Genomic DNA, 53183 nt, shown 5'->3' on the forward strand with positions numbered 1-53183 from the left:
CCAGCGAGGTGAGCAGCCGGGCCGGACCGCCCTCGTCGCGGCGCAGCGTGCCGATCACGGCCGGGTCGGGCAGGCCGGGGGTGTTCACGGCCGGGTCCGTGAGGACGTCCTCTACGGTGTCGGTGATGGCGCCGGTCAGCACGGGGTGCGGCGAGACCTCGACGAACGTGCGGTTGCCGGCGCGGACCAGGGCGCGGACCGCGCCGTCGAACTCCACCGGGGCGCGCAGGCTGGCGAACCAGTAGCCGGGGTCGAGTTCGGGGCCGGCGATCATGGCGCCGCTCATCGCGGAAATCATGGGGATGCTGGCGGGGCCGGGGGTGATGCCGTCGAGGATTGCGAGGATCTCCTCGTGCAGGGCGTCGACCTGGGCGGAGTGCGAGGCGTAGTCGACGGAGACCATGCGGGCCCTGACACCGCCGGCCTCGCACGCGGCCTGGATCTCCTGCAGCGCCTCGGGTTCTCCGGAGACGACGGTGGCGGCCGGGCCGTTGACCGCGGCGACCGAGGCGCGCGCGCCCCAGGGCGCGATCCGGGCGCGGACCGCTGGGGCGGGCTCGGCGACGGACAGCATGCCGCCCTTGCCGGCCAGGATCTTCAGCGACTTCGAGCGCAGCGCCACCACCCGGGCGCCGTCGCGCAGCGACAGGATCCCGGCGACGGTGGCGGCGGCGATCTCGCCCTGGGAGTGGCCGACGACCACGTCCGGGACGACGCCAGCGGCCTGCCAGACGGCGGCCAGCGACACCATCATCGCCCACAGCACCGGCTGGACCTGGTCGGCGGTCTCCAGGGGCTGGTCGAGGAGGTCTTCCAGCGACCAGTCGACGAACGGAGCGAGCGCCTCGGCGCACTCGGCGAACCGGGCGGCGAACACCGGCGAGGTCGCGAGCAGCTCACGTCCCATGCCGGCCCACTGACTCCCCTGGCCGGGGAAGACGAAGGCGATCCGGCCGCCGCGCGTCGCGCCGACCGGCAGCGCGCCGGTGACGACGCCGGCGGCCGAGTTCCCGGTCGCGACGGCGGCGAGGCCGTCGAGCAGCGTCAGCCGGTCGGTGCCGAGGACCACGCCGCGGTGGGAGAAGGCGGACCGGGTGGTGGCCAGGGACCAGGCGATCTCGGCGCTGGTCGCGTCCGGGCCGGCGAGCGCGAACTCGCGCAGGCGCCCGGCCTGGGCGGCCAGCCCCTCGGTCCCGCGTCCGCAGACGGGCCAGGCGGTGATGTCAGAGGTCGACAACACGCGCGGTGCGGCCGGGGTGCCGTCCTCGTCCGGAGCCTCGGTGTCCGGGCTTTCCGGCGCCTCCTCCAGGATGATGTGCGCGTTGGTGCCGCTGAGTCCGAACGCTGACACACCGGCGCGCCGAGGCACCTCGCCGCGGCGCCATTCCAGGTTCTCCTGGAGGATCCGGACCTCGCCCTCGCTCCACTCGATGTGCCGGGACGGCACGGCGGCGTGCAGGCTGGCGGGCAGCAGCCCGTGCTGGAGCGCCAGCACCATCTTCATCACGCCGGCGATGCCCGCGGCCTGCTGCGCGTGGCCGATGTTCGACTTGATCGAGCCCAGCCACAGCGGCTTGCCCTCGGGGCGCTCCCGGCCGTAGGTGGCCAGCAGCGCGCCGGCCTCGATCGGGTCGCCGAGGGTGGTGCCGGTGCCGTGCGCCTCGACGGCGTCGACGTCGGCCGCCGACAGCCGGGCGTTGGCCAGGGCGGCGCGGATGACGCGCTGCTGGGAGGGTCCGTTCGGCGCGGTGAGGCCGTTGCTCGCGCCGTCCTGGTTGGTGGCGCTGCCCCGGACGACCGCGAGGACGGTGTGGCCGTTGCGCTGCGCGTCGGAGAGCCGTTCGAGCACGATCATGCCCGCGCCCTCGGCGATGCCCATGCCGTCGGCGTCGTCGGAGAACGCCTTGCAGCGGCCGTCGGCGGCCAGGGCCTTCTGGCGCGAGAAGCCGACGAACTCGCCGGGGTCGGCCATCACCATCACGCCGCCGGCCAGCGCCATGGTGCAGTCGCCGGTGCGCAGGGCCTGGCAGGCCAGGTGCAGCGCCACCAGGGAGGAGGAGCAGGCGGTGTCGACGGTGACCGCCGGGCCCTCCAGGCCGAGGGTGTAGGAGATGCGGCCGGAGATGACGCTGGTGACGTTGCCGGTGATCAGGTGGCTCTCCGAGCCCGCCAGTCCGGCCCCGGCGTGCACCAGGTAGCCGGACGGCGGGGCGCCGGCGAAGACGCCGGTGAGGGAGCCGCTGAGCGACGTCGGATCGATCCCGGCCCGTTCCAGCGCCTCCCACGAGACCTCCAGCAGCAGGCGCTGCTGCGGGTCCATGGCGACGGCCTCGCGCGGGCTGATCCCGAAGAAGGCCGCGTCGAACTCCGACGCGTCGTGCAGGAAGCCGCCCTCCTGCACGTACGACGTCCCGGGGTTGTCCGGGTCGGGGTCGAAGAGCCCGGTCATGTCCCAGCCGCGGTCGGTCGGGAAGCCGGAGACCGCGTCGCCGCCGGCGGCCACCAGGTCCCACAGCGCCTCCGGGGTCGACACCCCGCCCGGGAAACGGCACCCCATGCCCACGACCGCGATCGGCTCCCGTTCCCGGTCGCGGGCCTCCTTCAGGAGCGCCTGGGTCCGCCGCAGTTTGCCGGTCGCCTGCTTGAGGTAATCGCGCAGCTTCTCCTGGCTCTCCATCACCCTTCACACCCTTCGGCCATCAGGTCACTCGAAGTCGGGAGCGTTGAGCACGCCGTCGACGAACTCGAACATCTCGTCGTCGTCCACGGCGTCCACCGCAGTCTCCGGTTCCGCTCCGCGCAGGTCGCGGGCCAGCGTTTCCAAACGTCGTACGAGCGCCGCACGGGTCTGGCCGTCCAGGTCGGACACACCCTCGGCGAAGGTGTCGAACTCCTCCAGGACCGGCCGCTGTGCCGCCGCCGGCCCGGTCCCCGCCAGCTGCCCCGCGACATGGGAAGCCAGCACCTCCGGCGAGGGATAGTCGAACACCGCGGTCGAGGCGAGCTTGAGGCCCGTCGCAGTGTTGAGCCGGTTGCGCAACTCCACGGCGGTCAGCGAGTCGAAGCCCATGTCCCGGAACGCCCGGTCGGCCGGGATCTCGGCGGCGCCGCCGAACCCGAGGACCGCGGCGGCGTGCGTGCAGACCAGGTCGGTGACGGTGCGCTCGCGCTCGGCCGGGCCCATCGCCGCCAGTCTGGAGGCCAGGTCGCCGGCCGACGCGTCAGGGGCCGCGGACGCACCGGACGTCGCGCTCAGAGCCTTGACCTCAGGGACCTGATCCAGCAGCCGCCACGGCCGCAGCGCGGTGAAGACCGGGGCGAACCGGCTCCAGTCCACGTCGGCGACCACCAGGTTGGTCTCGTCGTCGGCCAGCGCCTGGTCCAGCGCGGTCAGCGCGCGCTGCGGGTTCAGGAAGGTCAGCCCCTGGCGCAGCAGCCGGGCCGGGGTGATGGCGCCGGGCTTGTCGTGGGTGATGGTCGACAGGTCGCCCCACTCGCGCGTGTCCCAGATGCCCCAGGCCACCGAGGTGCCGGGCAGGCCGCGCGCCCGGCGTTCCTGGGCCAGGGCGTCGAGGTGGGCGTTGGCGGCGGTGTAGGCGGCGTGCTCGTTGCTGCCCCAGGTCGCCGAGATCGAGGAGAACAGCACGAAGCGGTCCAGGTCGAGGTCCCGCGTCAGCTCGTCCAGCCACAGCGCGCCGGCCACCTTCGCGCCGAGGGCCTTGGCGAGGTCGCCGAGGCCGGTGGCGTCGAAGGGCATCAGGTCGACGGCGTTGGCGGCGTGCATGACCGACCTCAGCGGGGGACCGTCGGCGGCGATGCGGTCCAGCAGGCCGGAGACCTCGTCACGGGAGGCGATGTCACACGTCATCAGGCTGACCGCGGTCCCGGCCTCCGCCACGGCTGCCAGCGCCGCCGCGGCCTGCGGCCGTACGCCGGACCGCGTGGTGAGCACCACGTTCTCGGCGCCGCGCCCGGCCAGCCAGCGCACCAGGTGCGGTCCGACCTCACCGGTGCCGCCGGTGACCAGCACGGTGCCCGTGGGGCTCCACTGGTCCTCGCGGGTGCGGCGGGCCGCGCGCACCACGCGGCGGGCCATGATGCCGGAGGAACGCAAGGCCACTTGGTCCTCGCCGCAGCCGCCGAGGACGGTGGCCAGGCGGGCGGCGGCGCGCTCGTCCCACTGCTCGGGCAGGTCGACGAGACCGCCCCAGCGATCCGGGTGTTCGAGCCCCGCCGTGCGGCCGAGGCCCCAGATCTGCGCCTGGACCGGGTGCGTCGGGTGTTCGCCGAGGCCGGCCGCGACGGCGCCGCGGGTGGCGGCCCAGAGCGGGCCGGTGACGCCGAGGTCACCGAGGGCCTGCATCAGCAGTGTGGTGCCGGCCAGGCCGCCGACGACCATCGGGTGGGCGGGGGTCGGCGTCTCGTCGAGGGCCAGGAGGGACAGGACGCCCGCGAAGTCGGTTTCTCCGTCGAGGAAAGCGGCGCGGACCTTCTCGGCGAGCGTCGCCCGATCGAGGTCCGCGATGCCCACGGTGACCGTGACGACCTCGGCGCCGTTGTCCGTCAGGGCACTGGCACAGTCGGCGGCGGTGGTGTCGTCGACGGCTTCGGGAGCGACGAGCAGCCAGGTGCCGGTCGGCGCGGCGCCGCCGGGATCCGTGACCGGGACCCAGGAGACGCGGTAACGCCAGTCGGCGACGGAGGACATGTCCTGCTCACGGCGGCGCCAGGTGGCGAGCGCCGGGAGGACCTCGCTGAGCTGTGCGGCTTCCAGGGCCAGCTTGTCGCTGAGACCGGTGAGGTCGCCGTTCTCGACGGCGGCCCAGAACTCGGCCTCGGCCGGGGTTCCGGAACCGGTCGCGACCGGGGCCTCGGGCTCGGCGGGCTTGGGCCAGAAGCGCTGACGCTGGAAGGCGTAGGTGGGCAGGTCGGTCGTGGCAGCGGGTTCCAGGACCTTCTGCCAGTCGACGCGGACGCCGTTGACGTGCGCCTCGGCCAGCGAGGCCAGCAGCCTCGCCGGGCCGCCCTCGTCGCGGCGCAGGGTGCCGGTGACGACGGAGGCGGTGGTGCCGGTGTCCTCGACCGTGTCGGTGATCGCCCCGGTGAGGACCGGATGCGGCGAGACCTCGACGAACGCGCGGTGTCCCGTCTCGACGAGCTTGCGGACGGCGCGGTCGAACTCGACGGTCGAGCGCAGGGAGGCGTACCAGTAGTCGGGGCCGAGCTCCGTACCGGTCAGTGTCTCGCCGTTCATGGCCGAAATCATGGGGATCGCGGCGTCGGTCGGGGCAACCCCGGCGAGCGCCTGGAGGATCTCCTGCTCCAGGGCGTCGATCTGTGCGGAGTGGGAGGCGTAGTCGACGGGGATAATGCGGGCCCTGATGTCTTCGGCCTCGCAGGCGGCCTGGATCTCCTGGAGTGCCTGGGGCTCGCCGGAGACGACGGTCGCCGCGGCGCCGTTGATCGCGGCGATGGAGGCGCGCTCGCCGAACTCTGCGATCCGCTCCCGGACGGCGTCGGCGGGCAGCGCGAGGGAGAGCATGCCGCCCTTGCCGGCCAACGGCTTCAACGCCTGGGAGCGGAGAGCGACCACGCGCGCGCCGTCTTCCAGCGACAGGCTGCCCGCGACGACGGCGGCGGCGATCTCGCCCTGAGAGTGGCCGACCACGGCGTCCGGCATGACCCCCGCGGCCTGCCAGACCGCCGCGAGCGACACCATCATCGCCCACAGCACCGGCTGCACCATGTCAGCCGTCTCGAGCTGCTGATCGAGCACGTCGTAGAGCGACCAGTCGACGAACGGCGCCAGCGCCTTCGCGCACTCGGCGAAGCGCTTGGCGAACACCGGGGAGGTGTCGACGAGGTCGCGGCCCATGCCGACCCACTGGCTGCCTTGGCCCGGGAAGACGAAGACGCTCTTGCCGGCGCCGAGGGTGCCGACGGAGCCGGTCACGACGCCCGGCGCGGGCTGGCCGGTCGCGACCGCGGCGAGGCCGGCGTTCAGGGCCTCCCGGCCCACGGCGGTGACGACGGCGCGGTTCTCGAACGTGGCGCGCGTGGAGGCCAACGACCAGGCCACGTCAGCCGGTGTCAGCTCCGGGCGCCCGATCACGAACTCCCGCAGCTGCCCGGCCTGGGCCGCGAGCGCGTCGCTTCCGCGGCCGGACACCAACCATGCCGAGACATCGGCACCGGCCAGCACGCGGGGGGCCGGGGCGGCCTCGGATCCAGGTCCCGAACCCGGCCGATCGGCCTCCGCCGCGACACCGGTCGCGGGTTCGCCGGCCGACGCGCCGGACTCGGACCCGGCTTGGGTCTTGGCCTCCGCCTTCTCGGCCGGCGCCTCCTCCACGATCATGTGCACGTTCGTCCCGCTGACGCCGAACGAGCTGATCCCGGCCCGCCGGGGCCGGTCCCCCGCGGTCCACGGCCGTGCCTCGTTCAGCAGGCGCACGTCGCCGGCGGCCCAGTCGATGTGCGGCGAGGGCTCCTCGGCGAACAGCGTCTTCGGCAGTTCGCCGTGGCGCAGCGCCTGCACCATCTTGATCAGGGAGATCACGCCCGAGGCCGCCTGCGGGTGGCCGATGTTGGACTTCACCGAGCCCAGCCACAGCGGCAGGCCCTCGGGGCGCTCCTGACCGTAGGTGGCGATCAGCGCCTGGGCCTCGATCGGGTCGCCGAGGGTGGTGCCGGTGCCGTGGCCCTCGACGGCGTCGATGTCGGCGCTGGTCAGCTTCGCGTCGGCCAGGGCCGCGCGGATCACCCGCTGCTGCGACGGGCCGTTCGGGGCGGTGAGACCGTTGGAGGCGCCGTCCTGGTTGGCCGCGCTGCCGCTGATCACCGCCAGGACCTGATGGCCGTTGCGGCGGGCGTCCGACAGCCGCTCCAGCAGCACCATGCCCGCGCCCTCGGCCCAGCCGATGCCGTCGGCGTCGGCGGAGAAGGCCTTGCAGCGGCCGTTGGTGGCCATGCCCTGCTGTTTGGAGAACTCGGAGAAGGCGCCGGGCAGCGCCATGATCGCGACACCGCCGGCCAGGGCCATCGTGCTCTCGCCGCTGTGCAGGGACTGGAGCGCCAGGTGCAGGGCCGTCGACGAGGACGAACACGCGGTGTCGACCGTGACCGCCGGGCCCTCCAGCCCGAGGGTGTAGGCGACCCGGCCGGAGATCACGGCGGTCAGGCCGCCGGTCAGGACGTAGCCCTGAGCCTCCTTCTCCCCCGCGACGGTGACTCCGTAGCCGGAGAAGTTGGCGCCGACGAAGACACCGGTCTGGGATCCGTGCAGGGTGTTCGGATCGATGCCCGCGCGCTCCAGCGCCTCCCACGACACCTCCAGCAGGATCCGCTGCTGCGGGTCCATCGCCAGCGCCTCGCGGGGGCTGATGCCGAAGAAGGCCGCGTCGAAGTCGGGGGCGTCGTAGACGAAGCCGCCGACCGGGGCGTAGCCCGCGTCCGCGCCGGGGATCTCCCAGCCGCGGTCGCGCGGGAACTCGGAGATGGCGTCGGTGCCGGTGGCGACCAGCTCCCACAGCGCCTCCGGGTCGCGCACGCCGCCGGGAAGGCGGCACGCCATGCCGACCACCGCGACCGGCTCCCGCTCGCCGGCCTCCAGCTTGCGCAGGCGGCTGCGGGTCTTCTGGAGCTCGGCCGACACCTTCTTGAGGTAGTCGAAGAGCTTTTCCTGACTCTCCATTAACCAGACTCCTTATAGCGGCGCGGTCTCAAGACAGGCCGAGCTCGTTGTCGAGGAAGTCGAAGACCTCGCTGGAGGTCGCCGATTCGAAGTCGATGCCTGATTCCTCGTCCTCCGGAGCGGCGTCGCGGGCGCCGATCCAGCGCGACAGGATGCCCTGCAGCCGCCGGGTGACGTCCTGGTGCGAGGCGTCGGCCGGATCCAGGTCGGCCAGCGCGGACTCCAGGCGGCCCAGCTCGTCGAAGATCGACGCCGGTCCGCCCTCCCCCGGTGCCAGCTGCTCGCGCAGGTGCCCGGCGAGGGTCGCAGGGTTCGGATAGTCGAAGACGAGCGTCGAGGACAGCCGCAGCCCGGTGGCCGCGTTGAGCCGGTTGCGCAGCTCCACGGCGGTGACCGAGTCGACGCCGAGGTCCTTGAACGCGCGCTCGGGCTCGACGGCGTCGGCCGAGGCGTAGCCGAGCACGGCCGCCGCCTCCCCGCGCACCAGGTCGCTCAGCAGGCGCTCCTGGTCGGCGCGGCTTTGGCCGGCCAGCCGCTGCACCAGTTCGCCGCGGGACTCGGTGGCGGCCGGCTGCTCCTCGACGGCCAGCGCCCGCCGCGCCTCCGGGATCGTCTCCAGCAGCGGGCTGGCCCGGTGCATGGTGAACGTGGGCGCGAACCGCTCCCAGTCCACGTCGGCGACCGAGACCGCGACCTCGCGGCCGTCCACCGCCTGCGCCAGGCCCCTGATCCCGAGCGCCGGGTCCATCAGGCGCAGGCCGTAGCGCTGGAGCTGGTCGGCGGAGTCGCCGGAGCCCATGCCGCCGCCGTCCCACAGGCCCCACGCCACGGACGTCGCCGCCAGGCCGCGGGCCCGCCGGTCCTCGGCGAGGGCGTCGAGGAAGGCGTTGGCGGCGGCGTAGCCGGGCTGCAGGCCGGAGCCCCAGGTCGCGGAGACCGAGGAGAAGACCACGAAGACGTCCAGGTCCGAGGTCAGCTCGTCGAGCAGGACGGCGCCGGCGGTCTTGACCGCCGAGACGTGCTCCAGGTGGTCGAGCGTGAACTCCTGGATCGCGGTGGCTTCGCCGACGCCGGCCGAGTGGATGACGCCGACCAGGTCGTCGATCCCGCCGAGCAGATTCGCCACCTGCGGGCGGGAGGCCATGTCGCAGGCGACCACGTCCACCCGGGCGCCCTGGGCCGCGATCTGCGCCGCCAGCGCCGCGACCCCGGCCGCCCCGGCGCCGGAGCGGCTGGTGAGGACCAGGCGCGGGGCGCCGCGGCCGGCCAGCCAGCGGGCGGTGTGGCCGCCGATGCCTCCGGTGCCGCCGGTGATCAGGACGCTGCCACCGGGGATCCACGGCGCGGTGTTCCGCGGCTGCGGCGCCCGGACCAGGCGGCGGGCCAGACTGCCGGACGCGCGGACCGCGATCTGGTCCTCGGTCCCGGTCAGCGCGGAGGCGAAGCGGGCCGCGATGCGCTCGTCCCAGGTGGCGGGCAGGTCGACCAGGCCGCCCCAGCGGTCGCCGTGCTCCAGCGCGACCACCCGGCCCAGGCCCCAGACCTGCGCCTGGACCACGCTGGTCAGCGGGTCGCCGGCACCGATGGAGACGGCACCCCGGGTGACGGACCAGAGCGGGGCGGCGATCCCGGCGTCGCCGAGGGCTTGCACCAGGACCAGGGAGGCCGCGACCGCCGTGTGGATGACCGGGCGGTCGGCGACCGGCGACTCGTCGAGGGCCAGCAGCGACACGATTCCCGCGTACTCCGCGCCCTCAAGCCGGGCCGCGAGTGTCGTACGATCCAGGTCGGCGGCGCCGATCTCGAAGGTCGTGACCTCGGCGCCGCGGTCGCGCAGCGTCTGCAGAACGTGGGTCGTGGTCTCGGCGTCGGCGTGTCCGGTCGGGACGACCGCGAGCCAGGTGCCGTCGAGCACCGCCGAGCCGCTGTCGGTGACCGGCGTCCAGGTGGCCTGGTAGCGCCAGTCGGCGACCGCGTTGTCCTCGCGCTCCCGGCGCCGCCAGGACGCCAGAGCGGGCAGCAGGTCGGCCAGCCGGTCGTCGTCGACGGCCAGCGTGTCAGCGAGCTGACGCACGTCGCCGTCCTCGACCGCGGCCCAGAAGCCGGCCTCGGCCGGGCTGCCCGCGGCCACGGAGGCGGCCTCGTGCCCGCCCTCGGGCCAGTAGCGCTGGTGCTGGAAGGCGTAGGTCGGCAGGTCGACCCGCTCGCCGCGGCCCAGGACGGCCGTCCAGTCGACGCCGACGCCGTGCACCCAGGCCTCGGCCAGCGACGCGATCAGGCGCGCCGGACCGCCGTCGTCGCGGCGCAGGGTCCCGGTGACGACCGGCGAGGCGGCCTCGACGGCGTCCAGCGTGTCCGCGACCGCACCGGTCACCACCGGGTGCGGCGACACCTCGACGAACACCTGGTGCCCGGTCTCGGACAGGGTGCGGACCGCCCGGTCGAACTCGACCGTGGAGCGCAGGCTGGCGTACCAGTAATCGGCGTCCATCTCCGGGCCCGCCAGCCACTGGCCGCTCATGGCGGAAATCATCGGGATCCGTGCGCCGCCGGGCGTGACGTCCGACAGGACCCTGAGGATCTCGTCCTGGAGGGCGTCGACCTGCGCCGAGTGCGAGGCGTAGTCGACGGGGATCATGCGGGCCCTGACTTCCTCGGCCTCGCACGCGGCCTGGAGCTCGCGCAGGGCCTCCGGCTCGCCGGAGACGACGGTCGCGGCCGGACCGTTGACCGCCGCGACGGAGACGCGGTCGCCGAAGGCGGTGAGCCGCTGACGGACCCGGTCGGCGGGTTCGGCCAGGGAGAGCATGCCGCCGACGCCGGCGATCGCCCGCAGCGACTGGGAACGGAGGGCCACGACCCGGGCGGCGTCCTCGAGCGAGAGGATCCCGGCGACGCACGCGGCCGCGATCTCACCCTGCGAGTGGCCGACCACCGCGTCCGGAGCCACACCGGCCGCCTGCCACACCGCCGCCAGCGACACCATCATCGCCCACAGCACCGGCTGGACGACCTCGGCGGCCTCCAGCGCGGGGGCGCCTTCGGCCCCGGAGACCACGTCGCGCACCGACCAGTCGAGGTACGGCGCCAGAGCGGCCGCGCACTCGGCGAAGCGGGCGGCGAACACCGGCGAGGACTCCAGGAGCTCCCTGCCCATGCCGACCCACTGGCCGCCCTGTCCCGGGAACACGAACACCGTGCGCCCGAGGCCCGAGGCCGGAGCCGCTCCACGGGTCACCCCGGCATCCGGTCCGCCCGTGGTGATCGCCGCCAAACCGGTGATCAGCGCGTCCCGCTCGGAGGAGGTGACGGCCGCGCGGTGCTGGAACACCGTGCGGCTGGTGGCCAGCGACCACCCGATGTCCCCCGTTTCGAGCTCCGGGTGCGACAGTGCGTGGTCACGCAGCCGGGCCGCCTGGCCCGCCAGGCCGTCCGCGGTGCGGGAGCTGATCAGCCAGGTGGCTGTATCAGAGCTCTCCAGCACCGGCAGGTCGGTCTCGGCGGAGAACCCGTCGCCTGACGGGGTCTCGGCGTCGTCGTGGTGCGGCGCTTCCTCGACGATCACGTGGGCGTTCGTCCCGCTCAGGCCGAAGGCCGACACGCCCGCGCGCCGCGGCCGCTCGTCGTTCCGCGGCCAGGCGACCGGCTCGTTCAGGAGCCTGACATGGCCCGCGGTCCAGTCGACGTGGGTCGACGGCTGCGCCGCGTACAGCGTCGCGGGCAGCACCTCGTGCTGGAGGGCGAGCACCGTCTTGATCACGCCGGCGATGCCGGCGGCCTGCTGCGCGTGCCCGATGTTGGACTTGATGGAGCCGAGCCACAGCGGCCGGTCCTCGGGCCGGTCCTGGCCGTAGGTCGCCAGCAGCGCCTGCGCCTCGATCGGGTCACCGAGGGTGGTGCCGGTGCCGTGGGCCTCGACCGCGTCGATCTCGGAGCTCGCCAACCGGGCGCTGGCCAGGGCGGCGCGGATGACGCGCTGCTGCGACGGGCCGTTCGGCGCGGTCAGGCCGTTGCTGGCGCCGTCCTGGTTGATCGCGCTGCCGCGGATCACCGCCAGGATCGGGTGGCCGTTGCGCCGGGCGTCGGAGACCCGCTCCAGCACGATCATGCCCGCGCCCTCGGCGATGCCCATGCCGTCGGCGTCGTCGGAGAACGCCTTGCAGCGGCCGTCGGCGGCCAGCGCGCGCTGCCGGGAGAAACCGACGAACTCCGCCGAGTCCGCCATCACCATCACGCCGCCGGCCACGGCCATCGTGCACTCGCCGTTGCGCAGGGCCTGCGCGGCCAGGTGCAGGGCCACCAGGGAGGAGGAGCACGCGGTGTCGACGGTGACCGCCGGGCCCTCCAGACCGAGGGTGTAGGAGACGCGGCCGGACAGGACGCTGGTCGCGTTGCCGGAGATCAGGTGGCCCTCGGCGCCCTCGATCCGGCCGATGACCTGCGCGGCGTAGCCGGACGGCGAGGCGCCCGCGAACACGCCGGTCAGGGTGCCCCGGAGGGTCTCGGGGTCGATCCCGGCCCGCTCCAGCGCCTCCCACGACGTCTCGAGCAGCAGCCGCTGCTGCGGGTCCATGGCCAGCGCCTCGCGCGGGCTGATCCCGAAGAACGGCGCGTCGAACTCGGCGGCGCCGTGCAGGAAGCCGCCCTCCTGGACGTAGCTGGTACCGGGGTTGTCGGGATCCGGATCGAAGAGCCCTGTCATGTCCCAGCCGCGGTCGGTCGGGAAGCCGGAGATCGCGTCGCCTCCGGCGGCGACCAGATCCCACAGCTGCTCCGGCGAGGCGACCCCGCCGGGGAAGCGGCAGCCCATCCCGATGACGGCGATCGGCTCGTCCAGCACGCTCCGCGCGACCGGCGGCCGCACCGCGGAGCCCTGCGCCGTGCCGACCAGCTGGGCGATGATCTGCCGGGCCAGCACCGTCGGCGACGGGTAGTCGAAGACCACGGTCGAGGGCAGGCTCAGCCCGGTCGCGGCGTTGAGCCGGTTGCGCAGCTCGACCGCGGTCAGCGACTCGAAGCCGAGGTCGCGGAAGGCCCGGCCGGCCGAGACCGCGGCGGCGGAGGCGTGGCCCAGGACCGCGGCGGCGTGCGTGCGCACCAGATCGGTGACGACGCGCTCGCGTTCGGCCGGGGACAGCGGCAGCAGGCGGTGGGCGAGTTCGCCCTCGACCTGCGCGCCCGCGACCGGCGGCACTTGTTGGCGCGGCGCGGCGGCGGCGAGCTCGCGCACCTCGGCCAGCCCGTCGAACAGCGGCCAGTGCCGCATCGCGCTGAACACCGGCGCGAACCGGGCCCAGTCGACGTCCGCGACCGCGATGAAGGTCTCGTCGTCGGCCAGGACGTGGCCGAGCGCGGTCAGCGCGCGGTCCGGCGCCAGGAAGTTCATGCCCTGACGCGCCAGCCGGGCCGGGGTGACGACGCCGGGACCGTCGGGCAGCTCGGCGCCGTTCGCGCTCCACTGCTGGGTGTCCCACACGCCCCACGCCACCGACGTGGCGGGCAGGCCGCGGCCGCGCCGGTCCTCCGCGAGCGCGTCCAGGAACGCGTTGCCGGCGGCGTAGGCCGCGTGCTCGGCGCTGCCCCACATCGCGGCGATCGAGGAGAAGAGCACGAAGTCGTCGAGGTCGAGGTCCCGCGTCAGCTCGTCCAGCCACACCGCGCCGGAGGCCTTCGCGCCCAGGGCGATGTCCAGGTCGCGCAGGTCGGTCCCGTCGAAGGAGACCATGCGGCCGGCGTTGGCGGTGTGCAGGACGTGCTTCAGCGGCGGGCCGTCGTCCCCGGTGACGCGGGCCAGCAGCCCGGCCACGTCGTCGCGGCTGGCGATGTCGCAGGCCAGGACGCTGACGCCGGTCCCGGCGCCCGCCATGCCCGCCACGAGCTCGGCCACCTGCGCCTCGGCCCCGGCCACCGCCGGCCCGCTGCGGCTGGTCAGCACGACGCGCTCGGCGCCCTGTCCGGTCAGCCACTCGGCGATGTACGGGCCGATCTTGCCGGTGGCGCCGGTGACCAGCACGGTGCCGCTCGGCGTCCAGGTGGTGCCGGAACGGCGGGCTCTGGCCCGGACCACGCGACGCGCCAGGGTCCCGGTGGCGCGGATGGCGACCTGGTCCTCGGTGCCGTCGGCCAGGGCGGCGCACAGCCGGGCGGCGGTGCGGTCGTCCCAGACGGCGGGCAGGTCGATCAGGCCGCCCCAGCGGTCGAGGTGTTCGAGTCCTGCGACGCGCCCGAGCCCCCAGACCTCGGACTGCACCAGGCTGGTCGGGCGGTCGTCGACCCCGACCGCGCCGGAGGTGAGGGACCAGGCCGGGGCTTCGATCCCGGCGTCGCCCATGGCCTGGACCAGGAGCAGCGAACCGGCGACTCCGGCCGAGACCGACGGGAAGCCGGGGACCGGCTGCTCGTCGAAGGCCAGCAGGGAGACGATGCCCGCGAGGGGGCCGGAGGCCGCCTCGTCGAGCCGTGCGGTGAGAACCGAGCGGTCGAGGTCGGCGACGGACACTTCGACGATGGCGACGTCCGCGCCGCGGTCGGTGAGCGCGGTGCGCGTGTCGGTGACGAGAGCGCCGTCGGCGATGGTGTCGGGCACGACCACCAGCCAGGTCCCGTTCAAGACCGCCGCGGCCGCGTCGGCCACCGGCACCCACGAGACGCGGTAGCGCCAGTCGGCCACGGCCGAGTCGGCCCGCTCGCGGCGGCGCCAGGAGGCCAGCGCGGGCAGCAGGTCGTTCAGCGGCTGACTGTCGTCCAGCGCCAGGGTGTCGGCCAGCTCGCCGAGGTCGCCCTGCTCGACGGCGGCCCAGAACCGGGCCTCCAGCTCGCTGGACTCGGCAGACGCCGTCGACGCGACCGGCGGCGGCGCGGCCTCGGCCCAGTAGTGCTCCCGCTGGAACGCGTACGTCGGCAGCACCAGGCGCTCGGCCGGCTCGGTCACCAGGGACCAGTCGACGCCGACGCCGCGCACGTGCGCCTCCGCCAGCGAGGCCAGCAGTCGCGCCGGACCGCCCTCGTCGCGCCGCAGCGTTCCGAGCACCACCGTGTCCGGGCCCGCGACGGTCTGCGCGCGGTCCTCCAACGTGTCGGTGATGGCGCCGGTCAGCACCGGGTGCGGCGAGACCTCGATGAACACCTGGTGACCGCTGTCGGCCAGGGCCCTGATGGCGCCGTCGAACTCGACGGTCGAGCGGAGGGAGGCGTACCAGTAGCCGGCGTCCATCTCCGGGCCGGTGAGCATCTCGCCGCTCATCGCCGAGATCATGGGAACGCGGGCCTCGCCGGGTGTGATCCCGGCCAGGACGCTCAGGATCTCGGGTTCAAGAGCGTCGATCTGGCCGGAGTGCGAGGCGTAGTCGACGGGGATCATGCGGGCCCTGAAACCGTCGGCCTCGGCGGCGGCCTGGACGGCCGAGAGCGCCTCCGGCTCGCCGGAGACGACCGTCGCCGAGGCGCCGTTGACGGCGGCGATCGAGACGCGGTCGCCGAGGGACGCGATGCGGGCCCGGACGGTGTCGGCGGGCAGAGCGAGCGAGAGCATGCCGCCCTTGCCGGCCAACGGCTTCAGCGCCTGCGAGCGAAGGGCGACGACGCGCGCGCCGTCCTCCAGGGACAGGATGCCCGCGACCACGGCCGCGGCGATCTCGCCCTGGCTGTGGCCGACCACGGCGTCGGGAGCGACCCCGGCCGCCTGCCAGACCGCCGCCAGCGAGACCATCATCGCCCACAGCACCGGCTGCACCATGTCAGCCGTCTCGAGCGGCCGGTCCAGCAGGTCATACAGCGACCAGTCGACGAACGGCGCGAGCGCCGCGGCACACTCGGCGAACCGGGCCGCGAACACCGGCGAGGTCTCGAGCAACTCGCGACCCATGCCGACCCACTGGCTGCCCTGGCCCGGGAAGACGAACACGCCGCGTCCGGCACCACCGGACGGCGCGACGCCCGTCACCACCCCCGCGGCGGGCTGCCCCGTGGCCGCCGCCGCCAACCCCGCGGCCAGTTCACCACGGTCCGCGCCGATCATCACAGCGCGGTGCTCGAACACCGAACGGGTCGTGGCCAGCGACCACGCGACGTCCGCAGGGTTCTGATCCTGGTCCGCCAGCGCGAACTCACGCAGCCGGCCGGCCTGCGCCGCGAGCGCTTCGTCGCTTCGTGCCGAGACCGGCCAAGCGACCACATCCGTCTCCGACAACACTCCTGGGCGGGCCGTCTCGGTGACGGGGTCTTCGGCCGCCGCCTCCTCGACGATCACGTGCACGTTCGTCCCGCTGATCCCGAACGCCGACACGCCCGCGCGCCGCGGCTGCTCCCCGGCCGGCCACGGCCGCGCCTCCTGCAGCAGCCGCACGTTCCCGGCCGACCAGTCGATGTGCGGCGACGGGACCTCGGCGTGCAGCGTGCGCGGCATCTCCGCGTGCTGCATCGCCAGCACCATCTTCATGACGCTGATCACGCCGGAGGCGGTCTGCAGGTGGCCGATGTTCGACTTCACCGAGCCCAGCCACAAGGGCTTGTCCTCGGGCCGGGTGCGGCCGTAGGTGGCCAGCAGCGCGTGCGCCTCGATCGGGTCGCCGAGGCTGGTGCCGGTGCCGTGCGCCTCCACGATGTCGATGTCGTCGGTCGTCAGGTCGGCGTTGGCCAGGGCGGCGCGGATCACCCGCTGCTGCGAGGGGCCGTTCGGGGCGCTCAGCCCGTTGCTGGCGCCGTCCTGGTTCATGGCGCTGCCCTTGATGACGGCGAGCACCGGGTGGCCGTTGCGGCGGGCGTCGGACTCGCGTTCCAGGAGCAGCATGCCCGCGCCCTCGCCCCAGCCGATGCCGTCGGCGTCGGCCGAGAAGGCCTTGCTGCGGCCGTCGGTCGACATGCCCTGCTGCTTGGAGAACTCGGCGAAGGCGCCCGGCACGGCCAGCACCGCGACGCCGCCGGCCAGCGCCATCTCGCACTCGCCGGAGCGCAGCGACTGGCAGGCCAGGTGCAGCGCCACGAGCGAGGAGGAGCAGGCGGTGTCCACCGTGACGGCGGGGCCTTCCAGGCCGAGGGTGTAGGAGACGCGGCCGGAGATGACGGCGGTCAGGCTGCCGGTGAGCATGTAGCCCTCGGAGCCGGAGTCCAGGCCGCCGCCGGCGCCGTAGCCGGAGTAGGTGGCGCCCGCGAAGACGCCGGTGCGGCTGCCGCGCAGCGCGTGCGGGTTCATCCCGGCGCGCTCGATGGTCTCCCAGGAGACTTCCAGGAGCATCCGCTGCTGCGGGTCCATCGCCAGGGCCTCGCGCGGGCTGATGCCGAAGAAGCCGGCGTCGAACTCGCCCGCGTCGTAGACGAATCCGCCGACGTGCGGGATGGAGATGTCGGTGTCCGCACCGGCGGCCGCGAGGCCGGCCCAGTACGCCTCCTCCATCGCGTCCCAGCCGCGGTCGGTGGGGAACTCGCCGACCGCGTCGACGCCGTTGGCCAGCAGCTCCCAGAACTGTTCCGGGCCGCCGACGCCGCCGGGGATCCTGCAGCCCATGGCGACGATCGCGATCGGGTCGTCGGAGGCGGCGGCCCCGGCGACGACCGTCCCGGACACGGCACCGGTGCCGATCAGCTCCTCGCGGAGGAAGCCGGCGACGACGGCCGCGGACGGGTAGTCGAACACCAGCGTCGACGGCAGGCGCAGCCCGGTCGCGGCGTTGAGGCGGTTGCGCAGCTCGACGGCGGTCACCGAGTCGATGCCCAGCTCCCGGAACGCGCGCTCGGCCTCGACGGCCTCCGGCGACGGGTAGCCGAGGACGGCCGCCGTCTCGCCGCGGACCAGGTCCACCAGGAACCGGGTCTGTTCCAGCTCCGACAGGGAGACCAGGCGGCCGGCCAGCTCGCTCTGCGACTTCGGGGTGTCCGCGCCCGGCGCGCCGGCGTCCGGCTCCGCCAGCGCGCGCCGCACCTCGGGCAGGGACGCGATGAGCGGGCTCGGACGGCGCAGCGTGAAGGTCGGGGCGAACGTGTCCCAGTCGACGTCGGCGATCGTGGTGGACCGGCCGTCGCCGTCCAGCACCTGGGCCAGGGCCCTGATGCCGGGCTCGGCGGCCATGGCGCGCATGCCGTAGCGCTGGAGCTGCTCCCCGATCTCGCCGGAGACCATGCCCCCGCCGCCCCACAGGCCCCACGCGATGGACGTACCGGGCAGGCCGCGGCCGGTCCGGCCGTCCACGACGGCGTCCAGGTGGGCGTTCGCGGCGGCGTACCCGGCCAGCGAACCGCTGCCCCAGACCGCGGCCCCGGAGGAGAAGACGACGAAGGCCTCCAGGGCGAGGTCCCGCGTCAGCTCGTCCAGCCAGGTCGCGCCGTCGGCCTTGGCGGCCAGGTGCTCGGCCAGCTCGGCCGGGCCGGAGTCGAGGACGGTGCCGCCCCCGGAGACGCCGGCGGCGTGCACCACGGCGGTCAGCGCCGGGCCGGTGGCCGCGATGCGCTCCAGCAGCGCCGCGACGTGCGGGCGCCGGGCGACGTCGCAGGCCACGACGTCGACCGCGGTGCCGCGGCCGGCCAGTTCGGCGGCCAGCGTCGCGACCCCGGCCGCGGCGGCGCCGGAGCGGCTGGTCAGCACGACGCGGGACGTACCGCGCCCGGACAGCCAGCGGGCGGTGTGGCCGCCGATACCGCCGGTGCCACCGGTGATCAGAACGCTGCCGCTCGGCTTCCACGCGCTGCCGGTGCCGGCCGCGGGGGCGTGGACGAGACGGCGGGCCAGGATCCCGGCGGGGCGGATCGCGACCTGGTCCTCGGCGGCGGACGCGACAGTGGCGACCAAGCGGGTCGCGACGCGCTCGTCCCACTGCCGCGGCAGGTCGATCAGGCCGCCCCAGCGGTCCGGCAGCTCCAGCGCGGCGACCCGGCCCAGACCCCAGACCTGGCCCTGGAGCGGGTTGGTGAGCTGGTCGCCCGCGCCAGTGCTGACCGCGCCGCGGGTCAGGGCCCACAGGGCGGCGGTCGAGCCGGCCGCGGCGAGGGCCTGGGTGAGCAGGGCTGTCGCGGCCAGACCGCGGGGGACGGCCGGGAAGTCGGGCAGGCGGTCCTCGTCGAGGGCGAGCAGGGAGACGACGCCGGTGAAGGGGGATTCGGCCGAGAGAGTCCCGATGCGGGACGCCAGGGCCTCCCGTTCCATGTCATCGGGACCGACCGGCAGCAGCACCACGCGGGCGCCGCGCTCGGTCAGGGCCCTGACGATCTGATGGGTGGTCTCGTCGTGGACGGAGCCCGCGGCCACCAGCCACGAGCCGGACAGCGTGCCGGCGGTGTCGGCGACCGGAGCCCACGCGACGCGGTAGCGCCACCCGGCGACGGCCGAGTCGGCGCGCTCACGGCGGCGCCAGTCGGCCAGCGCGGGCAGGAGCGCGGCCAGGCGGTCGCCCTCGATGCCGAGGGTGTCGGCGAGCTCTGCGACGTCGCCCCGGTCGACCGCCGACCAGAAGCCGTCCTCCACGGCGCCGCCGGAGTCGGTGATCATCGCCAGCGATTCGGGCACGCGCGGCCAGTAACGCCGGTGCTGGAAGGCGTACGTCGGCAGATCGGTGCGCTCACCGGGCTCCAGCACCGCGGTCCAGGCGATCTCGACACCGCGCACGTGCGCCTCGGCCAGCGAGGTGAGCAGCCGCGCCGGTCCGCCCTCGTCACGCCGCAGGGTGCCGATGACGAGCGCGGTCGCCGTACCGGAGTCCTCGACGGTGTCGCTGATGGCGCCGGTGAGGACCGGATGCGGCGAGACCTCGATGAACGTCCGGTGGCCCGACGCCACGAGGCTGCGGATCGCGCGGTCGAACTCGACCGTGGAGCGCAGGGAGGCGTACCAGTAGTCGGGACCGAGCTCCGGGCCGGTGAGCATCTCCCCGCTCATCGCCGAGATCATCGGAATCGAGCCGGTCGTGGGCGCGATGCCGGCGAGGACGCGCTTGATGTCGGCTTCCAGGGCGTCGATCTGCGCGGAGTGCGAGGCGTAGTCGACGGGGATCATGCGAGCCCTGACACCGTCGGCCTCGGCGGCGGCCTGGATCTCCAGCAGGGCTTCCGGCTCGCCGGACACGACAGTCGCCGAGGCGCCGTTCACCGCCGCGACCGAGACCCGGTCGCCGAAGGGCTCGATCCGGTCGCGGGTAGCCTCAGCGGGCAGAGCGAGGGAGAGCATGCCGCCCTTGCCGGCCAAGGGCTTCAGCGCCTGCGAGCGGAGAGCGACGACACGAGCGCCGTCTTCCAGAGACAGGATCCCCGCGACCACTGCCGCGGCGATCTCGCCCTGGGAGTGCCCGACCACGGCATCCGGAGTGACGCCTGCGGCCTGCCAGACGGCAGCGAGGGACACCATCATCGCCCACAGCACCGGCTGAACCTCGTCAGCGGTCTCAAGCTGCTGATCCACCAGGTCGTAGAGCGACCAGTCGGCGAACGGAGCCAAAGCCTCGGCACACTCGGCGAAGCGAGCAGCGAAGACCGGCGAAGTGGCCAGGAGTTCCCTGCCCATGCCGACCCACTGGCTGCCCTGCCCCGGGAACACGAAGACTCGCCACCCGAGCCCGGAGGCCGGAACCGAACCGCTCACCACACCGGTGCCCGGCTGACCGGTGGCGATCGCCGCCAGCCCGGAAGCCAGCGCGTCGCCGGTGCCGACGGCCACGGCCCGGTGTTCGAAGACCGCCCGGGTGGTCGCCAGCGACCAGGCGATGTCGGTGGTCCGCGCCGGACTCGCGAGCGCGAACTCCCGCAGCCGCCCGGCCTGAGCCGCCAGTGCCTCGGCGCCCCGCGCCGAGATCGGCCAAGCCGTCACATCAGCGGCTTCCAGGACCCGGAGTCCACGGGCCTTCGGTTCTTCAGAGGGGGCTTCCTCGGCCTCTGTCGTGGGCGCTTCCTCCACGATCACGTGCGCATTAGTCCCGCTCATCCCGAACGCCGACACGCCCGCGCGCCGCGGCCGCTCCCCCGGCGCCCACTCGACCGCCTCGTGCAGCAGCCGGATGTCGCCCGCGGACCAGTCGACGTGCGTCGAGGGGACTTCGGCGTGCAACGTGCGAGGAAGCACGCCGTGGCGCAGGGCCATGACCATCTTGATGACGCCCGCGACGCCGGCGGCCTGCTGGGCGTGGCCGATGTTGGACTTCACCGTCCCCAGGCGCAGCGGCTCGTCGGCCGGGCGGTTCTGGCCGTAGGTCGCCAGCAGGGCCTGGGCCTCGATCGGGTCGCCGAGCTTGGTGCCGGTGCCGTGGGCCTCGACGACGTCCACGTCCGCCGTGGTCAGGCGGGCGTTGGCCAGGGCGGCGCGGATGACGCGTTGTTGCGCGGGGCCGTTCGGGGCGGTCAGGCCGTTGGAGGCGCCGTCCTGGTTGATGGCGCTGCCGCGCACGATCGCCAGGACGGGGTGGCCGTTGCGCTCGGCGTCGGACAGCCGCTCCAGCAGGATCATGCCCGCGCCCTCGGCCCAGCCGGTGCCGTCGGCGTCGTCGCTGAACGCCTTGCAGCGGCCGTCGGAGGACATGCCCTGCTGCTTCGAGAACTCGCCGAACGTGCCGGGCGTCGCCATCACCGTCACGCCGCCGGCCAGCGCCATGGCGCATTCGCCGGAGCGCAGGGACTGGCACGCCAGGTGCAGCGCGACGAGCGAGGAGGAGCACGCGGTGTCGACGGTGACCGCCGGGCCCTCCAGACCCAGGGCGTAGGCGACGCGGCCGGACACGACGCTCGCCGCGTTGCCGGTGGCCGAGTGGCCCTCGGTGCGGTCGCCGCCGAGCGCGGCCATCAGCAGGCCGATGTCGTATCCGGACCCTGAGGCGCCCGCGAAGACGCCGGTCGCGGAGCCGCGCAGCGCGTGCGGGTCGATGCCCGCGCGCTCCAGCGCCTCCCACGCCACCTCCAGCAGCAGCCGCTGCTGCGGATCCATCGCCACGGCTTCGCGCGGGCTGATGCCGAAGAACCCGGCGTCGAACTCGGTGGCGTCGTAGACGAACCCGCCGACGCGCGCGTAGGCGGCGTCCTGCGGCTCGTGCGCCTCCCAGCCGCGGTCCTGCGGGAACGGCGACATCGCGTCGACGCCCGCCATCACCAGGTCCCACAGCTGCTCCGGTCCGCCGACGCCGCCGGGCAGGCGGCAGCCCATGCCGACGATCGCGATCGGCTCGTCGGAGGCGGCGGCCGCGACCACCGGCGACCAGGTCGGATCCGGTCCCCAACAGCTCGCTGCGCAGGTGCTCGGCGAGGATGACAGAGGTCGGATAGTCGAAGGCCAGGGTCGCCGGCAGCGTGAGCCCGGTGACCGCGTTCAGCCGGTTCCGCAGCTCCATCGCGGTCAGCGAGTCGAAGCCGAGCTCGTTGAACGCGCGGTCCTTCTCCACCGCGTCGGCGGAGGCGTGCCCGAGCACCTGCGCGGCCTCGGTGCGGACCAGGTCGACGAGCAGCCGGTCCTGTTCGGCGCGCGACGAGCCCGCCAGGCGCTGCACCAGCTCGCTCTGCGACTCCACGACGTTCGTGCCCGCGGACTCGCCCGGCGCGGCCAGTGCCTGCTTCACCTCCGGCAGCAGCTCCAGCAGCGGGCTGGTGCGGCGCAGGGTGTAGAGCGGGGCGAACCGCTGCCAGTCGACGTCGGCCACGGTGACCTCGGTCTCACGGCCGTCGACCGCCTGAGCCAGGGCTCTGATGCCGAGCTCGGGGTCCATCTGCCGCAGCCCGTAGCGGTGCAGGTTCTCCCCCGCCTCGCCGGAGCCCATGCCGGCGCCGCCCCACAGGCCCCACGCGACCGACGTCGCGGCCCGGCCGCGGGCCCGCCGGGTCTCGGCCAGCGCGTCGAGGAACGCGTTCGCGGCGGCGTAGCCGGGCTGCAGACCGCTGCCCCACGTCGCCGACACCGAGGAGAACAGCACGAAGGCGTCCAGGTCGAGGTCCGCGGTGAGCTCGTCGAGCAGCACCGCGCCGGTGGTCTTCACGGCCGAGACGTGGGCCAGGTGGTCGAGGGTGAACTCCTCGATCGGGGTGGCCTCGCCGACACCGGCGGCGTGGATCACCGAACTCAGCGCGGGTCCGGTCGCGGCGATCCGCGTCAGCAGACCGGCGACCGAGTCCCGGTGTGACATGTCGCAGGCTTCGACGTCGACGGCGGTGCCGCGAGCCGCCAGGTCCGCGGCGAGCTCGGCGACCCCGGCCGCCCCGGCGCCGGAGCGGCTGGTCAGCACGACGCGCTCGGCGCCCCGGCCGCCGGCCCAGCGCGCGACCAGGCCGCCGATGCCGCCGGTGCCGCCGGTGATCAGGACGCTGCCGCCCGGCGACCACGGCGCCGACTCGCGCGGAGGCGTGGCCCGCACCAGACGCCGCGCGACCATCCCGGACGGCCGCACCGCCACCTGGTCCTCACCGGTGCCGGACAGCCCGGCCAGCACGGCGCAGAACCGGGCGGCGACCCGCTCGTCCCACTGCCGCGGCAGGTCCACCAGACCGCCCCAGCGTTCGGCGTGCTCCAATCCGGCGACCCGGCCCAGGCCCCAGACCTGCGCCTGCACCGGGCTCTCCAGCACGTCGCCCTGCCCGGTCGCGACGGCGCCGCGGGTCACCGACCACAGCGGCGCCGCGATCCCGGCGTCGCCGAGCGCCTGCACCAGCAGCAGGGTTCCGGCGACGCCGGTGGGGACCGAGGCCCGGCCGCCCAGCGGCGACTCGTCCAGGGCCAGCAGCGACAGGATGCCCGCGATCGGGGCGTCCGCGGCCGTGGCGGCGGTCTGCGAGAGCTTGCGCCCCAGGGCGGTGCGGTCGAGGTCGGCCGGCTCGGTGGTCACGGTGACGACGGTCGCGCCGCGGTCCGTCAGGGCCCGCAGATACTCCCGCGTCGCGTCCTCGAAGCCGCTCGGCACGACGGCGAGCCAGGTTCCCGACAACACCGCCGTCCCGGGGTCCGTGACCGGCACCCAGGTGACGCGGTACCGCCAGTCGGCGACCGCGGAGTCCTCCCGCTCGCGCCGGCGCCACGACGCCAGCGCGGGCAGCAGGTCGGCCAGGCGGTCGCCGTCGACGGCGAGGGTGTCGGCGAGCTGGGACACGTCGCCCTCCTCGACCGCGGCCCAGAAGTCGCTCTCGGCGGCGGTCTCGACGGTGCCGTGGGACACGGCGTGGCCGCCCTGCGGCCAGAAGCTCTGGTGCTGGAAGGCGTACGTCGGCAGGTCGACCCGCGCACCGGTGCCGAGGACGGCCTCCCAGTCCACGGCGACGCCCTGCACGTGGGCGCGGCCCAGCGCGGCGGTCACGGTGACCGGCGCCGGGGACTTCGACCGCAGCAGCGGGATGAACGTCGCCCCGGCCTCGGCCGGGACCGCGGCCGTGCCGATCGCGGTCAGCGTGCCGTCCGGGCCGATCTCGAGGAACACGTTCACGCCGCGCTCGGCCAGCGTCGACACCGCGTCGGCGAACCGCACCGGCCGGCGCGCCTGCTCGGTCCAGTACGACGGCGCGCAGTCGGCCACCACCTGCCCGGTCGCCGCCTGGGCCCAGGGGATCCGGGCCGGGGCGTACGCCAGCTCGTCCGCGACGGCGCCGAGCTCGGCGAGGACCGGGTCCATCAGGACCGAGTGGAAGGCGTGGCTGACCCGCAGCGGCCGCACGCGGCGGCCGCGTTCGCGCCAGAGCTCGGCGACCCGGTCCACCTCGGCGGCCTCGCCGGAGACCACCGTCGAGCGCGGGCCGTTGACCGCGCCGATGCCGACCCGCGTCACCCCCAGCTCGACCATCGAGTCCAGGACCTCGGCCTCGGCCGCGGCGATGGAGCACATGCCGCCGCCCTCCGGCAGCGACTGCATCAGGCGCGCGCGGTGCGCGACCAGCCGGCAGGCGTCCTCGAGGGTCAGCACGCCGGCCGCCCACGACGCCGCGATCTCGCCGACCGAGTGGCCGGCGACCGCGTCCGGCCGGACCCCGGCGGCGGCCAGCATCTCGACCAGCGCGACCTGGACCGCGAACAGCCCGGTCTGGGCGAACACGGTCTGGTCGGCGTCGACGTCCTTGGCGCGGCCGAGGACGACGTCGGCGACCGGCAGGCCGAGTTCGGCCTCCAGGATCGCCGCGACGCGGTCGAAGGCCGCGGCGAAGACCGGCGAGGCGGCGTAGAGGCCGCGGCCCATGCCGGCGCGCTGCGCGCCCTGGCCGGCGAACACGAAACCGACGCGCGCGGCGCCGCGGACGACGCCGGTCACGACCGTCGAAGAGGTCTGCTTCGTCGCGACCGCGGCCAGGCCGGCGGTCAGCTCCTCCCGGCTTCGCCCGACGACCACGGCCCGGTGGTCGAACCGTCCGCGGGTCGCCGCCAGCGACCAGGCGAGGTCCGCCGTCTCCAGTTCCCGGTGCGCGAGCACGTACTCGCGCAGGCGGCCGGCCTGCCCGGCCAGGCCGTCGGCGCCGCGCCCGGAGACGATCCAGGCGGAGACGTCGGAACCGGCCAGGACCGGAGCTTCGGGGTCAGGAGCATCGTCCGCCGCCTCCTCGGTGACGGGGGCCTCTTCCAGGATCACGTGCGCGTTGGTGCCGCTGAGCCCGAACGCCGACACGCCCGCGCGGCGCGGCCGCCCGGCGTCGTGGGGCCAGGCGATCCGCTCGTTCAGGAGCCTGACGTCGCCGGCCGTCCAGTCGATGTGCGAGGACGGGGTGCCGGCGTGCAGCGTCGCGGGCAGCAGGCCCTCGCGCAGCGCCTGGACCATCTTGATGACGCCCGCGATGCCCGCGGCCTGCTGGGTGTGGCCGATGTTGGACTTCACCGAGCCCAGCCACAGCGGCCGGTCCTCGGGACGGTCCTGCCCGTAGGTCGCCAGCAAAGCCTGCGCCTCGATCGGGTCGCCGAGCGCGGTGCCGGTGCCGTGCGCTTCGACGGCGTCCACTTCGGAGGCCGCCAGCTGCGCGTTGGCCAGCGCCGCGCGGATGACGCGCTGCTGCGAAGGGCCGTTCGGGGCGGTCAGGCCGTTGGAGGCGCCGTCCTGGTTCATCGCGCTGCCCTTGACCACCGCGAGTACGGGGTGACCGAGGCGCTGCGCGTCGGACAGTCGCTCCAGCAGGATCATGCCGGCGCCCTCGGCGATGCCCATGCCGTCGGCGTCGTCGGAGAACGCCTTGCAGCGGCCGTCGGCGGCCAGCGCGCGCTGGCGCGAGAACCCGACGAACTCCCCGGGGTCGGCCATCACCATCACGCCGCCGGCCAGCGCCATCGTGCTCTCGCCGGTGTGCAGGGACTGGCACGCCAGGTGCAGCGCCACCAGCGAGGACGAGCAGGCGGTGTCAACCGTGACCGCCGGGCCCTCCAGACCGAGGGTGTAGGAGACACGGCCGGACAGGACGCTGGCGATGTTGCCGGTGATCAGGTGGCCCTCGGCGCCCTCGATGCCGATGACCTGGCCCGCGTAGCCGGACGGTGAGGCGCCGGCGAACACGCCGGTCAGCGTGCCGCGCAGGGTCTCGGGGTCGATCCCGGCCCGCTCCAGCGCCTCCCAGCAGACCTCCAGGAGCATGCGCTGCTGCGGGTCCATCGCGATCGCCTCGCGCGGGCTGATCCCGAAGAACCCGGGGTCGAACTGCGCGGCGCCGTGCAGGAAGCCGCCCTCCTGGACATATGAGGTGCCGGGGTTGTCGGGATCAGGGTCGAAGAGCCCTGTCATGTCCCAGCCGCGGTCGGTCGGGAAGCCGGAGATCGCGTCGCCTCCGGCGGCGACCAGATCCCACAGCTGCTCCGGCGAGGCGACCCCGCCGGGGAAGCGGCAGCCCATCCCGATGACGGCGATCGGCTCGTCCGACGCCGCGGCGCCGATGGACGCGGCCAGGACCGGCGTCTGCGCGGCGGGCGCCGCGCCGAGCAGCTGCGTGATGATCTGCCGCGCCAGCACGGTCGCCGACGGGTAGTCGAAGACGACGGTGGAGGGCAGCGACAGACCGGTCGCGGCGTTCAGCCGGTTGCGCAGATCCACGGCGGTCAGCGAGTCGAACCCCATGTCGCGGAAGGCGCGGCCGGGGTCGACGGCGTCCGCCGAGGCGTGGCCGAGCACCCCCGCGGCGTGTGTCCGGACCAGCTGCACGACATGCCGCTCACGGTCGGCGGCGGCCATCCCGGCGAGCGTTCCGGCCAGGCCGCCGGACGCTGCCGTATCAGGGGCCGCACTCGGGGCGGGCGCGGCGGCGGCCAGGGCGCGCACCTCCGGCAGACCCTCGAACAGCGGCCAGTTCCGCATCGCGCGGAACACCGGGGCGAACCGAACCCAGTCCACGTCGGCCACGGCGATGAAGGTCTCGTCGTCCGCCAGCACCTGCTCCAGCGCGGCGACGGCGCGGTCCGGGGCGAGGAAGTTCATGCCCTGCCGCATCAGCCGGGCCGGGGTCACGACCCCGGGGCCGTCCGGCACGACGGCCCCGGAGACCGTCCACTCCTGCGTGTCCCACACCCCCCAGGCCACCGACGTCGCCGGCAGACCGCACGCGCGGCGGCGCTGGGCGAGCGCGTCGAGGAAGGCGTTGCCGGCCGCGTAGGCGGCGTGCTCGGCGCTGCCCCAGGTCGCGGCGATCGAGGAGAACAGCACGAAATGGTCGAGGTCGAGGTCGAGGTCCTGGGTCAGCTCGTCCAGCACGACGGCGCCGACGCCCTTGGCACCGAGGGCGACGTCCAGGTCGCGCAGGTCGGTGCCCTCGTAGGAGACCATGCGGCCGGCGTTGGCGGCGTGCAGCACGGTCTTCAGCGGCGGGCCGTCGGCCGCGATCCGCCCGAGCAGCGCGGCGACTTCGGAGCGCTGCGTCAGGTCGCAGGCCAGAAGGCTGACCTCGGTCCCGGCCCCGGCCATCCGCGCGAGAAGTCCGGCCACCGCGTCGGCGGCCCCGCCGCCGGCCACCCACGGCCCGGAGCGGCTGGTCAGCACCACCCGCTCGGCGCCCCGGTCGGCCAGCCACCGGCCCAGATACGGACCGATCTCGCCGGTCGCGCCGGTCACCAGCACGGTGCCGGCCGGCGTCCAGGTGCCGGCGTCGGCGCGGCGCGCGCGGGCGCGGATCAAGCGGCGGGCCAGCGTGCCGGAGGAGCGGATCGCCACCTGGTCCTCGGCGGGCGTGCCCAGGGCCGCGCACAGCCGGGCCGCGACCCGGTCGTCCCACTCCCGCGGCAGGTCGATCAGGCCGCCCCAGCGGTCGAGGTGTTCGAGGCCCGCGACCCGGCCCAGGCCCCAGACCTGTGCCTGCGCGGCGCCGGCCGGAGTCTCGTGCGGGCCGGTCGACACGGCGCCCCGCGTGATGACCCACAGCGGCGCCACGATCCCGGCGTCGCCCAGGGCCTGCACCAGCAGCAGGGTCCCGGCGGTGCCCGCCGGCACCGCCTCGTGGCCCGGCACCGGGGTCTCGTCGACGGCCAGGAACGAGATGATGCCGGTGACCCGCGCCGCCTGGGCCGCCTCGGCCAGCTTCGCGGCCAGCGTCACGCGGTCGATCTCGTCCGGGGCGACGTCGATGGTCAGGACGCTGACACCGCGCTCGTTGAGCGCGCCGATCGCGCCCATGATGGTCTCGGCGGCGTCCTCGGTGTCCGGCGAGGCCTGCGGGATCACGGCGATCCAGGTGCCGGACAGGACGGCGGCGCCGGCGTCGGAGGCGGGCACCCAGGTGACGCGGTAGCGCCAGTCGGCCACAGCGGACTCCGCGCGCTCGCGGCGGCGCCAGGACGCCAGGGCGGGCAGCAGCTCGGCCAGGCGCTCGTCGTCCACGGACAGCCGGTCGGCCAGCTCGCGCAGGTCGCCTTCCTCGACGGCGGACCAGAAGGCGGCCTCGGCGGCGCTGCCGGAACCGGCCGCCGCGGAGGCCGCGCTGCGGGTGCCGGGCATCGCCTCGGCCCAGTAGCGCTGGTGCTGGAAGGCGTAGGTGGGCAGGGCGGTGCGGGACCCCTGCGGCAGGACGGTGGTCCAGTCGACGGGGACGCCGTGGACGTGGACCTCGGCCAGCGAGGTGAGCAAGCGGGCCGGGCCGCCCTCGTCGCGGCGCAGAGTACCGGTGATGACGGGGGTCGCGGCCGATGCGGTCGGTGCTTCCGCGTCCTCGAAGGTGGCGGCGATGCCGCCGGTGAGCACGGGGTGCGGGGAGACCTCGATGAAGATCTGGTGGCCGCCGTCGGCGAGGGTGCGGATCGCGCGGTCGAACTCGACCGGGGAGCGGAGGGAGGCGTACCAGTAGTCGGCGTCGGCCTCCGGACCGGTGAGCCACTCGCCGCTCATGGCGGAGATCATGGGGATGGCGGCGGCGGTCGGCTGGACGCCGGCCAGGGCACCCTTGATCTCGGCTTCGAGGGCGTCGACCTGCGCGGAATGGGAGGCATAGTCGACGGGGACGATACGGGCCCTGATGTCGTCGGCTTCGGCCGCGGCCTTGATCTCCTGCAGGGCCTCGGGTTCGCCGGAGACGACGGTGGCCTTGGCGCCGTTGACGGCGGCGATGGAGACGCGGTCGCCGAACTCTGTGATGCGCTCGCGGACCGCGTCGGCGGCCAGCGCGAGGGAGAGCATGCCGCCCTTGCCGGCCAACGGCTTCAACGCCTCAGAGCGCAGAGCGACGACGCGGGCGCCGTCTTCCAGCGACAGGATCCCCGCGACGACGGCCGCGGCGATCTCGCCCTGGGAGTGACCGACCACGGCATCCGGGGTGACCCCGGCGGCCTGCCAGACGGCGGCGAGGGAGACCATCATCGCCCACAGGACCGGCTGGACTTCGTCGGCGGTCTCCAGCTGCCGGTCGAGAAGGTCGTAGAGCGACCAGTCGACGAACGGCGCCAGCGCCTCGGCGCACTCGGCGAAGCGAGCAGCGAAGACCGGCGAGGTGGCGAGCAGTTCCCTGCCCATGCCGACCCACTGGCTGCCCTGCCCCGGGAACACGAAGGCGGTGCGGCCGAGGCCCGCGGCGGGGACCGTGCCGCTCACGACGCCGTCGGCGGGCTGGCCGGTTGCGACGGCGGCCAGCCCAGCCTGCAACGCATCGCGCTGCGCACCGATGACGACGGCGCGGTTCTCGAAGGTCGCCCGGCCGGTGCTCAGGGTCCACCCGACGTCGGTGAGGTCGAGTTCCGGCCGGCCGGCGACGAACTCCCGCAGGCGTCCGGCCTGGGCCGCCAGGCCGTCGGCGCTCCGGCCCGACACCAGCCAGGTGTCGACGTCCGCTGTGGCCAGCACCCTCGGCGCCTCGACGGTCTCGGGCTCGTCCGGCGCCTCGTCCGCCGGCGTCTCACCAGCTTGAGTCTCCGGCTCCGGCGCCTCCTCCACGATCATGTGCACGTTCGTGCCGCTGATCCCGAACGCCGAGATCCCGGCCCGTCGCGGCTTCTCGCCCTTGGGCCACGGCTGTGCTTCCTGCAGCAGCTTGATGTTGCCCTCGGTCCAGTCGATGTGCGGTGAGGGCTCCTCGGCGTGCAGGGTCGGCGGCAGCAGTTCGTTGCGCAGCGCCAGCACGACCTTGATCAGGCTGACCGCGCCGGAGGCGGTCTGCGGGTGGCCGATGTTCGACTTCACCGAGCCCAGCCACAACGGCTTGTCCTCGTCGCGGTCCCGGCCGTAGGTCGCCAGGAGCGCGCCGGCCTCGATCGGGTCGCCGAGGGTGGTGCCGGTGCCGTGGGCCTCGACGGCGTCGACGTCGGCCGGGGACAGGTGGGAGTGGGCCAGAGCGGCGCGGATGACGCGCTGCTGGGCCGGGCCGTTCGGGGCGCTGAGGCCGTTGCTCGCGCCGTCCTGGTTCACCGCGGTGCCGCGGATCACGGCCAGCACCTGATGGCCGTTGCGGCGCGCGTCGGACAGGCGCTCCAGCAGGACCATGCCGGAGCCCTCGGCCCAGCCGATGCCGTCGGCGCCCGCGCCGAACGCCTTGCAGCGGCCGTCGGCGGCCATGCCCTGCTGTTTGGAGAACTCCGCGAAGGCCCCGGGCAGCGCCATGACCGCGACGCCGCCGGCGAGGGCCATCTCGCTCTCGCCGGTGCGGAGCGACTGGCAGGCGAGGTGCAGGGCGACGGAGGCGGAGGAGCAGGCGGTGTCGACGGTGACCGCCGGGCCCTCCAGGCCCAGGGTGTAGGAGACGCGGCCGGAGATCACCGCGGTCAGGCCGCCGGTGAGGACGTAGCCCTCGGCGGCGCTGCCGCTGCCGACCAGGCTGGTGCCGTACCCGGAGGAGTTGGCGCCGACGAAGACGCCGGTCCGGGTGCCCTTCAGGGTGGCCGGGTTGATGCCGCCGTGTTCCAGCGTCTCCCAGGCCACCTCCAGCAGGATGCGCTGCTGCGGGTCCATGGCCAGGGCCTCGCGCGGGCTGATGCCGAAGAAGCCGGCGTCGAACTCGGGGGCGTCGTGGACGAAGCCGCCGGTGCGGGAGTAGGCGTCCTCGCCGTCAGTACCCTGATTGAGGCCGAAGGACTCCTCGATCACGTCCCAGCCGCGATCCTGGGGGAACGCCCCGATGGCGTCGCCGCCGGAGGCCAGCAGCTCCCAGAACTGGTCCGGGTCGGCGACCCCGCCGGGGAGCCGGCAGCCCATCCCGACGACCGCGATCGGCTCCTGCTCCCCGGACTCCAGCTCCCGAAGACGCTCCCGGGTCTCGTAGAGATCCGCCGCGACCTTCTTGAGGTAGTCGAGAAGCTGCTGGTTCTCCGCCATCAGGGACCTTCCTCGCCTCGAGCGCCCTTAGGGGGAGCTCCGAATCACGACATTCCGAACTCTTTGTTGATGAAGTCGAGCACTTCGTCGGCGCTGGCGGCGCCGAGCCGGTCGGTGACGGTGGCGGTGTCGACGTCCCGCTTCGGGGCGTCCTGGGCACTGAGCCACTTCGACAGCACGGTTTGCAGGCGGGCGGTGACCTCGGCCCGCACGCCGCTGTCCGCGGGGATCCCCGCCAGGACCGCTTCGAGCTGGTCGAGCTCGCCGAAGACCGGTTCGGCGGCCTCGGCCCCGTCCGGGCTGAGACGCGCGCGCAGGTGCTCGGCCAGGACCGCCGACGTCGGATAGTCGAACACCAGGGTCGAGGACAGCTTGAGTCCGGTCACAGCGTTCAGCCGGTTGCGCAGCTCCACCGCCGTCACCGAGTCCACGCCCAGGTCCTTGAAGGGCCGACCGGCCTCGACGGCCTCACCGGAGGCGTAGCCGAGGACCGCGGCCACCTCGGCGCGGACCACGTCCGTGAGGAGGCGGTCCTGCTCGGCGCGGGACAGCCCGGCCAGGCGGGCGGCCAGGTCCGAAGCGGACGCCGAGGCCGAGGCGCCGGCGTCGGCGGTGTCGTCGAACCCGGCCATCGCCTGCCGCGCCTCCGGCACCGACCCCAGCAGCGGGCTCGGACGGTGCACGGTGAAGGTCGGCGCGAAGCGGCTCCAGTCGACGTCGGCGACGGTGATCGTGCCGTCCCCGCCGTCCACCGCGCGAGCCAGGGCCTTGATCCCGAGCTCGGGGTCCATCACCCGCAGCCCGTAGCGCTGGAGCTGCTCGCCGGTGTCGCCCTGGGCCAGGCCCACACCGCCCCACAGGCCCCAGGCGACCGACGTCGCGGTCAGGCCGCGGGCGCGGCGGTTCTCGGCCAGGGCGTCCAGATAGGCGTTAGCGGAGGCGTAGGCGGGCTGCAGGCCGCTGCCCCAGATCGCCGAGCCGGAGGAGAAGGTGACGAAGGCGTCCAGGTCGTCCTGCGCGGTCAGCTCGTCGAGCCAGGCGGCGCCGGCGCACTTGGCCGCGGAGACGTGGGCCTGCTCGTCGACGGTGGTGTCGAGCAAGGCGGTGCCCTGACCCACACCGGCGCTGTGCACGACGGAGCTCAGTGCCGGACCGGAGTCCTTGATGTGGGCCAGCAGCGCGGCGACGTCGTCGCGCCGGGCGACGTCGCAGGCCACCACCTCGACCGGGGTGCCGGACGCGGCGAGGGTCGCCACGGACTCGGCGACGTCCGGCGCACTGGGCCCGGACCGGCTGGTCAGCACCAGACGCGGCGCGCCCCGCTCCGCGGCCCAGCGCGCGACCAGGCCGCCGATGCCGCCGGTGCCGCCGGTCACCAGGACGGTGCCGCGCGGGGACCACGGGTCGGGCGTCCGCGCCTGCGGGGCGCGGACCAGGCGGCGGCCGAGGATGCCGGCGGCGCGGATGGCGACCTGGTCCTCCTCGGACCCCGACGCCCTCCCGGCGATGATCGCGCACAGGCGGGCGCCCGCGCGGTCGTCCCACTGCTCGGGCAGGTCGACGAGGCCGCCCCAGCGGTCGGGGTGTTCGAGGCCCGCGACCCGGCCGAGACCCCAGACCTGCGCCTGGGTCGGGCTGGTCAGGACGTCCTGCGGGCCGGTGGTGACGGCGCCGCGGGTCAGGACCCACAGCGGGGCCGCGATGCCCGCGTCTCCCAGCGCCTGGACCAGCACCAGCGTCGCGGCGACGCCGGTGGCGAGAACCGGATGGTCGGGGAGGGGGTTCTCGTCGAGGGCCGTCAGCGAGATGACGCCGGCGATGGCGTCCAGCCCGATGGCGCCCTGGGCTTCGACCGGCAGGCCGGCCGCGCCTTCCTGTCCGGCGCCGACGGCCGTCGCGGTCGCGGTGAGCAGCGCGGCGAGCGCGGCGCGGTCCAGGCCCGAGCCGTCGGTGGTGACGACTGCGGTTTCGGCACGGCGCTCGGCCAGGGCCTGGACCACGTTCCGGGTGGCCGTCTCGTGCCCGGCGGGGGCGACGATCAGCCAGGTGCCTTCCGGCGCCGGGGAGGTGTTCTCGGCGATCGGCGCCCACGTGATGCGGTAGCGCCAGTCGTTGAGGACGGAGTCGGTCCGCTCCCGGCGGCGCCAGCTCGCGAGCGCGGGCAGCACGTCGCTGAGGCGGTCGCCGTCGACGGCGAGCGTCTCGGCGAGGCGGTGGACGTCGCCGCCGTCGACCGCGGCCCAGAAGTCGGCCTCGGCCGGATCGGCCGGCGCACCACCGGTGGCCGCCTGGATCAGCGCCGGTCCCACCTCGGGCCAGTAGCGCTCGTGCTGGAAGGCGTAGGTGGGGAGGTCGATCGGCGCGGCCGGTTCGAGCAGCAGGGTCCAGTCGACGACGACGCCGCGGACGTGGACCTCGGCCAGCGACGTGAGCAGCCTCGCGGGACCGCCCTCGTCACGCCGCAGCGTGCCGGTGACGACCGGGGCCACGACGTCGAGATCGTCGAGGGTGTCGGTGATGGCCCCGACGAGGACCGGGTGCGGCGAGACCTCGATGAAGGTACGGTGACCGGCCTCGGCGGCCGCGCGGATGGCACGGTCGAACTCGACCGGCGAGCGGAGGGACGCGTACCAGTAGTCGGCGTCGGCCTCGGGGCCGGCCAGCGTCTCGCCGCTCATGCCATGGTTTCCGGAGAAGGTGCAGATCATCGGGATGCGGGCACCGGAGGGGGTGACACCGGCCAGGACGCGCTTGATCTCGGTTTCGAGGGCGTCGATCTGCGCGCAATGGGAGGCGTAGTCGACGGGGATCATGCGAGCCCTGACGCCGTCGGCCTCGGCGGCGGCCTGGATCTCCAGCAGGGCTTCCCGCTCGCCGGAGACCACGGTCGCCGAGGCGCCGTTCACCGCCGCGACCGAGACCCGGTCGCCGAAGGCCTCGATCCGATCGCTGGTCGCGGCGGCCGGCAAGGCCAGGGAGAGCATGCCGCCCTTGCCCGCCAAGGGCTTGAGCGCCTGGGAACGGAGGGCGACGACGCGGGCGCCGTCTTCGAGCGAGAGGATCCCCGCGACGACGGCGGCGGCGATCTCGCCTTGGGAGTGGCCGACCACGGCATCAGGAGTCACACCGGCGGCCTGCCAGACGGCGGCGAGGGAGACCATCATCGCCCACAGCACCGGCTGGACTTCGTCAGCCGTTTCCAGCTGCTGATCCAGCAGGTCATAGAGCGACCAGTCGACGAACGGAGCCAAAGCCCGGGCACACTCGGCGAAACGAGCGGCGAAGACCGGCGAAGCGGCGAGCAGTTCCCTGCCCATGCCGGCCCACTGGCTGCCCTGCCCCGGGAAGACGAAGACGCTCCGACCGATGCTCCCGGCAGTGGTCGACCCGGTGACGACGCCGGCGGCGGGCTGACCCGTCGCGACAGCGGCGAGTCCGGCGGCGAGCTCGGTGCGGTCCGTACCGATGACGACCGACCGGTGCTCGAACGCCGCCCGCGTGGTCGCGAGCGACCAGGCCACATCAGAGACCTGCGCCTCCCGCCCGAGCACGAACTCGCGCAGCCGCCCGGCCTGCGACGCCAGCGCGTCGGCGCCACGACCGGAGACCAGCAACGCGGGAACGCCCGCGTCGGCCAGGACGCGCGGGGCACCGGGCTCCTGGGCGGCCGAACCGTCGGCGGGTTCGATGATCGGGGCCTCTTCCACGATCACATGCGCGTTCGTCCCGCTCATCCCGAACGCCGACACGCCCGCACGCCGCGGCCGCTCCCCCGGCGCCCACGGGACCTCGTGGTCCAGGAGCCGCACGGCCCCCGCCGTCCAGTCGACATGCGTGGACGGGTTCCCGGCGTGCAGCGTGCGCGGCAGAACGCCGTGCCGCAGGGCCATGACCATCTTGATGACGCCTGAGACCCCCGCGGCCTGCTGGGCGTGGCCGATGTTGGACTTCACGGTGCCCAGCCACAGGGGGCGGTCCGCCGGGCGGTCCTTGCCGTAGGTCGCCAGCAGGGCCTGGGCCTCGATCGGATCGCCGAGCTTGGTGCCGGTGCCGTGGGCCTCGACCACGTCCACATCCGCCGTCGTCAGGCCCGCGTTGGCCAGGGCCGCGCGGATGACGCGTTGCTGGGAGGGGCCGTTCGGGGCGGTCAGGCCGTTGGAGGCGCCGTCCTGGTTGGTGGCCGTGCCGCGGATGACCGCGAGGACCCGGTGGCCGTTGCGCTCCGCTTCGGACAGCCGCTCCAGCAGGATCATGCCCGCGCCCTCGGCCCAGCCGGTGCCGTCGGCGTCGTCGGAGAACGCCTTGCAGCGGCCGTCGGTGGCCATGCCCTGTTGCTTGCTGAAGTCGCCGAAGGCGCCGGGGGTGGCCATCACGGTCACGCCGCCGGCCAGCGCCATCGTGCACTCGCCGGTGCGGATCGCCTGGCAGGCCAGGTGCAGGGCGACGAGGGAGGACGAGCAAGCGGTGTCGATCGTGACCGCCGGGCCTTCCAGGCCCAGGGTGTAGGCGACGCGGCCGGACACCACACTGCCCGCGTTGCCGGTCGTCAGGTGGCCCTGCGTGCGCTCGGCACCGGAGGCCGACAACAGAAGGCCTATGTCGTAGCCCGATGATGAGGCCCCTGCGAACACTCCGGTCGGCGTCCCACGCAGGGTGGACGGGTCGATCCCGGCCCGCTCCAGCGCCTCCCATGACACCTCCAGCAGCAGCCGCTGCTGGGGATCCATCGCCAGCGCCTCACGCGGGCTGACGCCGAAGAACGGCGCGTCGAAGTCGCCGGCGTCGTAGACGAAGCCGCCGACGCGCGCGTAGTCCATGTCCGCGGATCCGAGGCCCTGCTCGTGCGCTTCCCAGCCGCGATCCTGCGGGAACGGGGAGATCGCGTCGGTCCCGGCCGTCACCAGGTCCCACAGCTGCTCCGGTCCGCCGACGCCGCCGGGCAGGCGGCAGCCCATGCCGACGATCGCGATCGGCTCGTCGGAGGCGGCTGCCGCGACCACCGGCGCCGCGGTGGCGGAGCCGGTCCCGAGCAGTTCGCCGCGCAGGTGCTCGGCGAGGATGACAGAGGTCGGATAGTCGAAGGCCAGCGTCGCGGGCAGTGTGAGCCCGGTGACCGCGTTCAGCCGGTTCCGCAGCTCCATCGCGGTGACGGAGTCGAAGCCCAGGCTGGCGAACGCCTGGTCGGCCGCCACCGCCTCGGCCCCGGCGTGGCCGAGGACGATCGCCGCCTCGCCGCGCACCAGCTCGATCAGCAGCCGCTCCTGGTCGGCGCGCGACGCGGCGGTCAGCCGCCGCACCAGCTCGCTCTGCGACTCCGCGACCGCTCCGCCGCGCGCTTCGGCCGCGGCGGCGGTCAGCGCCCGCCGCGCCTCGGGCAGCAGCTCCAGCAGCGGACTCGGCCGGCGCAGCGTGAACAGCGGCGCGAACCGTTCCCAGTCCACGTCGGCGACCGTGACCTGGACCTCGCGGCCGTCGATCGCCTGAGCCAGGGCCCTGATGCCCAGCTCGGGGTCCATCAGCTTGAGGCCGTAGCGCTGGAGCTGCTCGCCGGCGTCCCCGGCACCCATCCCGGCGCCGGCCCACAGGCCCCACGCCACGGAGGTGCCGACCAGCCCGCGCGCGTGCCGCGACTCGGCCAGGGCGTCCAGGGCCGCGTTGGCGGCGGCGTAGCTGGGCTGCAGGCCGCTGCCCCAGGTCGCGGACACCGAGGAGAAGAGGGCGAAAGCGTCGAGGTCCAGATCTTCGGTCAGCTCGTCCAGCCACACCGCGCCGAGCGTCTTGACCTCCGACACGGCCGCCTGTTCGGCGATCGTCAGATCGGCGGTCGCCGTACCCTGGCCCACACCGGCGGCGTGGATGACGGAGCTCAGAACGGGCCCGGTCTGGCAGACCCAGTTCACCAGGCCGGCGACCTGGGGCCGCTGCGCGATGTCGCAGGCGACGACGTCCACGAAGGTCCCCGACCCGGCGAGGTCGGCGGCCAGCGCCGCCACACCCGCGGCCGTCGCCCCGGACCGGCTGGTCAGTACGACGCGCTCGGCGCCCCGGCCGCCGGCCCAGCGCGCGACCAGGCTGCCGATGCCACCGGTCCCACCGGTGATCAGGACGCTGCCACCCGGCGCCCACCTGCCGCTGTCCGGCTGCGGCACGCGCACCAGACGGCGGCCTTGCAGACCGGTGCTCCGCACGGCCACCTGGTCCTCGCCGATGCCCGCCAGCACCGAGCAGAAGCGGGCCGCCGTGCGCTCGTCCCAGGTCTGCGGCAGGTCGATCAAACCGCCCCAGCGCTCGGGGTGCTCCAGGCCGATGACCCGGCCGAGACCCCAGACCTGGGCCTGCGCGTGCAGAACCGAGGTCGGCGCGTCGCCGGGACCGGTGGACACAGCCCCCTGCGTCACGGCCCACAGCGGCGCGCCGATTCCCGCATCGCCCAACGCCTGCGCCAGCGTGACAGTCCACGCCACGCCGGACGGCACCGCCGGGTACTCGGTCAGCGGGGCCTCGTCGAAGGCGAGCAGCGACAGGACGCCGGAGACCACGCTGTCCCCGGGTCCTGCCACCTGATCCGCCAGCCGGCCGGTCAGCACCCCACGGTCCGGGAGACCCGGACCGACCTGGACCGTGACCGTCTGGGCGCCTCGCTCGGCGAGGGCCTGGAGCATGCCCTGCGCCGAAGTCTCATATCCGGCCGGCACCACGACCAGCCAGGTTCCGCTCAGCACCGCCGCGCCCGGGTCGCTCACCGGGGTCCAGGCGACGCGGTAGCGCCAGTCGGCGACCGCGCCGTCCGCCCGCTCGCGGCGGCGCCAGGAGGCGAGCGCGGGCAGCAGCTCGCTCAGCGGACGGGTGGTGTCTATCGCCAGCGCGTCTTCCAGGCCTGCCAGGTCGCCGTCCTCGACCGCCGTCCAGAACCGGCCCTCGGCCGCGGTGGCGACCGTGTCGCCGGACGCGCCGCCGCCGACGGACTGGATGAGCGTGGTGGACACCTGCGGCCAGAAGTTCTGGTGCTGGAAGGCGTAGGTGGGCAGGTCGAGGCGACGGCCGGTGCCGAGGACGGCGGGCCAGTCGACGTGGACGCCCTGCACGTGGATCCGGGCCAGCGCGGTGGTGACGGTGACCGGGGCCGGGGACTTGGAGCGCAGCAGCGGGATGAAGGCCGCACCGGTCTCCGAAGGCACCGCGGCCGTGCCGATGGCGGACAACGTGCCGTCCGGGCCGATCTCGACGAAGACCGTCACGCCGCGCTCGGCGAGGGCGTTCGCGGCGTCGGCGAAGCGGACGGCGCCGCGGGCCTGGTCGGTCCAGTAGGAGGCCGTCGTCTCGGAGACGATCTCGCCGCTGGCCGCCTGAGCCCAGAGGACCTTCGCCGGCGCGTGCTCAAGACCGGCGGCGACGCTTCCGAGCTCGTCCAGGATCGGATCCATGTGGATCGAGTGGAACGCGTGGCTGACCCGCAGCGGCTTCACCCGCCGTTCCCGGTCCCGCCAGAGCTCTGCGACGGCGTCCACCTCGGCGGCGTCGCCGGAGACGACGACCGAGCGCGGGCCGTTGACCGCGGCGATGCCGACGCGCTCGGTCAGCGTCTCCAGGACCTCTTCCTCGGTCGCGGCGATCGAGCACATCGCCCCGCCCTCCGGGAGCGACTGCATGAGGCGCGCGCGGTGGGCGACCAGCCGGCAAGCGTCCTCGAGCGACAGGACTCCGGCGGCCCAGGCGGCGGCGATCTCGCCGACCGAGTGGCCCGCGACGGCGTCCGGCCGGACCCCGGCGGCGGTCAGCATGTCGACGAGGGCGACCTGGACCGCGAACAGTCCGGTCTGGGCGAAGACCGTCTGGTCGGCGTCGACGTCCTTGGCACGGCCGAGGACGACGTCGGCGACAGGGAGTCCGAGCTCGGCTTCCAGCAGTGCGGCGACGTAGTCGAAGGACTCCGCGAAGACCGGCGAGGCGGCGTAGAGGCTGCGGCCCATGCCCGCGCGCTGCGCACCCTGGCCCGAGAAGAGGAACCCGACTCGCGAGCTGCGCGCCACCCCCGACACGACCGCCGGCGAAGACTGGTGGGTCGCGACGGCGGCCAGACCCGCTGTCAGTTCCTCCCGCGTCTTCCCCACGACGACGGCACGGTGGTCGAAACGGGTGCGCGTCGCCGCCAGAGACCACGCGACGTCTCCCGTTCCGAGCTCCGGATGCGCGATGGCGAACTCCCGCATCCGACCCGCCTGACCCGCCAGCGCGTCGGCCCCGCGGCCCGCGACGATCCACGCGGTCACATCAGAACCCGCCAACACCGGTGTGGGCGCCGGAGTCCGCGCGGCTTCGCCCGGATCGCCCGGCGACTCCTCGATGATCACGTGCACGTTCGTCCCGCTCAGCCCGAAGGCCGAGATCCCGGCACGTCTCGTGGGTCCGGCGGCGGGCCAGGCGACGGGCTCGTTCAGGAGCCTGACATGCCCGGTGGTCCAGTCGATGTGCGAGGAGGGTGTCTCGGCGTGCAGGGTGCGCGGCAGCGTGGCGTGACGCAGGGCCATGACCATCTTCATGATCCCGGCGACGCCGGCCGCGGCCTGCGCGTGGCCGATGTTGGACTTCACCGAGCCCAGCCACAGCGGCTTGTCCTCGGTGTGGTCCTGGCCGTAGGTGGCCAGCAGCGCCTGGGCCTCGATCGGGTCGCCGAGCGCCGTGCCGGTGCCGTGGGCCTCGACGACGTCCACCTCGGAGCCGGTGAGCTGCGCGTTGGCCAGCGCGGCGCGGATGACCCGCTGCTGCGAAGGGCCGTTCGGGGCGGTCAGGCCGTTGGAGGCGCCGTCCTGGTTCATCGCGCTTCCCCGCACCACGGCCAGCACCGGGTGCCCGTTGCGCTGTGCGTCCGACAGCCGCTCCAGCAGCAGCACGCCGGCGCCTTCGCCCATGCCCATGCCGTCGGCGTCGTCGGAGAAGGCCTTGCAGCGGCCGTCCGCCGCCAGCGCGCGCTGCTTGGAGAAGCCGACGAAGCCGGCCGGGTCGGCCATCACCATCACGCCGCCGGCCAGGGCCAGCGTGCACTCGCCGGAGCGCAGCGCCTGCGCGGCGAGGTGCAGGGCGACCAGGGACGAGGAGCAGGCCGTGTCGACCGTGACCGCCGGGCCCTCCAGGCCGAGCGTGTAGGACACGCGTCCGGAAAGGATGCTGGTGATGTTGCCGGTGATCAGATGGCCTTCGGCGCCTTCGACCGTGAGCGCCTGGCCGAGGTAGCCGGACGGCGAGGCGCCCGCGAAGACGCCGGTGGCCGAGCCGCGCAGCGTGTCGGGGTCGATCCCGGCGCGCTCCAGCGCCTCCCAGCAGATCTCCAGCAACAGCCGCTGCTGCGGGTCCATCGCGATGGCCTCGCGCGGGCTGATCCCGAAGAACGCCGGGTCGAACTCCGGCGCCATGTGCAGGAAGCCGCCTTCCTGGACGTACGAGGTGCCGGGGTTGTCGGGGTCCGGGTCGAACAGCCCCGCCATGTCCCAGCCGCGGTTGGCCGGGAAGCCGGAGACCGCGTCGCCGCCGGTGGCGACCAGTTCCCACAGCTGCTCGGGCGTGGCGACGCCGCCGGGGAAGCGGCAGCCCATGCCGACGATCGCGATCGGCTCGTCGGAGGCCGCGGCGGCCACCGGGGCCGCGGCCGCGGTGGCACCGCCGACCAGCTGCGCGATGATCTCGTGCGCCAGCACCGTGGCCGAGGGGTAGTCGAAGACGACCGTGGACGGCAGGGTCAGCCCGGTCGCGCCGTTCAGCCGGTTGCGCAGGTCGATCGCGGTGAGCGAGTCGAAGCCGAGGTCGCGGAAAGCCCGGTCGGGGTCGATCTGCGCCGGGGATGCGTGGCCGAGCACGGCCGCGGCCTGGCCCTGGATCACGTCCACGACGATGCGGATCCGCTCGGCCGGTGCCGCGTCCTGCAGACGCCGGGCCAGTTCCCCGGCCGCGCCGGCGGCTGCCGGGTCGGCGACCGGAGCGGCGGCCGGCTGCCGGATCTCAGGGATCTCATTCAGCAGCGGCCACGAGCGCGCGGAGCTGAAGACGGGAGAGAAGAGCTTCCAGTCGACGTCCGCGACCGCGATGAAAGTCTCGTCGTCGGCCAGCGCCTGTTCCAGGGCGGTGAGCGCCCGCCCCGGGTTGAGGAAGCCCATGCCCTGCTTCATCAGCCACTTGACGACCTCGGGAAGCGGCAGCTCCATCTCGTCGTCGTCGCGGGTGTCCCAGACACCCCACGCGACGGTGGTCGCCGTCAGGCCGCGGGCGCGCCGGTCCATGGCCAGCGCGTCCAGGAACGCGTTGCCCGCCGCGTAGGCGCCGTGCTCCTTGCCGCCCCAGGTGGCGGCGATGGAGCCGAACAGGATGAAGGCTTCGAGCTCGATGCCGAGTTCGACGGTGACCTCGTCCAGCCACACCGCGCCGGCCGCCTTGGCGCCGAGGGCGACGTGCAGCTCCTCCAGGTCGGTGGTGGCCAGGGGCATCAGGTGCACGAGGTTGGCGGCGTGGATGATCGCCGTGAGCGGCGGGAAGGGCGTGCGGCCCCATGTCTTCAACAGCCCGGCGAGGTCGTCGCGGGAGGCGAGGTCGCAGGACACGATGGTGACACCGGTGCCCGCTTCGGCCAGCTTCGCGGCCAGCGCGGCGGTGTTGGACGCCGAAGGGCCGGAGCGGGTCGGGATGAGGACGTGCGGGGCGTGGCGGCGGCCGAGCCAGTCCAGCAGGCGCGGGCCGATGGCGCCGGTCGCGCCGGTGACCAGCACGGTGCCGGCCGGGGTCCAGGCTTCGTCGGTCGCGGCGGCGGTCCCGGTGCGGGGCCGCCGGGGTTCGGCCCGCACCAGCCGGCGGATCAACGTGCCGGACGGACGGATCGCGACCTGGTCCTCGGAGCCGTCGGCCAGCACGGCGACGAGGCGGGAGCCGACCCGGTCGTCCCACGTCGGCGGCAGGTCGATCAGACCGCCCCAGCGATCGGGATGTTCGAGCCCGATGACGCGGCCCAGACCCCAGATCTGGATCTGCAACGGGTTGCGCAGCGGCTCGGCCGGGGTGACGTTGGCCGCGCCGCGGGTCAGCGCCCACAGCGGCGCGCCGACTCCGGCGGCCCCGAGCGCCTGCTCCAGGAACAGCAGACCGGCGACGCCGACGGTCACGACCGGTGAGCCGTCGAGCTTGGTCTCGTCGAGCGAGACCAGGGACAGCACCCCGGTGACCTCGGCGTCCGGGGTCTGGGCCAGGGCGGCGGTGATCCGCTCGGTGAGCGCGACGGGATCGCGATCGTCGGCACTCATCGGGATGACGACCGTCTGCGCACCGCGACTCGTCAGAGTACGGACACACTGCTCGGTCAGTTCGGCTTCGGAGGCCGTGGCGGCGATCAGCCAGGTCCCGGACAGAGTCCGCGCCTCGGCGGTCTTCTGCGGCAGCCAGGAGACGCGGTAGCGCCAGTCGGCGATCGTGCAGTCGTCCTGCTCGCGGCGGCGCCAGGCGGCCAGAGCGGGCAGCAGTTCGTTCAGGGGACGGCTGCTGTCGATCGCGAGGGCCTGGTCGAGCCCGCTCACGTCCCCGGCCTCGATCGCGGCCCAGAAGCGGGCCTCGGCCTCGGTCCCGGCCAGCCGGCCGATCTCGGTGCCGTCGACGGCGGCGTCGGTGGTCGCCTGGGTCCAGTAGCGCTGGTGCTGGAAGGCGTAGGTGGGCAGCTCGACGTAGCCGCCGGGGGCGAGGACCGCGGTCCAGTCGACGGCGACACCACGCACATGAGCGTCGGCGAAGGAGGTGAGCAGGCGGGCCGGACCGCCCTCGTCACGGCGCAGGGTCCCCGCGACGACCGGGGCGGTGACACCGGCGTCTTCGAGGGTGTCGCCGATCGCGCCGGTGAGGACCGGGTGCGGCGAGATCTCCAGGAACGTGCGGTGGCCGCCGGCGGCGAGGGTGCGGATCGCGCGGTCGAACTCGACCGGAGAGCGCAGGGACGCGTACCAGTAGTCGGCGTCGGCCTCGGGGCCGCGAAGCCATTCGCCGCTCATGGCGGAGATCATGGGAACGGCGGTCGCGGTCGGCGAGACCCCGGCCAGGACGCGCTTGATCTCGGCTTCCAGGGCGTCGATCTGCGCGCAGTGGGAGGCGTAGTCGACGGGGATGATGCGGGCCCTGATCTCCTCGGCCTCAGCGGCGGCCTTGATCGCTTCCAAGGCTTCCGGTTCACCGGACACGACGGTCGCCGAGGCGCCGTTGACGGCGGCGACGGAGACGCGGTCGCCGAACTCCGTGATGCGCTCGCGGACGGCGTCGGCGGGCAGAGCGAGCGAAAGCATGCCGCCTCGACCGGCGAGGGGGCGCAGGGCCTGGGAGCGGAGGGCGACGACGCGGGCGCCGTCTTCCAGCGACAGGATGCCCGCCACGACGGCCGCGGCGATCTCGCCTTGCGAGTGGCCGACCACGGCGTCCGGCTTCACGCCCGCCGCCTGCCAGACGGCAGCCAGCGAGACCATCATCGCCCACAGCACCGGCTGGACCTGATCGGCCGTTTCGAGCTGCTGGTCGAGCAGGTCGTAGAGCGACCAGTCGACGAACGGCGCCAGCGCCTCGGCGCACTCGGCGAACCGAGCGGCGAACACCGGCGAGGCGGCGAGCAGCTCGCGGCCCATGCCGGCCCACTGGCTGCCCTGGCCCGGGAACACGAACACCGCCTTGCCGACGCCCGAGGCCCCCGCGACACCGGTGACGACGGAGCCCGACGGCTGCCCGGTCGTGATGGCGGCCAAGCCCGCGGTCAGCTCGTCGCCGGTCCCGATGACGACGGCCCGGTTCTCGAACGCCGACCGGGAGGTGGCCAGCGACCAGGCGACGTCGGAGTCCGCCATCGGCGGCCGCGCGAGCAGGAACTCCCGCAGCCGGCCGGCCTGCGCCGCCAACGCGTCGCCGCCGCGGCCGGAGACCAGCCAGGCGTGGAGGTTCGCGTCCGTCAGGACGGCCGGCGCCGGGGCCTCGGCCACCGTCTCCTCGGCGGGCGCCTCGGCGTCAGGGTCCTGGGTTTCGGCCTCGGCCCCGCTCGGCGCCTCCTCCAGAATCACGTGCGCGTTCGTCCCGCTCATGCCGAAGCCGGACACGCCGGCCCGCCGCGGCCGCTCCCCCGTCTCCCACACCACGGGCTCGTTCAGCAGCTTGACGTTGCCCGCGGTCCAGTCGATGTGCGGCGAGGGCTCCTCGGCGTGCAGGGTCCGCGGCAGCAGGCCGTGCTGGAGGGCCAGGGTCATCTTGATGACGCCCGCGACGCCCGCCGCCGCCTGCAAGTGGCCGATGTTCGACTTGATCGAGCCCAGCCACATCGGGCGGTCTGCGGGGCGGTCCTGGCCGTAGGTCGCCAGCAGCGCCTGCGCCTCGATCGGGTCGCCCAGCGTCGTGCCGGTGCCGTGGGCCTCGACCACGTCCACGTCGGCCGTCGACAGCTGCGCGTTCGCCAGCGCCGCGCGGATCACGCGCTGCTGCGAGGGACCGTTCGGGGCGGTGAGGCCGTTGGAGGCGCCGTCCTGGTTGATCGCGCTGCCGCGGATCACCGCCAGGACCGGGTGGCCGTTGCGCCGGGCGTCGGAGAGGCGCTCGACGAGGATCATGCCGACGCCCTCGGCGACGCCCATGCCGTCGGCGGTGGCGCCGAAGGCCTTGCAGCGGCCGTCGGAGGCCAGGCCGAGCTGGGTGCTGAACTGGGTGAAGATGGTCGGGGCGGCCAGGACGGTGGCGCCGCCGGCCAGGGCCAGCGTGCACTCGCCGGTGCGCAGCGACTGGCAGGCCAGGTGCAGCGCCACCAGCGAGGACGAGCACGCGGTGTCGATGGTGACGGCCGGGCCCTCCAGGCCCAGGGTGTAGGAGACGCGGCCGGAGACCACGCTGCTGGCGGTGCCGGTGAGCAGGTGGCCGTCCAGCAGGCGGTCCAGGCCCTTGCCGAATCCGTAGCCTGAGACCGCCGCGCCGGTGAACACGCCGGTCTTGGAGCCGCGCAGGGACCGGGGGTCGATCCCGGCGCGTTCCAGGGCCTCCCAGGACGTCTCCAGCAGCAGCCGCTGCTGCGGGTCCATGGCCACCGCTTCGCGCGGGCTGATGCCGAAGAAGCCCGCGTCGAAGTCCCCGACCTCGTAGACGAACCCCGCTTCGCTCAGCGAGGCGGCTCCGTCCTCGACCTCCGACTCCAGATCGCGGAGCTCGGTCAGGTCCCAGCCGCGGTCGGCGGGCAGGCCGGCGACCGCGTCGCCGCCGGCCGCCAGCAGCTCCCACAGGCTGTCCGGGTCGTGGGCGCCGCCGGGGAAGCGGCATCCGATCCCGATGATCGCCACCGGCTCCCGGCTCTGCTCTTCCATCTCCCGCAGGCGCCGCTGTGCGTCGGCCAGACTCGTCGTCGCCCACTTGAGGTAGTCGCGCAGGGTCTCTTCAGATGCCACCGGAACCTCACCTATTCGCGTCTGGGGAAAGCAAGCCGCTCCGCCCGGTCGGCCCGGTCAGGAACGGCCGAGCTCCCTGTGGATGAAGTCGAAGATCTCGTCGTCCGAGGCGGACTCGATCCGCTTGGCGACCTCGGCGCCGTCGCCGGCGGCCGTTCCGATCCCGCTCCAGGTGGCCAGGAAGCGCTGCAGCCGTGCCGTGACCTGCTCGTGCAGTTCGCCGTCCGGCGTCGCGCCGGACAGCAGCGCGTCGAGTCTGTCGAGTTCGGCGAGCAGGGGCAGCCCGCCGGCGTCGGCCGGGAACCACTGGGCCCGCAGATGGTCGGCGAGCACGCTCGGGTTCGGGTAGTCGAACAGTAGAGTCGCGCTCAGGCGCAGGCCGGTGGCCGCGGACAGGCGGTTGCGCAGGTCCACGCTCGTCAGCGAGTCGAAGCCGAGCTCGCTGAAGGCCCGCTCGGGCTCGACGTCGTCGACCGACGGGTAGCCGAGCACCGAGGCGGCCTCGGAGCGCACCAGGTCGGTCAGGATCCTGAGCTGCTCGGCGGCCGGGAGCCCGGTCAGCTGCTCGGCCAGCGCCGGCTGCGCGCCGTCGGCGGACGGGGCGGCGTTCTCGGTCTCGGCCAGCGCGCGGCCGACCTCCGGCAGCGCCTCGATCAGCGGCGAGGGCCGGCGCAGCACGAACACCGGCGCGAACCGCTTCCAGTCCATGTCGGCGACGGTCAGCAGGTCCTCTCCGGAGTCCAGGGCCCCGGCCAGCGCCTGCACCGCCAGGCGCGGCTCCATCAGCCGCAGCCCGCGCCGGGCCATCTGCTCGGCGCCCTCCTCGTCGGTCATGCCGCCGCCGCCCCACGGGCCCCACGCCACCGAGGTGGCCGCCAGCCCGCGCGCCCGCCGGTTCTCGGCCAGCGCGTCGAGATAGGCGTTGCCGGCGGCGTAGCTGGGCTGCATGCCGCCGCCCCACGTCGCCGCGATCGAGGAGAACATCACGAACGCGTCGAGCTCCAGGTCCGCGGTCAGCTCGTCGAGCACGGCGGCCCCGGCGGTCTTGGCCGCGGTCACGCTCGCCTGCTCGGCCAGCGACGTCTCGGCCAGCATGGTCGCCTGTCCGACGCCGGCGGTGTGCACGACGGAGCTGAGCGCCGGCCCGGTCGCGGCGATGCGGTTCAGCAACGCCGACACCTCAGAACGCTGCGACGTATCGCAGGCCGCGACCTCGACCGCGGTCCCGGCGGTCGCCAGCTCCGCGGCCAGACCCGCGATGGCGCGGGCGCCCGGGCCGGAGCGGGAGGTGAGCACGACCCGCTCGGCGCCGCGGCCGGTGAGCCAGCGGCCGACGTGGCCGCCGAGCGCGCCGGTGCCGCCGGTGATGAGGACCGTGCCGCGCGGCTGCCAGGTGGTCGGGGACGACGCGGAGGCGGCGTGCTCCAGGCGGCGGCCGTGGACACCGGTCGCGCGGACGGCCACCTGGTCCTCGAAGCCGTCGGCGGTGACGTCGGCGCCGATCAGGGAACTGAATCGGGCGGCCGTGCGGTCGTCCCAGGTGGCGGGCAGATCGATCAGGCCTCCCCAGCGCTCGGGATGTTCCAGGGCGACGACGCGGCCGAGGCCCCAGATCTGGGCCTGTCCCGGATGCGTGAGCGGGTCGCCGGAACCGGTCGAGACAGCGCCCTGCGTCACGGCCCACAGCGGCGCGGTGATGCCCGCGTCGCCCAGCGCCTGGACCAGGAGCAGCGTTCCCGCGACACCGAACGGAACACCCTCGGCGACGGACCGTTCGTCGAGCGCCAGCAGCGACACGATCCCGGAGCAGGACCCCCCGGCCTCGGCCAGCGCGGCGGCGAGCGCCGCCCGGTCCAGGTCGGCGGTGCCGAGTTCGAGGGTGGTGACCTCGGCACCCCGCTCCCGCAGGGCTCGAACGCCTCCGGTGACCGTCTCGTCCTCCCCGAAGCCGGCGGGTGTGACGACCAGCCACGTCCCGGCCAGCACCGCCGCGTCCGGCTCTCCGAGCGGCGTCCACGTCACCCGGTACCGCCAGTCGGCGACCGCGGAGTCCTCGCGCTCGCGGCGGCGCCACGACGCCAGGGCGGGCAGCAGCTCCGTCAGCGGACGCCGCGGGTCGATGGCGAGCGTGTCCTCGATGCCGCTGAGGTCGCCGCCCTCGACCGCGGCCCAGAAGCGGGCCTCGGCGGCGGTGCCGGCGCCGGCTTCGGCCTCGGCGGCGTCCGGGGTGTCGAGCCAGTAGCGGCGGCGCTGGAAGGCGTAGGTCGGCAGGTCGGTCCGGTCGCCGGTGAGGACCGTGGTCCAGTCGACGTCGGTGCCCGAGACGTGGACCCGGGCCAGCGAGGTGAGCAGGCCGGTGGCGCCGGGCTCCTCGCGGGTCACGGTGCCGGTCACGACCGGGGCCGGGCCGCCCGCTTCCTCGACGCACTCGGCGATGGCGCCGGTCAGCACCGGCTGCGCCGAGACCTCGATGAAGGTGCGGTGGCCGGTGCGGGACAGCTCCTGCACCGCGTCGGAGAAGCGCACCTGCTCGCGGACGTTCGCGTACCAGTAGGCGGCGTTCAGCTCGTGGCCGGGGAGCCAGCGGTTGTAAGCGGTCGAGTAGAACGCGATGCGTCCCGGCTGCGGCCGGATGCCGGACAGGCCGTCCAGCAGCTGGTCCTCGATCGGCCGGACGCGCGGCGAGTGGGCCACGAAGTCCGATGTCGCGGGCACGCGCCAGCGCAGGACGCGGCGCTTGGACAGCGCCGCCTCGAAGCGGTCCAGGTCCTCCGGCGGCCCGGAGATCACGGTCGCGGCCGGGGAGTTGACCGCGGCCACCGACAGCGCGGGGTGGTCGCGGAGCAGGGCGTGCGCCGCCGACTCCGGCATCACCGCGGACAGCAGTCCGCCGCGCACGCCGAGTCCGGCCAGCGCCTTGGAGCGCAGCACCACGACCCGGGCGGCGTCGTCCAGGCTCAGGATCCCGGCGACCGTGGCGGCCGCGATCTCGCCCTGGCTGTGGCCGATCACGGCGTCGGGGGTGACGCCGGCGGCCTGCCACACCGCGGCCAGCGCGACCATGACGGCCCACATCACCGGCTGCGCCACGTCGGCGGAGTCCAGCGTGGGCGCGCCGTCGGCCTGCTGGAGCACGTCCAGCGGGGACCAGTCGACGTAGGGGTCGAGGGCGTCGGCGCACTCGGCGTACCGCGCGGCGAACACCGGTGAGACGGCCAGCAGCTCCCGGCCCATGCCGGGCCACTGACTCCCCTGGCCGGGGAAGACGAACACGCCGCGGCCGACACCGCCGGCCGGGACGGATCCGGTGACCACGCCGAGCGCGTCCTGCGCCGTGGCGACGTTCGCCAGCCGCGCGGCCAGGTCCCCGCGCTCGGAGCCGACCACGACGGCGCGGTGGCCGAACACGGCGCGGCCGGCGGCCAGCGACCAGCCGACGGCGGCCGGGTCCAGGCCGGGGCGGGCGAGCACGAACTCGCGCAGCCGCCCGGCCTGTCCGGCGAGCGCGTCGGCGGACCGGCCGGAGATCGGCCAGGCGGTGACGGTGCCGGGAAGGAGGACGGCCGGGGTTTCGGGCTCGTCGCCGGTCTCAGTGGTCTCATCCGCCTCGAACGCCGGCGCCTCCTCCAGGATCACGTGCACGTTGGTGCCGCTCATCCCGAACGCGGAGACGCCCCCTCGCCGCACCCGATCGCCGGCCGGCCACGCCACCGGCTCCTGCAGGAGCCTGACGTTCCCGGCGGTCCAGTCGATCTCGTGCGACGGCTCCTCGGCGTGCAGAGTCCTCGGCATCAGGCCGTGGCGCAGCGCCATGACCGTCTTGATGACGCCCGCGACGCCCGCGGCGGACTGCGAGTGCCCGATGTTCGACTTCACCGAGCCCAGCCACAGCGGCCGGCCGGCGGGCCGGTCCTGGCCGTAGGTGGCCATCAGCGCCTGGGCCTCGATCGGGTCGCCGAGCGGGGTGCCGGTGCCGTGCGCCTCGACCACGTCGACGTCGTCGGTGGTGAGCCGGCCGTCGGCCAGCGCGGCGCGGATGACCCGCTGCTGCGAGGGGCCGTTCGGGGCGGTGAGGCCGTTCGAGGCGCCGTCCTGGTTGACCGCGCTCCCCCGGATCACGGCCAGCACCGTGTGGCCGTTGCGGCGGGCGTCGGAGAGCCGTTCGAGCACGACCATGCCCGCGCCCTCGCCCATGCCCATGCCGTCGGCCTCTTCGGAGAACGCCTTGCACCGGCCGTCGAAGGCCAGGCCGCGCTGCCGGGAGAAGCCGACGAACACCACCGGCGTGGCCAGCATCGTGACGCCGCCGGCCAGCGCGAGGTCGCACTCGCCGGACCGCACCGCCTGCGCGGCCATGTGCAGGGCGACCAGCGACGAGGAGCACGCGGTGTCGAGGGTGACGGCCGGACCCTCCAGCCCGAGGACGTAGGACAGACGGCCGGACAGCACGCTGCCGGCGGTGCCGGTGGCCAGGTGTCCTTCGATGCCGTCGGTGCCGTTCAGCGCCAGCTGCATCCCCAAGGCCTGGTACCCGGACTCGGCGCCGCCGACGAACACGCCGGTGCGGGAGCCCTTCAGCGACTGGGGGTTGATCCCGGCGCGCTCCAGCGCCTCCCACGAGACCTCCAACAGCATCCGCTGCTGCGGGTCCATGGCCAGCGCCTCGCGCGGGCTGATCCCGAAGAACGGCGCGTCGAACTCGCCGGCGGCGTTGATGAAACCGCCCTCGCGGACGTAGGACGTGCCGATGTGGTCCGGGTCCGGGTGGTACAGGTTCTGGGCCCAGCCGCGGTCGGTCGGGAACCCGGCGATCGCGTCGCCGCCGGCGGCCACCAGATCCCACAGGTCTTCGGGCCCTGCGACGCCGCCGGGGTAGCGGCAGCCCATGGCGACGATGGCGACCGGCTCGTCCGGCGCCTTGCCGCCGGCTGTGCCGGAAACGCCGGCCGGACCGGCCTGGATGCCCAGCGCACGGGTCCGCAGGTACTCGGCGAGCACGGCGGGTGTCGGATAGTCGAACAGCAGCGTGGCCGGCAGCCGCAGCCCGGTGGCGGCGTTCAGCCGGTTGCGCAGTTCGACCGACGTCAGGGAGTCGAAGCCGAGGTCGCTGAAGGCCCGGCCGGCCTCGACGGCGTCGGCCGACGTGTGGCCCAGGACCGAGGCGGCCTCGGTGCGGATCACCTCGGTCAGCAGCCGGTCCTGCTCCACCGGCGTCAGGCCGACCAGCCGTCCGGCCAGTTCGCCGCCGACCGGTTCGGCGCGGTCCACCGCCGCCTCGGCCTCGGCCTGCGCGGCCAGCGCCGCGCGCACCTCCGGCAGGCCCTCCATCAGAGGGCTGCGGCGGCGCAGCGAGAACGTCGGGCCGAGGATCTCCCAGGTGGCGTCGGCGATGGTGACCGCGTGCTCGCCGGCGTCCAGGGTGCGGGCCAGCGCCTCGATGGCCAGCGGCGGGTCCAGCAGCCGCAGGCCGCGGCGGGCCAGCTGGATCTTGGCGTCGCCCTCGGTCGGGCCGCCGGAGGCCCACGGGCCGTAGGCGATCGACGTCGCGGTGAGGCCCCGCGCCAGCCGGTTGTCCGCCAGCGCGTCCAGGTAGGCGTTCCCGGCGGCGTAGCCGGGCTCGTGGCCGGCGCCCCAGGTCGCGGCGATCGAGGAGTACATCACGAAGGCGTCGAGATTGAGCCCGGCGGTCAGCTCGTCCAGCCAGCGCGCGCCGGCCACCTTGGCCGCCAGCGCCCGGTCCAGGCGTTCCAGCTCCAGCTTGGCCACGGCCTTGTCGTCGAAGACCAGCGCGGCGTGCATGACCGAGCTGAGGTTCGGGCCGTCGGTGGTGATCCAGCCGAGCAGCCCGGCGACCTCGTCGCGGCGCGCGGTGTCGCAGGCCACGACGTCGACGCGGGTTCCGGCGGCGGCCAGCTTCGCGGCCAGCTCGGCGACGCCGGCGGCGGCCGGGCCGGAGCGGGAGGTGAGCACGATGCGTTCGGCGCCGCGGCCGGTGAGCCAGGGACCGAGGTGGTTGCCCAGGGCGCCGGTGCCGCCGGTGATGAGGACGGTGCCGCGCGGACGCCAGGTCTTGGCCGGCCCCTCGCCCGACCGCCGCCCCTCATGGAGGCGCTTCGCGCCGCTGTCCTGATGGTGTTTCGGCGGACGCACCAACCGCCGCCCGAGGATCCCGGCGGCGCGCACGGCGACCTGGTCCTCGTCGGCGATCCCGGCGAGCACGGCGGTGAAGCGCGCGGCGATCCGGTCGTCCCACTCCGGCGGCAGGTCCAGCAGACCGCCCCAGCGCTCGGGGTGCTCCAGGCCGACGACGCGGCCGAATCCCCAGGCCTGGCCTTGGGTCGGGTGGGTGAGATGGTCGCCGGGGGCGGCGGCGACGGCGTCCTGGGTGACGATCCACAGGCGGGCGCCGATCCCGGCGTCGCCGAGGGCCTGGGTCAGGACCAGGGAGCCGGCCAGACCGGTGGCGACACCGGGGTAGCGCGGGTTCGGGGCCTCGTCGAGAGCCAGGAGGCTCACGATGCCGCTCAGGGCGTTGTCGCCCGCCGTCATCTGCGCCAGCCGGGCGGCGACGGCATCGCGGTCCAGGTCGGCGGCGCCGAGCTGGAGCCTGACGACGTCGGCCCCGCGTTCGGTCAGGGCATTGACACACCAGTCGGTGGCCTCGTCCTGCTGCGCCGGGTGCACGACCAGCCAGGTGCCGGACAGCACGCTCGCGCCGGGGTCGGAGACCGGCGCCCAGGTGACCTTGTACCGCCAGTCGGAGACGACGGAGTCGGCACGTTCGCGGCGCCGCCAGGAGGCCAGCGCGGGCAGGATCTCGGCGAGCGTCTCGTCGTCGACCGACAGGGTGCCCGCCAGCCGCTCCGCGTCACCGCCCTCGACGGCGGCCCAGAACTCGGCTTCGGCCTCGCTGTTGTGGCCGGCGTCGGTCTTGCCGGAGACTTCGGGGGCCTGGAGCCAGTAGCGACGGTTCTGGAAGGCGTACGTGGGAAGCTCGACGCGCTCGCCGCCGCCGAGCACCGCGCGCCAGTCGACGACGACGCCCGCGACGTGCAGCCGCGCCAGCGAGGTCAGCAGGCCGCCGGGCCCCGGGTCCTCGCGGGTGACGGTGCCGGTGACGGTCGGCGCGCCGGCCCCCGCCTCCTCGACGCATTCGGTGACGGCGCCGGTCAGCGTCGGCTGCGCGGAGATCTCGACGAAGGTGCGGTAGCCGTTCTGCGCGAGGTCGACGACCGCGTCGGCGAAGCGGACCTGCTCGCGGACGTTGGCGTACCAGTAGCCGGCGTCGAGGTCGCCGCCGTGCAGCCACTGGCCGCGCGCGGTGGAGTAGAAGGCGACGTCGCCGGTCTGCGGAGCGATCGACGCCAGCTCGCGGCGGAGTTCGGGCTCGATGGGCTCGACGCGGGGCGAGTGGGCGGCGAAGTCCGCGGTGGCCGG

5 protein-coding genes and 2 pseudogenes (1 of these 7 only partly in view) are annotated in these 53183 nt (G+C 74.5%); all 7 read right to left on the reverse strand.

Features of this window, described 5'->3' with window-relative positions:
- A protein-coding gene (locus ABD466_RS26665) for a type I polyketide synthase (protein WP_344659920.1) crosses the window boundary here: on the reverse strand, positions 1–2677 show its 5' end (the start). Its footprint begins 6953 nt before the window's first position; 2677 of the gene's 9630 nt are visible here — the first part of the coding sequence; the start codon lies at positions 2675–2677; the stop codon falls past the left edge of the window.
- 27 nt (positions 2678–2704) lie between these two features.
- Positions 2705–7693, reverse strand: a complete 4989-nt coding sequence (locus tag ABD466_RS26670) for a type I polyketide synthase (protein WP_344659921.1) — start codon at positions 7691–7693, stop codon at positions 2705–2707.
- A gap of 28 nt (positions 7694–7721) precedes the next feature.
- Complete coding sequence (locus ABD466_RS26675; RefSeq protein ID WP_344659922.1) at positions 7722–21848, reverse strand: type I polyketide synthase; 14127 nt, start codon at positions 21846–21848, stop codon at positions 7722–7724.
- An 85-nt stretch (positions 21849–21933) separates the two neighbouring features.
- Positions 21934–31200 (reverse strand): annotated as a pseudogene (locus ABD466_RS26680) (type I polyketide synthase); the annotation flags it as partial.
- Between the two features lie 66 nt (positions 31201–31266).
- A pseudogene (locus ABD466_RS44480) lies at positions 31267–31320 on the reverse strand (hypothetical protein); the annotation flags it as partial.
- 44 nt (positions 31321–31364) lie between these two features.
- Positions 31365–45746 carry a type I polyketide synthase gene (locus tag ABD466_RS26685; protein WP_344659923.1) on the reverse strand — a complete coding sequence of 4794 codons (14382 nt, stop codon included), beginning with the start codon at positions 45744–45746 and terminating at the stop codon, positions 31365–31367.
- 57 nt (positions 45747–45803) lie between these two features.
- Positions 45804–53183 (reverse strand): type I polyketide synthase (locus tag ABD466_RS26690; protein ID WP_344659924.1); only part of this gene is annotated, 7380 nt, incomplete at its 5' end.

It is taken from the genome of Catenulispora subtropica (assembly GCF_039531675.1).
Taxonomy (GTDB): domain Bacteria; phylum Actinomycetota; class Actinomycetes; order Streptomycetales; family Catenulisporaceae; genus Catenulispora; species Catenulispora subtropica.

Bases quoted from the DNA above. Each gene is read 5' to 3' on its own strand.
- ABD466_RS26670 (WP_344659921.1), bottom strand. From the start codon at position 7,693: ATGGAGAGTCAGGAAAAGCTCTTCGACTACCTCAAGAAGGTGTCGGCC.